50 protein-coding genes and 1 pseudogene (2 of these 51 running past the window's edge) are annotated in these 57,671 nt (G+C 64.6%); 34 read left to right on the forward strand and 17 right to left on the reverse strand.

Going from position 1 to position 57,671, the window contains the following annotated elements; genetic code table 11:
* The 5 genes and pseudogenes from P9255_RS00990 to P9255_RS01010 all read left to right on the forward strand — a co-directional run.
* Positions 1-271, forward strand: partial view of a fatty acid--CoA ligase gene (locus P9255_RS00990; RefSeq protein WP_404980228.1) — the 3' end only. Its footprint begins 1,430 nt before the window's first position; 271 of the gene's 1,701 nt are visible here — the last part of the coding sequence; its start codon lies off the left edge, out of view; its stop codon occupies positions 269-271.
* Positions 268-738: a MaoC family dehydratase gene (locus tag P9255_RS00995; protein WP_309768409.1), complete on the forward strand. Its 471-nt coding sequence runs from the start codon at positions 268-270 to the stop codon at positions 736-738. Before P9255_RS00990 ends, P9255_RS00995 begins: the two co-directional genes overlap by 4 nt.
* A gap of 13 nt (positions 739-751) precedes the next feature.
* Positions 752-2,431, forward strand: coding sequence for an alpha/beta fold hydrolase (locus P9255_RS01000; RefSeq protein WP_309768411.1), 1,680 nt, complete (start codon positions 752-754; stop codon positions 2,429-2,431).
* Positions 2,432-2,451: 20 nt separating this feature from the next.
* A complete protein-coding gene (gene phaZ, locus P9255_RS01005) occupies positions 2,452-3,300 on the forward strand; it encodes a poly(3-hydroxyalkanoate) depolymerase (protein ID WP_309789040.1) in 849 nt (282 codons plus the stop codon).
* A 42-nt stretch (positions 3,301-3,342) separates the two neighbouring features.
* Positions 3,343-5,146: pseudogene (locus P9255_RS01010) on the forward strand (acyl-CoA dehydrogenase).
* A gap of 195 nt (positions 5,147-5,341) precedes the next feature.
* Here P9255_RS01010 and P9255_RS01015 read toward each other — a convergent pair.
* The gene (locus P9255_RS01015) at positions 5,342-5,494 is read right to left on the reverse strand and encodes a hypothetical protein (RefSeq protein WP_309768415.1); all 153 of its coding nucleotides are present in this window, start codon (positions 5,492-5,494) and stop codon (positions 5,342-5,344) included.
* A gap of 110 nt (positions 5,495-5,604) precedes the next feature.
* On the opposite strand from P9255_RS01015, the gene P9255_RS01020 reads away from it, so the two are divergent.
* The 8 genes from P9255_RS01020 to P9255_RS01055 all read left to right on the forward strand — a co-directional run bounded on the left by P9255_RS01020 (position 5,605) and on the right by P9255_RS01055 (position 15,611).
* Positions 5,605-5,967 (forward strand): HigA family addiction module antitoxin, encoded by a 363-nt coding sequence (locus tag P9255_RS01020; protein ID WP_309768416.1) that lies wholly within the window; start codon positions 5,605-5,607, stop codon positions 5,965-5,967.
* Complete coding sequence (locus tag P9255_RS01025; RefSeq protein WP_309789042.1) at positions 5,957-7,465, forward strand: ATPase domain-containing protein; 1,509 nt, start codon at positions 5,957-5,959, stop codon at positions 7,463-7,465. The genes P9255_RS01020 and P9255_RS01025 overlap by 11 nt, the downstream gene beginning before the upstream one ends.
* A 31-nt stretch (positions 7,466-7,496) precedes the next feature.
* Complete coding sequence (locus tag P9255_RS01030) at positions 7,497-9,557, forward strand: ATP-binding protein (RefSeq protein ID WP_309789043.1); 2,061 nt, start codon at positions 7,497-7,499, stop codon at positions 9,555-9,557.
* A 282-nt stretch (positions 9,558-9,839) separates the two neighbouring features.
* Positions 9,840-10,559, forward strand: coding sequence for a FadR/GntR family transcriptional regulator (locus P9255_RS01035; RefSeq protein WP_309768421.1), 720 nt, complete (start codon positions 9,840-9,842; stop codon positions 10,557-10,559).
* A 123-nt stretch (positions 10,560-10,682) separates the two neighbouring features.
* Positions 10,683-11,450 carry an SDR family oxidoreductase gene (locus tag P9255_RS01040; protein WP_309789044.1) on the forward strand — a complete coding sequence of 256 codons (768 nt, stop codon included), beginning with the start codon at positions 10,683-10,685 and terminating at the stop codon, positions 11,448-11,450.
* Between the two features lie 13 nt (positions 11,451-11,463).
* Positions 11,464-12,783 carry an MFS transporter gene (locus P9255_RS01045; RefSeq protein ID WP_309768426.1) on the forward strand — a complete coding sequence of 440 codons (1,320 nt, stop codon included), beginning with the start codon at positions 11,464-11,466 and terminating at the stop codon, positions 12,781-12,783.
* Positions 12,784-12,786: 3 nt separating this feature from the next.
* Entirely contained in the window at positions 12,787-14,034 is a 1,248-nt protein-coding gene (locus tag P9255_RS01050) for an enolase C-terminal domain-like protein (protein ID WP_309768428.1), read from the forward strand.
* A 395-nt stretch (positions 14,035-14,429) separates the two neighbouring features.
* Positions 14,430-15,611 carry a porin gene (locus P9255_RS01055; RefSeq protein WP_309768430.1) on the forward strand — a complete coding sequence of 394 codons (1,182 nt, stop codon included), beginning with the start codon at positions 14,430-14,432 and terminating at the stop codon, positions 15,609-15,611.
* Between the two features lie 315 nt (positions 15,612-15,926).
* On the opposite strand, the gene P9255_RS01060 is transcribed toward P9255_RS01055, so the two are convergent.
* Complete coding sequence (locus tag P9255_RS01060) at positions 15,927-16,367, reverse strand: diacylglycerol kinase (RefSeq protein WP_309768432.1); 441 nt, start codon at positions 16,365-16,367, stop codon at positions 15,927-15,929.
* Between the two features lie 209 nt (positions 16,368-16,576).
* Between P9255_RS01060 and bcsB the strand changes: the two genes are divergently transcribed.
* The 9 genes from bcsB to P9255_RS01105 are packed head-to-tail and all read left to right on the forward strand — an operon-like array spanning position 16,577 to position 31,207.
* Positions 16,577-18,832 carry a cellulose biosynthesis cyclic di-GMP-binding regulatory protein BcsB gene (gene bcsB / locus P9255_RS01065; protein ID WP_309789045.1) on the forward strand — a complete coding sequence of 752 codons (2,256 nt, stop codon included), beginning with the start codon at positions 16,577-16,579 and terminating at the stop codon, positions 18,830-18,832.
* A 3-nt stretch (positions 18,833-18,835) separates the two neighbouring features.
* Entirely contained in the window at positions 18,836-20,005 is a 1,170-nt protein-coding gene (gene bcsZ, locus P9255_RS01070; protein WP_309768434.1) for a cellulose synthase complex periplasmic endoglucanase BcsZ, read from the forward strand.
* On the forward strand, positions 19,987-23,955 hold the full coding sequence (locus tag P9255_RS01075) for a cellulose synthase subunit BcsC-related outer membrane protein (RefSeq protein ID WP_309768436.1): 3,969 nt from the start codon (positions 19,987-19,989) through the stop codon (positions 23,953-23,955). The genes bcsZ and P9255_RS01075 overlap by 19 nt, the downstream gene beginning before the upstream one ends.
* Before the next feature lie 17 nt (positions 23,956-23,972).
* Positions 23,973-25,856 carry a cellulose biosynthesis protein BcsE gene (bcsE, locus tag P9255_RS01080; protein WP_309789046.1) on the forward strand — a complete coding sequence of 628 codons (1,884 nt, stop codon included), beginning with the start codon at positions 23,973-23,975 and terminating at the stop codon, positions 25,854-25,856.
* Between the two features lies 1 nt (position 25,857).
* On the forward strand, positions 25,858-26,067 hold the full coding sequence (locus P9255_RS01085; protein WP_309768440.1) for a hypothetical protein: 210 nt from the start codon (positions 25,858-25,860) through the stop codon (positions 26,065-26,067).
* Positions 26,064-26,831, forward strand: a complete 768-nt coding sequence (gene bcsQ / locus P9255_RS01090) for a cellulose biosynthesis protein BcsQ (RefSeq protein WP_309768441.1) — start codon at positions 26,064-26,066, stop codon at positions 26,829-26,831. The genes P9255_RS01085 and bcsQ overlap by 4 nt, the downstream gene beginning before the upstream one ends.
* On the forward strand, positions 26,828-29,356 hold the full coding sequence (gene bcsA / locus P9255_RS01095; RefSeq protein ID WP_309768443.1) for a UDP-forming cellulose synthase catalytic subunit: 2,529 nt from the start codon (positions 26,828-26,830) through the stop codon (positions 29,354-29,356). Before bcsQ ends, bcsA begins: the two co-directional genes overlap by 4 nt.
* Positions 29,357-29,411: 55 nt before the next feature.
* On the forward strand, positions 29,412-30,971 hold the full coding sequence (gene bcsG / locus P9255_RS01100) for a cellulose biosynthesis protein BcsG (protein WP_309768445.1): 1,560 nt from the start codon (positions 29,412-29,414) through the stop codon (positions 30,969-30,971).
* On the forward strand, positions 30,968-31,207 hold the full coding sequence (locus P9255_RS01105) for a hypothetical protein (RefSeq protein ID WP_309768447.1): 240 nt from the start codon (positions 30,968-30,970) through the stop codon (positions 31,205-31,207). The genes bcsG and P9255_RS01105 overlap by 4 nt, the downstream gene beginning before the upstream one ends.
* Before the next feature lie 2 nt (positions 31,208-31,209).
* Here P9255_RS01105 and P9255_RS01110 read toward each other — a convergent pair whose 3' ends face one another.
* The 7 genes from P9255_RS01110 to P9255_RS01140 all read right to left on the reverse strand — a co-directional run bounded on the left by P9255_RS01110 (position 31,210) and on the right by P9255_RS01140 (position 38,572).
* Positions 31,210-31,995, reverse strand: coding sequence for an enoyl-CoA hydratase/isomerase family protein (locus P9255_RS01110; RefSeq protein ID WP_309789047.1), 786 nt, complete (start codon positions 31,993-31,995; stop codon positions 31,210-31,212).
* The gene (locus P9255_RS01115) at positions 31,992-33,155 is read right to left on the reverse strand and encodes a hypothetical protein (RefSeq protein ID WP_309768451.1); all 1,164 of its coding nucleotides are present in this window, start codon (positions 33,153-33,155) and stop codon (positions 31,992-31,994) included. The genes P9255_RS01110 and P9255_RS01115 overlap by 4 nt, the downstream gene beginning before the upstream one ends.
* Positions 33,155-34,381, reverse strand: a complete 1,227-nt coding sequence (locus tag P9255_RS01120) for a CoA transferase (RefSeq protein ID WP_309768452.1) — start codon at positions 34,379-34,381, stop codon at positions 33,155-33,157. Before P9255_RS01120 ends, P9255_RS01115 begins: the two co-directional genes overlap by 1 nt.
* 49 nt (positions 34,382-34,430) lie before the next feature.
* Positions 34,431-35,201 (reverse strand): SDR family oxidoreductase, encoded by a 771-nt coding sequence (locus P9255_RS01125; protein ID WP_309768453.1) that lies wholly within the window; start codon positions 35,199-35,201, stop codon positions 34,431-34,433.
* Positions 35,198-36,394 (reverse strand): aldose 1-epimerase family protein, encoded by a 1,197-nt coding sequence (locus tag P9255_RS01130; RefSeq protein ID WP_309789048.1) that lies wholly within the window; start codon positions 36,392-36,394, stop codon positions 35,198-35,200. The genes P9255_RS01125 and P9255_RS01130 overlap by 4 nt, the downstream gene beginning before the upstream one ends.
* A 47-nt stretch (positions 36,395-36,441) precedes the next feature.
* Positions 36,442-37,356 carry a sugar phosphate isomerase/epimerase gene (locus P9255_RS01135; RefSeq protein WP_309768455.1) on the reverse strand — a complete coding sequence of 305 codons (915 nt, stop codon included), beginning with the start codon at positions 37,354-37,356 and terminating at the stop codon, positions 36,442-36,444.
* A 124-nt stretch (positions 37,357-37,480) separates the two neighbouring features.
* Positions 37,481-38,572 (reverse strand): Gfo/Idh/MocA family oxidoreductase, encoded by a 1,092-nt coding sequence (locus tag P9255_RS01140; protein WP_309789049.1) that lies wholly within the window; start codon positions 38,570-38,572, stop codon positions 37,481-37,483.
* 208 nt (positions 38,573-38,780) lie between these two features.
* Here P9255_RS01140 and P9255_RS01145 point away from each other — a divergent pair, with 208 nt between their 5' ends.
* The 3 genes from P9255_RS01145 (at position 38,781) to P9255_RS01155 (ending at position 40,761) form a co-directional block, all read left to right on the forward strand.
* Positions 38,781-39,791 (forward strand): LacI family DNA-binding transcriptional regulator, encoded by a 1,011-nt coding sequence (locus tag P9255_RS01145; protein ID WP_309768457.1) that lies wholly within the window; start codon positions 38,781-38,783, stop codon positions 39,789-39,791.
* A 132-nt stretch (positions 39,792-39,923) separates the two neighbouring features.
* A complete protein-coding gene (locus tag P9255_RS01150; protein ID WP_309768458.1) occupies positions 39,924-40,346 on the forward strand; it encodes a hypothetical protein in 423 nt (140 codons plus the stop codon).
* 16 nt (positions 40,347-40,362) lie between these two features.
* Positions 40,363-40,761: a hypothetical protein gene (locus P9255_RS01155; protein WP_309768459.1), complete on the forward strand. Its 399-nt coding sequence runs from the start codon at positions 40,363-40,365 to the stop codon at positions 40,759-40,761.
* A 17-nt stretch (positions 40,762-40,778) separates the two neighbouring features.
* On the opposite strand, the gene P9255_RS01160 is transcribed toward P9255_RS01155, so the two are convergent.
* From P9255_RS01160 to P9255_RS01170, 3 genes are read right to left on the reverse strand one after another with little or no spacing between them, the layout of a single operon-like run.
* A complete protein-coding gene (locus P9255_RS01160) occupies positions 40,779-41,585 on the reverse strand; it encodes an ATP-binding cassette domain-containing protein (protein WP_309768460.1) in 807 nt (268 codons plus the stop codon).
* The gene (locus P9255_RS01165) at positions 41,585-42,595 is read right to left on the reverse strand and encodes an ABC transporter permease (RefSeq protein ID WP_309768461.1); all 1,011 of its coding nucleotides are present in this window, start codon (positions 42,593-42,595) and stop codon (positions 41,585-41,587) included. The genes P9255_RS01160 and P9255_RS01165 overlap by 1 nt, the downstream gene beginning before the upstream one ends.
* Positions 42,595-43,716, reverse strand: a complete 1,122-nt coding sequence (locus P9255_RS01170; protein WP_309789050.1) for a sugar ABC transporter substrate-binding protein — start codon at positions 43,714-43,716, stop codon at positions 42,595-42,597. Before P9255_RS01170 ends, P9255_RS01165 begins: the two co-directional genes overlap by 1 nt.
* Positions 43,717-44,180: 464 nt before the next feature.
* Here P9255_RS01170 and P9255_RS01175 point away from each other — a divergent pair, with 464 nt between their 5' ends.
* The gene (locus P9255_RS01175) at positions 44,181-45,587 is read left to right on the forward strand and encodes an MFS transporter (protein WP_309789051.1); all 1,407 of its coding nucleotides are present in this window, start codon (positions 44,181-44,183) and stop codon (positions 45,585-45,587) included.
* 13 nt (positions 45,588-45,600) lie between these two features.
* On the opposite strand, the gene P9255_RS01180 is transcribed toward P9255_RS01175, so the two are convergent.
* Genes P9255_RS01180 through P9255_RS01190 form a run of 3 tightly spaced genes read right to left on the reverse strand, consistent with a single transcriptional unit; the run spans position 45,601 to position 47,993 of the window.
* Positions 45,601-46,470 (reverse strand): Xaa-Pro peptidase family protein, encoded by an 870-nt coding sequence (locus P9255_RS01180; RefSeq protein WP_309789052.1) that lies wholly within the window; start codon positions 46,468-46,470, stop codon positions 45,601-45,603.
* A complete protein-coding gene (locus P9255_RS01185) occupies positions 46,412-46,810 on the reverse strand; it encodes a hypothetical protein (RefSeq protein ID WP_309789053.1) in 399 nt (132 codons plus the stop codon). The genes P9255_RS01180 and P9255_RS01185 overlap by 59 nt, the downstream gene beginning before the upstream one ends.
* Before the next feature lie 55 nt (positions 46,811-46,865).
* Positions 46,866-47,993 (reverse strand): hybrid-cluster NAD(P)-dependent oxidoreductase, encoded by a 1,128-nt coding sequence (locus tag P9255_RS01190; protein WP_309768465.1) that lies wholly within the window; start codon positions 47,991-47,993, stop codon positions 46,866-46,868.
* Between the two features lie 363 nt (positions 47,994-48,356).
* On the opposite strand from P9255_RS01190, the gene P9255_RS01195 reads away from it, so the two are divergent.
* The gene (locus P9255_RS01195) at positions 48,357-49,286 is read left to right on the forward strand and encodes a LysR substrate-binding domain-containing protein (protein ID WP_309789128.1); all 930 of its coding nucleotides are present in this window, start codon (positions 48,357-48,359) and stop codon (positions 49,284-49,286) included.
* A 142-nt stretch (positions 49,287-49,428) separates the two neighbouring features.
* Complete coding sequence (locus P9255_RS01200) at positions 49,429-50,685, forward strand: aromatic ring-hydroxylating dioxygenase subunit alpha (RefSeq protein ID WP_309789054.1); 1,257 nt, start codon at positions 49,429-49,431, stop codon at positions 50,683-50,685.
* A gap of 23 nt (positions 50,686-50,708) precedes the next feature.
* Here P9255_RS01200 and P9255_RS01205 read toward each other — a convergent pair whose 3' ends face one another.
* The gene (locus tag P9255_RS01205) at positions 50,709-51,554 is read right to left on the reverse strand and encodes an alpha/beta fold hydrolase (RefSeq protein WP_309768466.1); all 846 of its coding nucleotides are present in this window, start codon (positions 51,552-51,554) and stop codon (positions 50,709-50,711) included.
* 167 nt (positions 51,555-51,721) lie between these two features.
* Between P9255_RS01205 and P9255_RS01210 the strand changes: the two genes are divergently transcribed.
* The 6 genes from P9255_RS01210 to P9255_RS01235 all read left to right on the forward strand — a co-directional run bounded on the left by P9255_RS01210 (position 51,722) and on the right by P9255_RS01235 (position 57,159).
* The gene (locus P9255_RS01210; protein ID WP_309768467.1) at positions 51,722-52,102 is read left to right on the forward strand and encodes a hypothetical protein; all 381 of its coding nucleotides are present in this window, start codon (positions 51,722-51,724) and stop codon (positions 52,100-52,102) included.
* 35 nt (positions 52,103-52,137) lie between these two features.
* A complete protein-coding gene (locus tag P9255_RS01215) occupies positions 52,138-52,563 on the forward strand; it encodes a low affinity iron permease family protein (RefSeq protein WP_309768468.1) in 426 nt (141 codons plus the stop codon).
* 325 nt (positions 52,564-52,888) lie between these two features.
* The gene (gene glyA / locus P9255_RS01220; RefSeq protein WP_309789055.1) at positions 52,889-54,151 is read left to right on the forward strand and encodes a serine hydroxymethyltransferase; all 1,263 of its coding nucleotides are present in this window, start codon (positions 52,889-52,891) and stop codon (positions 54,149-54,151) included.
* A gap of 553 nt (positions 54,152-54,704) precedes the next feature.
* On the forward strand, positions 54,705-55,508 hold the full coding sequence (locus P9255_RS01225; protein ID WP_309789056.1) for a DUF4118 domain-containing protein: 804 nt from the start codon (positions 54,705-54,707) through the stop codon (positions 55,506-55,508).
* Entirely contained in the window at positions 55,508-56,386 is an 879-nt protein-coding gene (locus P9255_RS01230) for an alpha/beta fold hydrolase (RefSeq protein ID WP_309768471.1), read from the forward strand. Before P9255_RS01225 ends, P9255_RS01230 begins: the two co-directional genes overlap by 1 nt.
* The gene (locus P9255_RS01235; protein WP_309768472.1) at positions 56,383-57,159 is read left to right on the forward strand and encodes a MipA/OmpV family protein; all 777 of its coding nucleotides are present in this window, start codon (positions 56,383-56,385) and stop codon (positions 57,157-57,159) included. Before P9255_RS01230 ends, P9255_RS01235 begins: the two co-directional genes overlap by 4 nt.
* A 129-nt stretch (positions 57,160-57,288) precedes the next feature.
* On the opposite strand, the gene P9255_RS01240 is transcribed toward P9255_RS01235, so the two are convergent.
* A protein-coding gene (locus P9255_RS01240; RefSeq protein ID WP_309768473.1) for an N-carbamoylsarcosine amidohydrolase crosses the window boundary here: on the reverse strand, positions 57,289-57,671 show its 3' portion. The gene runs 229 nt beyond the window's last position; only the last 383 of its 612 coding nucleotides appear in the window; its start codon lies off the right edge, out of view; the stop codon is at positions 57,289-57,291.

A 57,671-nucleotide genomic window follows, 5' to 3' on the forward strand; every position in this document is an offset into this window, starting at 1 on the left:
AGTCGCGGTGATCGGCATCAGGGACGAGAAGTGGGGCGAACGGCCGGTGGCGCTCGTGGTGCTGAAGTCCAACGTCACGCCCGCAGCTTCGGCGGACGACATTCGCAACCATGTGCTCGCGTTCAGCGAAACGGGACGAATCTCGAAGTATGCGGTGCCGCAGATCGTGAAGATCGTGGATCAGCTCCACAAGACGAGCGTCGGCAAGCTGAACAAGAAGCGCCTGCGCGAACAGTTCGCGCAATCGCTGCAACAGGAGGCACGAGCATGAGTACGGCCACGAGTGCCTATAGCTTCGCGACGATCGAAGACTTCGTCGGTCAGGAAGTGGGTGTGTCGGAATGGGTGAGCGTCGATCAGGCGCGCATCGACGCCTTCGCGCAATGCACCGGCGATACGCAGTGGATTCATCTCAACGAAGAACGTGCGAAGCGCGAGAGTCCGTTCGGCGGCACCATTGCGCACGGCTATCTGACGCTTTCGCTGCTCGCGGCGCTCGCCATCGAGATCGGCGTTATCCCGCCGGATGCATCGGCTGCGCTGAATTACGGCGTCGACAAGGTGCGCTTCATGACGCCCGTGAAATCCGGAGCGCGCGTGCGAAGCCGCGTCGTGCTGGCGTCCGTCGAAAGAAAGGGCGATGGCCGCCTCATCATGCATACCGACAACGAATTGCAGATCGAAGGCGAGCACAAGCCCGCACTCGTTGCGCGCACGCTCGTGATGATCGTCGGCTGAGGGAGTATCGAACATGACGACTATGAACGACGACATCATCGCGCGCGCAACCGACGGCATGCCGGGACCGAATCCCTTCGTCGGGCTGCGGCCTGTCGATATGCTCGCGGCGGCCCGGCAGGTCGGCGCGCAGGCGATGGTTCATCCGGCGCTGCTGGCCGGACAGACCGCGGCGCTGATTCGCGATCTCGCATCGGCGGCGATGGGCAACGGCACGTCCGCGCCGCAGCCCGGCGACAAACGCTTCGCCGATGCCGCATGGCGCGAGCAGACGGTCTATCGCACGGCGATGCATGGCTATCTCGCGTGGCGCGATGCGCTGGCAGGCTTCGTCGAACGGTCCGCGCTCGATGAAGCGAGCAAGGCGCGCGCGCAGTTCGTCGTGTCGCTCGTGACGGACGCGCTCGCCCCGACGAACACGCTCGCGGGCAACCCCGCCGCGATGAGAAAGCTCGTGGCATCGAACGGCGCGAGTGCCGTCGCGGGCCTGAAAAACATGCTGGACGATGCGCTCGGCAACAAGGGCATGCCGTCGCAGGTTGACAAGCGCGCATTCACGGTCGGCAAGAATCTCGCCACGTCGCGTGGCGCCGTCGTGTTTCGCAACGAGGTGCTCGAACTCATTCAATACGAGCCGACCACGGCGAAAGTCCACGCGCGGGCGCAACTGATCGTGCCGCCGCAGATCAACAAGTTCTATATCTTCGATCTCGCCGAGAAGAAGAGCATCGTCGAATATCTGGTCGGCAACGAGTTCCAGGTGTTCGCGGTGAGCTGGCGCAATCCGGGTGCAGCACATCGCGATTGGGACATGGATACGTATGTCGCCGCGCTCCTCGAAGCCATCGGCGCGGTGCGCGAGATCACCGGGCAAGCGGACGTGAACCTGCACGGCGCGTGCTCCGGCGCGATGACCATCTCGGCGCTGCTCGGCCATCTCGCAAGCCGGAAAGACACGTCGGTTCACGCGGCGACGCTGATGGTCGCGGTGCTCGACAACGCATCGCCGTCGCAGCTCGGGCTCTTCACGACGCCCGAGGCTGTCGAACTGGCCAAGCGGAGCAGCCATGCGAAGGGCGTGCTGTCGGGCGACGACATGGGCCGCGTCTTTGCGTGGATGCGCCCGAACGATCTCGTGTGGAACTTCTGGATCAACAACTATCTGCTGGGCGAAGCGCCACCTGCGTTCGACATTCTCTACTGGAACAACGACACGACGCGTCTGCCGGCGAAGCTGCACGGCCAGTTGCTCGATATCTTCACGCAGGGCCTGTTGACGAAGCCGGGTGCGTTGACCGTGCTCGGCACACCGGTCGATCTGTCCGCGGTTACGTGCGATACCTACGTGATGGCCGGCATGACGGATCACATCACGCCGTGGAAGGGCGTGTACGACACGGCTCGCGCATTCGGCGGCAACACGCGCTATGTGCTCAGTTCGAGCGGTCATATTCAAAGCCTGATCAATCCGCCCGGCAACGCGAAGGCCAAGTACTTCCATCACGACGCGCTGCCCGACGACGCCGACACATGGCTCGCGGGCGCGACCGCAGAAGCGGACTCGTGGTGGACCGACTGGCGCGCGTGGCTCGCGGAACGTTCGGGCGAACGCCGCGCGACGCCGAAGACGCTCGGCAGCAGAAGGCATCGGCGACTGGACGATGCGCCGGGCCGCTACGTTCTCGAAGCGTGATCCACGATACGGACGACCTCATGCGCAAGATGGACATACGGACCGTCGATATCGATGGCCAACGGCTTCGCGTCGGCATCTGGCGCGGCAGCGATGCGTCGCCGCCGCTCGTGGTGTTCAACGGCATCGGCGCGAATCTCGAACTGATCCGCCCATTCGCCGATGCGCTCGGCAATGTCGAAGTCGTGATCTTCGATATCCCCGGCGTGGGCGGATCGCCGGCGCCGCTCATGCCGTATCGCTTTTCGACGCTCGCCATGCTGACCGACAAGCTGCTCTCGACACTCGGCTACGACGGCCCCGTCGATGCGCTCGGCGTGTCGTGGGGCGGGGCGCTCGCGCAGCAGTTCGCGTATCTGTATCCGTATCGATGCCGCCGGCTGGTGCTGGCCGCGACGTCGCCGGGCGTCATCATGGTGCCGGGTCGCCTGTCGGTGCTGTCGAAGCTGGTCGGGGCGCGGCGCTATCGCGACGCGGACTATCTGCGCGAGGTCGGCGCGGAGATTTACGGCGGCGCGTACCGGCGCGATCCGTCCCTGCTCGACGAGCATGGGCGGCACATACAGGCGCCGGGGGGGCGCGGCTATGTCTATCAACTCCTGGCGACGTGCGGATGGAGCAGCCTGTTCTGGCTCGGCGCTTTACGTCAGCCGACGCTCGTCATGCACGGCGACGACGATCCTATCGTTCCGCTCGTCAATGCGAGGCTCATTGCAAGCCGCATACGGCGCGCGACGCTTCATGTCATCGAGGACGGGCATCTGTTCCTCATCACGAGGACGGCCGAGATCGGGCCGCTCGTGCGCGAGTTCTTGCACGGCGAGCCGATAGAAAGACGTCAGTCCTGCAACGAATCAACGTTTGAATAATGCAAGTGCGGCGCGATGCGCGCTGCGAACACGGAGACAACGATGAGCTACACCCCTCCCGTCAAAGACATGATGTTCGTGATCAAGGACCTGGCGGACATGGCGAGCGTGAGCCGGCTTCCCGGTCTCGACGATTCCAATCTCGATACCGCCAGCGCGATCCTCGAAGAAGGCGCGAAGCTCGCCGCCGAAGTGATCGGCCCGCTGAACGTGCAGGGCGACCGGCAGCCGTCCACATGGCATGACGGCCACGTGAAGGCCACGCCCGGTTTCGGCGATGCTTACCGCCAGTACGCGGAAGGCGGGTGGCAGGGCATCAGTCATCCGACCGGGTTCGGCGGACAGGGGCTCGCGAAGCTGATCGCGTCGCCGTGCATCGAGATGCTGAACGCGGCGAATCTTTCGTTCGCGCTGTGTCCGCTGCTGACCGATGGCGCGATCGAGGCGCTGCTGATCGCGGGCTCGGACGACCTGAAGGCGCGCTATCTGCCGAAGCTGATCGAAGGCGCGTGGACCGGCACGATGAATCTGACGGAGCCGCAGGCGGGATCGGATTTGTCGCTCGTGCGCGCGCGCGCGGAACGTCAGGATGACGGAACGTTTCGTGTGTTCGGCACCAAGATTTTCATCACGTGGGGCGAGCACGATATGGCGGAGAACATCGTCCATCTCGTGCTGGCCCGCACGCCGGATGCGCCCGAGGGCGTGAAGGGCATCTCGCTCTTCGTCGTGCCGAAGTTTTCTCGTGAACGACGACGGCAGCCTCGGCGCGCGCAACGACGTGCATTGCGTATCGATCGAACACAAGCTGGGCATCAAGGCGAGCCCGACGGCCGTGCTTCAGTATGGCGACAGGGGCGGCGCCATCGGATATCTCGTGGGCGAGGAGAATCGCGGCCTCGAGTATATGTTCGTCATGATGAACGCGGCGCGCTTCGGCGTGGGGCTGCAGGGCGTCGCGTTGTCGGATGCGGCGTATCAGAAGGCCGTCGCGTACGCGAAGGAACGCGTGCAGGGGCGTCCTGTCGACGGCTCCGGCGCGCGGGCTGTCGCGATCATCGATCATCCCGATGTGCGCCGGATGCTCGGCACGATGCGCGCCATCACCGAAGGCGCGCGTGCGCTCGCCTATGTCGCGGCGGCGCACGCGGATATCGCCCATCATCACGACGATGCGGCGGCGCGCGCCCGCCATCTGGCGATTCATGAGTTCCTCGTGCCGGTCGTCAAGGGCTGGAGCACGGAAATGGCGATCGATGTCACGAGCCTCGGCGTGCAGGTCCACGGCGGGATGGGGTTCATCGAGGAAACGGGAGCGGCGCAGTTTTATCGCGATGCGCGGATTCTGTCGATCTATGAAGGCACCACGGCGATTCAGGCGAACGACTTGATCGGACGCAAGACGATGCGCGACGCTGGTTCGGCCGCGCAGGCGCTGCTTGCCGGGATCGACGAGACGCTTGCTACGTTGCGGTCGGTCGATGCCGGCGACGCCGCGCGGGTTTTCGAAGCGATGCACCGGCGTCTCGCGGACGGTCGCGACGCGCTTGCGAATGTCGTCGCTTATGTGCTCGAAGCGGGCAAGCGCGATCCGCGAGCGGTGTATGGCGGCGGTGCGTCGTATCTGAAGCTGGCGGGAATCGTGCTGTCGGGGTGGCAGATGGCGCGGGCCTTGATCGTCGCGCAGCAGAAGCGGGGCGAAGACCCGCAGTTCTACGGGGCGAAGATCGCGACTGCGCATTGCTTCGCGGAGTTCGTGCTGACGCAGGCTCGTGGACTGGAGACGGCCATCGTTTCCGCGCGTGGGGACGATGCCGTGTTTCGGTTGAGCGAGGAAGCGTTCTGAGGCATGTGAACGGCGCTTCCGCGATTGATTCGGGTGAGGTCGAACCGGCTTCCCTGACGGCGGCGGGCGCACGCTCGTTGCCGAACGCGGACCCGCCGCACATCGCTATCCGCCGATGCCCGGATTCGGCGATGCGCCGCGCGAGCCGACAAGCCGCCTCGATGTTCGACACGCCCACGCAATGCAGATACTGCGTTAATTCACCGACCATTTGAGCACGTGAGGCTGGTCGTATTGACGCGTCACTTCGATGACTTCGAGTCGATGATCGGCGCCGACGAGCACGAGGCCATCGGCGCCTGTCGGGCAACGCGCTTGCTGCGGGCAGTGGAAGCATATGGTCTCCACGCTCGCCCATAACATAAAAAAATCGTGCCGCTCCCGCAAGCGGAGCGCCACGCCGCTTGCCCGGCTTCATGATATGCTCGGCACTTGTCACGCGGTGCGTTACACCTGATATGACTTCTGCGGCTAGTCCCCACATCACTCGGCACGAAGCCGAGGCACGCCATCCTGGGGAGCTTCTAAGGAACTTCGTGCTGCCGCATCTGGGCGTGTCCGTCAGCCAGGCGGCTCGGGATCTCGGAGTGGCTCGTCAAACTCTGCACCGAATCTTCGACGGCAGCGCAATCATCACACCGGAGATGGCGTTGCGGCTCGAAGCCTTCTGCGGCGTATCGGCCATGTACTGGCTGCGGCTGCAATCCGCACATGAAATCCACGACGCTCGTGCTTCACTGCAGCAGGCGTTGACCCGGATCCCAAACCACAAGCTTTCCCGCGTTGCGATGAAGCAGCTTGGAGCAACAGATGGACGATAGCACCGTAATGCCCCAATACGCCCGAACGGGCGTCCCGGGACTCGATGACATTCTCGTCGGCGGCCTGAGCACGGGCAACTTGTTCCTGCTGGAAGGAAGCCCCGGCACGGGCAAGACGACCATTGCGCTCAGTTTTCTGCAGGCTGGCGCGGAGCTGGGTGAACAATGTCTGTACATCACGCTGTCTGAGACGACAACGGAGTTGCGCGACGGCGCGTTGTCACACGGGTGGCGGCTCGGGCCGCAGATCAACATCTTCGAAGTCAGCCCGTCGGAGAGCCTCCTCGACGCGGATCACCAGCAAACGCTGCTCTATTCCTCCGACCTCGAGTTGGGCGAGACGACGCGGCTGATTCTCGGCGAGTTCGAGCGCGTCAGGCCGAAGCGAGTGGTCATCGACAGCCTCTCGGAGATTCGCTTGCTCGCGCAAAGCTCCCTGCGCTACCGCCGGCAGATCCTCGCATTCAAGCATTACTTCGCGGGGCGCGACGCTACCGTGCTGATGCTGGACGATCTCACGTCGGAGGCGGCGGACAAGACGGTCCATAGCGTGGCTCATGGCGTCATCAAGCTCGAGGAACTATCGCCGCAATACGGCGCGGAGCGGCGGCGTCTGAGGGTGCTCAAATACCGCGGCCAGCAGTTTCGCGGCGGCTATCACGACTTCACGATCAGGCGCGGCGGCGTTTCGGTGTTCCCGCGGCTCGTGGCCGGCGAGCACCGTACGAGCTTCGCGCGGACGCAGATCACGAGCGACGTCACCGAACTGGACGCGCTGCTCGGCGGCGGCGTCGAACAAGGATCGAGCACGCTCATTCTCGGTCCTGCAGGGACAGGCAAGAGTCTCTTCGCCATCCAGTTCGTCGCGGCGGCCGTGCGGCGGGGCGAGAAGGCGGCGCTCTTCGTGTTCGATGAAGAACTCGGACTGTTGTTCGACCGCGTGCGCCTGATGGGCATCGACCTTGAAGCGATGAGAGACGCCGGCAGCCTGCACGTCGAACAAGTGGACGCGGCAGAGTTGTCTCCGGGAGAGTTCGCTCATCGCGTGCGGACGAGCGTCGACCATGCGCGCGCCAAGACGGTTGTTGTCGATAGCCTCAACGGCTATCAGGCGGCGATGCCGGAAGAAAACGCGCTCGTGCTGCACGTGCACGAGTTGTTGCAGTATCTGAACCGCCAGGGCGCGAATACGTTTCTGACTGTCGCGCAGCACGGCCTCGTCGGCGACATGAAAGCGCCCGTCGACGTCACCTATCTTGCGGACACGGTCATCCTTCTTCGCTATTTCGAAGCGCTCGGTCGCGTTCGACGCGCGGTGTCGGTCATCAAGAAGCGCACCGGGGCTCACGAGGAGTCGATCCGCGAGTTTCGCATCAGTTCGGAAGGGCTCACGCTCGGGGAACCGCTGGACGATTTCCAGGGCGTGCTGCGCGGCGTACCGACCTTCGTTGGAAAGTCGGCGCCTCTGCTCACACCGAAGACCACGAACAAGGGCTGACGACCGCATGGCCGAAACAGATCGATGTCCCGTGCTGCTCCTGACCCCGTCGGGGCGCGACGGCGTCGTGGCAACGGCGCTTCTGAAGGCGGCCGGGATCGATGCGGAGGGTTGCAAGGACCTGGCGCAACTGGGCGACAGGTTGAGCGATGACGTCTGCTGCGTGGTCGTTGCCGACGAAGCGCTGAACGGGGCGAACCTCGCCGCGCTAACCGGATGGGTGTCGTCGCAGCCGCCGTGGTCGGACCTTCCATTCGTCGTGCTGACCCGGCGCAGCGGCCCCGATCGAAGGCCGATGGCCGAACGGCTGACCGGCGCGCTCGGCAACGTCACGTTCATCGAGCGTCCGTTTCACCCGACGACGTTCGTGAGCGTGGTCGAAACAGCGGTGCGAGGCCGCAATCGCCAGTTCGAGGCACGGGCTCGAATGCGGGAACTGCATGAAGGCGAAGCGCATCTGCGCATCGCGCTCACCGCCGGACAACTCGGCTCATGGAGCCTGGACCTCGCTACCCGCGCGCTGACGGCATCGGCGACTTGCAAGGCGACGTTCGGCCGCCTCGAGAGCGACAGCTTCACCTATGAAGACCTGCTTGCGAGCGTCCATCCCGAGGACAGGGGCCGGGTGCAGGCAGCGGTCTCCCTCAGCACGGAAACCGGCTGCGACTACGCGATCGAGTATCGCAACATCTGGCCGAACGGAACAGTGCACTGGGTCGATGTCAGGGCGCGCGTCGTGCGCGACACCCAGATGGCCCGGCTCGTGGGCGTGTGCTCGGACGTCACGTTGCGCAAGACGTCGGAAGATCAGTTGCGCCGCGTGAACGAATCCCTCGAAGTCAAGGTGCTCGAGCGCACGGCGCAACTGGAAGATGCGCATCGAACGGTCCTCGAGGAAATCCGGCAGCGCGAGCACACGGAGAAGTTGTTACGACAAGTCCAGAAGCTGGAAATGATCGGCCAGTTGACAGGCGGCATCGCTCACGACTTCAACAATCTTCTGATGGCGATCATGGCGAACCTCGAACTCGTGCGGAAGGAACTGCCGCCGGAGGAGCGGTCGGGCCGACTGGTCGATGGCGCGCTGAAAGGCGCGCAACGGGGTGCAGCGCTCACTCAGCGGCTGCTGGCGTTCGCGCGACAGCAGGTCCTCAAGGTGGAGCCTGTCCAGATGCCCGCGCTGGTTCACGGCATGGCGGACTTGCTGGAAAGGTCGATTGGTTCGACCATCGAACTGTCGATCGATACGCCCGAAGACGTACCGTTCACCCGCGTCGACATGAATCAGGTCGAACTGGCGATACTGAACCTGGTGGTCAATGCGCGCGATGCGATGCCCGAGGGGGGCGCAATCACGATCAGCGTCGATACCGCGCATTCTTCGGGCGATAGCGACCTGAGTGCCGGCGACTACGTGCGGGTAACGGTGCGCGACACGGGCACCGGCATGGATGCCGCCACGCTCGCCAAAGCGACAGAACCTTTCTTCACCACCAAGGAGGTGGGGAAGGGAACGGGGCTCGGCCTTTCGATGATTCACGGTTTGGCGCGTCAGCTGCAAGGGGCGCTTCGTCTGGACAGCACGTTCGGAAAGGGGACCCGCGCATCGCTGTGGCTGCCGGTCACGAGCCGTCCGCCGGTCGAGGAGCGGGCCGCCGACGAATCGAAGGACGAGCATTCCGCCGATGCACGCGAGCTGCGGGCGACCATCCTCGTCGTCGATGATGACCCGCTCATTCTGTCCAGCACCTCGTATCTTCTGCAGGATCTCGGACAAGACGTGATCGAGGCCGCCTCGGGAGACGCGGCGCTCGAAGTCCTGCGCAGCGGCCGCAAGGTCAACGTCCTGCTCACCGATTTCTCGATGCCCAGGATGACAGGCGTCGAACTGGCCACTGCGGCGCGGGCGCTCAGGCCCGTAATGCCCGTTATCCTCGCGACCGGCTACGCGGAGTTGCCCGAGGGCGCCGGAGTCGATCTGCCGAGGCTGCGCAAGCCCTATCAGCAAAGCCGGCTTCTGCAAGAGATAAAAAACGCGGTCGATAACTCATGGGCAGCTCGCGCGGGAAGAGGCGGCACGGGAGAAGCCTGACGCGCAAGAGCGCCGGGGATCGAACCGCCAGCCAGCGCGCGCGTTCGCTGCAACGCTGCCCGCTGCGTTCTGACGCCGGATATCCCGTTTCGAGACGCTTTGCATCCGTTGTCCTCTTGCAGCGGCTGACTTCAGACCGGCCAATCCCACGCCGTCGCTCCTTGTACCTGCCACTCGGCAGTGAACTCGCGAATACCGTTGCACCGGGTCAACCCTGATTGTCCGGCCACGACGCTACTGCTACCTTCCAGATCATACGTATGTTCTAGAAGGGGTGAGGAAATGCCGACGTTGCACCGGCAAGTGCTCAATCAGATGGGCGAACAAATCTGCGCGGGCAAGTTCGCGCCGGGCGATATCCTGCCGGCCGAAGACCAGCTCGCCGAACTCATGCAGGTGAGCCGCATCACCATTCGCGAGACGATGAAGTCCCTGTCCGCGAAAGGCATGCTCCAGGTGCGGCGCCGTCACGGCACGATCGTCCTGCCGCGCTCGCACTGGCAACTATTCGACCCCGACGTAATCACGTGGCGCGCGCGCTCCGGCGTGGTCGACGACGATCTCATCCGCGACCTCATGGAACTGCGCACGATCATCGAGCCGAATGCCGCGAAGCTGGCGGCAAAGCGCGCGACGCCCGAGGACCGCATCGCCGTGCGCCGCGCATTCAGGGCGATGGAACGCGCCGTCGCGGGTCAGGGCGAGTACGTGCCGGCCGACCTCGCGTTCCACGGCGCGATCCTCACGGCGTGCCACAACCAGTTCGTGCAACAGATGCAGAACGCGCTTTCCGCCATCCTGCGCACCAGCTTCGAACTGAGTTCTGAGATCGAAGGCGGCCCGGCCCGCTCGCTGCCGATGCACGAAGCGCTGTGCATCGCCATCGAACAGGGCGATGCGCAGGCCGCCGAAGAGGCCGTGCTCACGCTCATCGCACGCGCGGAGAAGGACTTCGACGACCGCGCGGCGCTTGCCCGCACCGTGAACGACACGCCTTCATAAGCACGCAGCACGCTTGAGTCAACCTTAATCATCGTTACGCAACGACCAAAAGCAGCCTCTCGCACGAGGCTGCGGGGGCGCGCTCGCGCCCTCGATCCGAACGCATCACACAGGGAAACCGGCATGAACAACTTGTTCGATCTGAGCGGCCGCACGGCGCTCGTCACGGGCTCGGCGCGCGGCATCGGCTACGCGCTCGTGGAAGGATTCGCGACGGCAGGCGCGCGCGTCATCGTGAACGGCACGAAAGCCGAAACCGTCGATGCCGCCGTCAGCCGGCTGCAGGCGCAAGGCTTCGACGCCCGCGGCTCGGCCTTCGATGTGACCGACGAAGCGTCCGTCGCCGCTGCGTTCGCCGCCTGGGATGCGGACGGCGTCGAAGTGGATATCGTCGTGAACAACGCGGGCATCCAGTTCCGCAAGCCGATGATAGAACTGGCGCTCGCCGACTGGCAACGCGTGATCGACACCAATCTGACGAGCGCGTTCATCGTCGCGAAGGAAGCGGCGCGGCGCATGATCGAGCGCAAGCGCGGCGGCAAGATCATCAACATCGGTTCGCTGACGAGCGAAGGCGCGCGTGCAACCGTCGCGCCTTACACGGCCGCGAAGGGCGGCATCAAGATGCTCACCCGCGCCATGAGCGCCGAGTGGGCGCCGTTCGATATCCAGGCGAACGCGATCGGCCCCGGCTACATCCTGACGGACATGAATCAGGCCCTCGTCGACAACGCGGACTTCGACAAGTGGGTCAAGAGCAGCAATCCGTCGCAGCGCTGGGGCAAGCCGGAAGAACTCGTCGGCACGGCGGTGTATCTCGCGTCGCCGGCATCGAGCTATGTGAACGGACAAATCATTTACGTCGATGGCGGCTGGCTCGCCGTACTTTGACATCGGAGACATCATGGACAACATCAGGACCGTCGCGCCGCAGAGATGGTGGCATCTCATGCCAATCATCTTCATCACATACAGCCTCGCTTATCTGGATCGCGCGAACTACGGCTTCGCTGCGGCGGCGGGCATCGACAAGGATCTGGGCATCACCTCCGCGACGTCATCGCTGATCGGCTCGCTGTTCTTCCTCGGATACTGCCTGTTTCAGGTGCCCGGCGCGATCTACGCGCAGAAGCACAGCGTGAAGAAACTGATCTTCGCGAGCCTTATCCTGTGGGGCGTGTGTGCTGCCGCGACCGGCATGGTCAGCAACATTCCGATGCTGATGGCGCTGCGTTTCATACTCGGCATCGTCGAGGCAGCGGTGATGCCGTCGATGCTCATGTACATCAGCCGATGGTTCACGCGCACGGAACGCTCGCGCGCGAACACGTTTCTCATTCTGGGCAATCCGGTCACGGTGTTATGGATGTCCATCGTGTCCGGCTATCTCGTGCGCAACTTCGGCTGGCGCGAGATGTTCGTGATCGAGGGCGTGCCCGCGATTCTGTGGGCGATCGTCTGGTGGTTCACGGTGAAGGATCGTCCAGCCGACGCGCCGTGGATGAGCGACAGAGAGAAAGCCGACTTCGATGCGGTCCTCAAGTCCGAGCAGGCGCATATCGCGCCGGTGCGCGACTACAAGGCGGCGTTCCGTTCGTCGATCGTGCTCAAGTGCTGCGCGATTCACGCACTGTGGAGCATCGGCGTGTACGGCTTCATCATGTGGCTGCCGTCGATCCTGAAGTCGGCGTCGAAGAGCATCGATATCGTTTCCGTCGGCTGGCTTTCCGCCGTGCCGTATCTCGCGGCCATCGTGTTGATGCTGGTGGCGTCGTATCTGTCCGACAAGACGCGTAACCGCAAGCTCTTCGTGTGGCCGTTGTTGTTGATCGGCATGATCGCGTTCGTCGGTTCTTATCTCGTCGGCACGTCCAATTTCTGGCTCTCGTTCACGCTGCTCGTGATCGCGGGTGCGACGATGTACGCCCCGTATGGACCGTTCTTCGCGCTGATCCCCGAACTGATTCCGAGCAACGTGCTTGGCGGCGCAATCGGGCTCATCAACGCCTGCGGCGCGCTCGGCGCGTTCCTCGGCGCGTGGCTGGTCGGCTATCTGAACGGCGCGACGGGCAGCCCCTCCGCATCGTATGTGTTCATGGCCGCGGCGCTGCTGGCATCGGTCGTCCTGATGATGCGGGTGCCCGCGCAGAGTACGCAGCCGGCGTTCCCCAAGGGCGGCGCGCGCGTCGAGTCCGATTCCGTCGCTTCCGCTACCGTGAAATAAGACATGGCAACGCTCATCACCGATATCAAGGTCATTCTGACCGCACCGGAAGGCATCAATCTGACCGTCGTCAGAGTGGAAACGAATCAGCCCGGCCTGTATGGGCTCGGATGCGCGACCTTCGCCTATCGCCATCTGGCGGTCAAATGCCTGATCGAGGAATATCTGAGGCCGTTGCTCATCGGGCGCGACGCCGAGGCCATCGAGGAGCTTTGGCAGCTCATGCACCAGAACGCATACTGGCGCAATGGACCGATCGAAAACAACGCGATCTCCGGTGTCGATATGGCGCTGTGGGACATCAAGGGCAAGCAGGCGAACATGTCGCTGTATCAGTTGTTCGGCGGCAAGGTGCGCGAAGGCGTGCCGATCTATCGTCATGCGGATGGCCGCGATCTCACCGAACTTTGCGACAACATCCAGCGATACCGCGAGCAGGGCATCACGCATATCCGTTGCCAAAGCGGCGGATACGGAGGCGGGGCATTCGGCCGCGCGCCGTCGAATGCGCCGGAAGGCGCGGCGGACGGCATCTATCTGGACAGCCGCAAGTACATCCGCGAGACGCTGAAGTTGTTCGATGGCATCCGGAGCCGCATCGGGTTCGATGTCGCGCTGTGTCACGACGTGCACGAGCGTCTGAAACCCGTCGAAGCGATTCGCTTCGCACGGGAGCTCGAGCCGTTCGAGCTGTTCTTCCTCGAAGATGCCATCGCGCTCGAAGAAGGGGAGTGGATGCGGCAGTTGCGTGCGAAGACCACGACGCCGCTCGCGCAAGGCGAACTCTTCAACAACGCCTGCGAGTGGCGGTTCCTCATCACCGAGCGATTGATCGATTTCATACGCGTGCACCTGAGCCAGATCGGCGGCATCACGGCGGGGCGAAAGCTGCAGATATTCGCGGAACAGTTCGGCGTGCGAACGGCCTGGCACGGTCCGGGCGACATGTCGCCGCTCGCGCATGCGGCGAACATTCATATCGACCTCGCATCGCGCAATTTCGGCGTGCAGGAGTGGTCGGGCACGGAGCCGCCGAACTTCGTGATCCAGGAGTTGAAAGGGCCGCGCGAAGCGCTCCTCGATGTGTTCCCCGGCCTGCCCGAGTTTCGGCACGGATTCGTCTATGCGAACGACAAGCCCGGTCTGGGCGTCGATCTCGACGAGACCGAAGCGGCGAAGTATCCGTGCGACAAGAGCGTCACGCTATGGACGCAGACGCGTTTGATGGACGGGGGCCTGCAGACACCGTGACGCTCCGGCCAGGCCACACTGCTGTCCCGATCGCGCATTACCGATCGACGAAGCGCTCTTCACAAGCAACGCATCGATGGTTTTGGCCGGACCACGGCTCGCGCGTACGTCTGACGAGTGAACGCGCGGCCCTGCGGACTATCGCGGGCTCGCGTGGAGACGCTCCTGCCGGCCTGCGTGCCATTTCTCGATGCGCGGGACCGGTTCGTTCCGCCGATAAACTTCGGGTTGCCGGTTCCTTTTGCTATCGCATAGAGTATGTGAAGGCGACAGCAAGTCCTCGCAACGATGCGATGTTATTGGCGCGTGGCGCGCGGGCTTTGCGGCCATCGACGCCGCGCGATGCGGGCGTCGCGCGAGAATCCTGTTTCGTCGAGTGTTGGCTGGAGCACGCAATGAAGAAGATGCTCGTAACCGGTGTGACGACGATGCTGACGCTCTCGGGCGCAGTCCACGCGCAAGGCAGCATTACGCTTTACGGGCTGATCGACGCGGGCCTGACCTACACGAGCAACGAGATCGACCGCGCGGGCGGCGGCGGCCACAGCAACTGGCAGATGACGAGCGGTGCGATCCAGGATAGCCGATGGGGGCTGCGCGGGGCCGAAGACCTCGGCGCGGGCCTGAAGGCCGTCTTCACGCTGGAGAACGGATTCGATATCAATAGCGGCTCCAATACGGTAAGCAATCGAACGTTCAATCGGCAGGCTTACGTGGGCGTGTCGAGCCGTGAATTCGGCGCCCTCACGCTGGGCCGGCAGACAGACGGACTGGTCGACTTCGTCGGGCCGCTTTCGCTCACCGGCACGGAGTTCGGCGGCACCCATTTCGCGCATCCGTTCGATATCGACAATCTGAACGATTCGTTTCAGATCAATAACTCGATCAAGTACCTGAGTCCGGATTTCGCTGGCTTCAGGCTCGGTGCGTTATACGGCTTCTCCAATCAGGCCGGCGGATTCACGAACAATCGCGCGTACAGCTTCGGCATGTCGTATGTCAGCGGGCCGTGGAAGTTCGGCGTCGGCTATCTTCAACTTAACAGTTCCGCGCGGACGCCGGGCCAGTTGAACGCAAACGGCGCAGTCACCGATACGACCGCCGCCTCCTTGCAGAGTGCGCTTCTGGCGAGCCCCGTGCCGATCGGCGTGCTGGCCGACAAGCAAAGGACGCTGGGCGCGGGGGTGAACTATGCCTTCGGCCCCGCCGTGGCCGGATTCGTCTATTCGCAAAGCAAGATCACCCGGTTCTTCCAAACGAACCTGAGCGTGAACTTTCAGAACTTCGAGGGAAATATTCGCTATGCGCTGTCGCCGGCGATCGAACTCTCCGGCGCGTACACCTATTCCCGCGCGGGCGGAAACGGTGGCGGCGGGATTCCGCACTGGAACCAGGTGAGCGCCATGACGAGTTACCGCTTCTCACGCCGCACGGATGTCTATGTTCAGGGTGCATGGCAGCGCGTCAGCCCGAGCGGGACTTCGCCGCTCGGCGTTGCGTGGATAAACGGAGTGAGCGATCCCTCGTCCACGACCACGCAATTCCAGGCGACAGCGGGCGTGAGACATCGATTCTGACGCCTCGCCGCATCGGCTCTCGGGAAGACGGCTGTCCCGTCCATCGATGGCGGAGCAACGCTCGTCATGCTCGGACGCAACGCGCCCGAATAGGCGCGGTCGACAATAGCGGCGATCTTATCGTCGCTCGCGAAAACGCGTGAAGGACGGGGCGCTAGTCCAGCCCGCTCCGTTTCGCCGCTTCCTCACTACCGGGCCGCGTCGCTGGCCGCGAGACGAATGTCCCGCGCACCGGCGACCCCCGCCGCGAGCCTCGCCCCTCAAGTTTTGCCCCCTCCCGCCGACATACAGATGAGCCACCCCGTCACGCGCGCGTCACAGAAGCGTGCTGAGCCATCGCCACGCATGAGGGCCGCAGATCAGACCCCAGGTCATCGCGCTGATCACGATCGATACGGTGACTGCCGCGCTGCCGCAGTCCTTCGCCCGCCGCGACAGTTCGTGCCGTTCCAGTGAGATGCGGTCGATCGCCGCCTCGATGCTCGAATTGATCAGCTCGACGAGCAGCACCAGCAGCACGGACGCCGCAAGCAGCACGCGCTCGGCCGTGCCGACGGGGACGAAGAACGCGGCCGGCAGCAGCACGATGGCCGCGCACGCTTCCTGACGGAACGCGCTTTCCTCGCGCCAGGTGGCGGCGATGCCGTCCCACGAGTGGCGCAGCGCGAAGAGGCCGCGCAGCAGGCCGCGCCGTTTGACGATGGCGCCCTCGCTGGCGGATGACGATGAATCGGAAGAAGAAGTTGGCCGGACCATGACGCGACGTGGCGGTTATTTGTTTGAAGGATGCCCGAGTTGAACCGAACTGTCCGACATTATGCGTTTGTTCCGCCCGCTCTTCGTCAGCAAGGGTGCGGAAATTCATGCGTGAGCGTGAGCGCGACGACGAGTACGCCCGCAACCGTCGCCACGATGCCACATAACCGCCGCGCCGCGCGCGCCCACGACGCCTTCCCGACTTGCCGATGAAATCCGCCGTCCGCTTCTGCCTGTCGCTGGCGATGGCCGCCAGCGCGCTCGATGCCGCTGCCATTCCTCCAGCGCCCGATGCGCCCGCCAGCGCGAACGTCAGCGCAAACGTCAGCGCAAACGCCAGCGCCACGACCGTTCACGTGCCGTTCTCCGCGCTTGGCGCGTGGCAGCCGCTGCAGTTGCGCGGCCTCGAAGACGCGCGCTCCGTATCGCTCGGCGTGCGGCTGGATCGCGTCGTGACCGGCGCGCGCCTGCGGCTGCGCTACACGTATTCGCCCGCGCTGCTGTTTCCGCTGTCGCACGTGAAAGTGTCGATCAACAACGAAGTCATCGCCACCGTGCCGTTCGACAAGGAACACGCCGGCTCGATGGTCACGCAGGACTTTCCGCTCGATCCGCGCCTCTTCACCGATTACAACCAGTTCGGGCTGCGCTTCATTGGCCATTACACGATCGACCACTGCGAAGATCCCGCGAACACCGCGTTGTGGGCCGACGTCAGCCCGGCGAGCGAATTCATCCTCGATACCGCGCCCATCAAACTGCCGAACGACCTCGCGCTGTTGCCCGCGCCGTTCTTCGATGCCCGCGACGTGAACCGCCTCACGCTGCCGTTCGTGCTGCCGGCATCGCCCGACAGCGCGACCCTGAAAAGCGCGGGCGTGCTCGCGTCGTGGTTCGGCGCGCTCGCCGACTACCGGCAGGCGCGCTTTCCGGCGCTCGGCGCATTGCCCGCGAACGAGCACGCAGTCGTCATCGGCACGCGCGACCGCTTGCCGGCGGGGCTCGATCTGCCGCGCATCGACGGTCCGGCGATTCTCGTCGCCGATAACCCCGCTTCCGCCGATCGCAAGCTGCTCATCGTGACCGGCCGCAATGCAGCGGAAGTCGATCAGGCCGTCTATGCGCTGGTGCTCGGCCGCACGGCCATGTCGGGCGCGTTCGCGAAAGTGGCGCGCGTGGACATCGGCAAGCCGCGCGAGCCGTACGACGCGCCCCGCTGGATGCCGACGAACCGCCCCGTGAGCTTCAGGGAACTCGTCGGCGATCCGTCGCAACTGCAGGTGTCGGGAAGCACGCCCGATGCGATCCGCCTGAATCTGCGCGTGCCCGCCGATCTGTTCTCATGGAACTCCGCGGGCGTGCCGCTGAACCTGAAGTACCGCTATACCGCGCCGACGGTGCAGAACAACTCCGCGCTGGCCGTCGATATCAACGATCAGCTCGTGAAGTCGTTCCGCCTGCCCGTCGCCAAAGCCGACGACAGCGAGGGCCGCATCCAGTTGCCGCTCTTGTCCGGCGCGAACAGCGGCGCGGCGAACACGCTCGACATTCCCGCGTTCCGCGTTGGCAGCGCGAACCAGTTGCAGTTGCGCTTCAATCTCGATTCGCAGAAGACCGGCCTCTGCGCGGGCGTGGCCACTAATCCGGCGCGCGCGGCAGTCGATCCCGATTCGACCATCGACTTCTCCGGCTTCGTGCATTACGCGCAGATGCCGAATCTCGCGTACTTCGCCAACAGCGGCTTCCCGTTCACGCGATACGCCGATCTCTCGCAGACGGCCATCGTGATTCCCGACCGTCCCGCGCCGGCCGAACTCGAAGCGATGCTCACGATGCTCGGGCACATGGGCCAGTGGACCGGCTTGCCGAGCCTGCGCGTGACGATCGCGCGTCCCGGCGACCTGCCCGGCCTCGCGCAGAAGGATCTGCTCGTGATCGGCGGCGCGCCCTCGTCGCCGGTGTTCGCGCGCTGGCGCGATGCGCTGCCGCTTTCCATCGCCCAGCTTGCCGCGCCGAAGGATGGCGTCACGCAGGCGTCGTTCTCGATCCGGGAGCAGTGGCGCGACGGCAAGCGCGTCACGCACGGCGGCGCATCGCTCGATCAGAGCGGACCGCTCGCCGCGCTGATGGGCTTCCAGTCGCCCGGTGCGCAAGGGCGCAGCGTGATCGCGCTCGCCGCAACCGATCATGGCCGTCTCGACGATCTGCTCGACGTGCTCGAACGCCCCGACCGCATCACGCAGGTGCAGGGCGACGTATCGCTCGTGCGGCGCGGCGGCGTCGACAGCATGCGCGTGGGCGAAAGCTATGTGGTGGGCTATGTGCCGTGGTACGCGAAGCTGTGGAGTCACGCGGTCGCGCATCCGGTGCTGCTCGGCCTTTTCGGCGCGCTCTCGGGCCTGCTGCTCGCCGTCGCCGCGTTCGCCGCGCTGCAGGAACTGGCGTCGCGCCGCAAGGGACTTTGAGCGATGACTTCCGTTCTTCGCCGTCGGGCCTGCGCGATCGCAATGGCGGCGCTTTGCGCGACTGCAAGCGCGAGCGAAAGCGCCGTGCAAGCGGCAGAAGCGCCGCTTGCCTGCCAGCCGTCGTGGCCGCGCTGGGAAGCGTTCAAGCGCGGCTTCGTTTCGAACGATGGCCGCGTGATCGACGTCGGCTCCGCCGATGAGCGCACGGTGTCGGAAGGGCAGTCGTATGCGCTCTTTTTCGCGCTCGTCGCCAACGACCGCGCGAGCTTCGACACGATCCTCCACTGGACCGAAAACAATCTCGCCGCCGGCGACCTCACCGCGCGCCTGCCCGGGTGGCTGTGGGGCCGCGACGCGTCCGGCGCGTTCCGCATGCTCGATGCGAACGCCGCATCGGACGCCGATCTGTGGATCGCCTATGCGCTGCTGGAGGCGGGCCGCGCGTGGGGCGAGCGCAGTTATACGGCACGGGGCGCATCGCTCGCGCGGCGCGTGCTGGACGAGGAAAGCGCGATGGTCCCCGGTCTCGGCCTCACGCTCTTGCCGGGGCCGGTAGGTTTTCATGCGTCGGCGGACTCGTGGCGCGTGAATCCGAGCTATGCGCCGCTGCAGGTCATGCGCGGCATCGGCGCACGTCTTTCCGGCGATGCGCGCTGGCCGCGTCTTGCCGCATCGTCGGCGCGGATGCTGGCCGATACCGCGCCGCGCGGATTCTCCCCGGACTGGGCGCTGTATCGGACGAATCACGGTTTCCAGCCCGACGACGATACACAAGCCGAGAGCGCGTATAACGCGATCCGCGTCTATCTGTGGGCGGGAATGCTCGCATCGTCGGACGATGCGCGCGCCGCTCTGCTGCAACGCTTCACGCCGTTCGCCGCGTATATCGGCGAGCACGGTGCGCCGCCCGAACGCGTCGATACGCGCACCGGCCGCGCCGGTCCGAACGACGGCAACGCGGGCTTTTCCGCCGCCGCCGTTCCGTTTCTCATGGCGCGCGGCGAGACCCGTCTCGCGGACGCGCAAGCCGCCCGCGCGGAAAGCGAAACCGCGCCCGGCTATTACACGAGCGTGCTGACGCTGTTCGGCCTCGGCTGGCGCGAGGGGCGTTATCGCTTTGCAGCGGATGGCGCGTTGCAAACGGCGGCTTCGCAATGCGGAGGCACCCGCTGATGGGCGCGCTTCGAACCCGACCGGGCCTGCTGCGGGCCGCGCTGATGTCGGCGAGCGTCGTGTGCGCGGCGCAATGGCCCGCGACGACCGCGCACGCGGCGATCCCCGATGCCGGTCGCAATGCCAGGGCACGAGCCGACGCGCCTTCGCTGCCGCCGATGGCCGAGCGCCTTTACGGCACCGCGCGCGCGTGGGCGAACCGGCATCGCGACGATCTCGCGTTGCAGGCCATCGACAAGGCGTTGCTGATCGCGCCGGACGACCCGCGCCTTCTCGCGGAACTGCTGCGTATCCAGTTGCGGCTCGGCCAGGCGCAAAAGGCGCAATCGACGCTCGCGCGCATGAAAACCGCCGCGCCCGACGCGCTCCTCACGCGGCAGGTCGACGACGAATATCGTGTCGCGGTCAGCGGACGTCAGGAAATGGCGACCATCCGGCTGCTGTCGCGAAGCGGCCAGTCCGAGGAAGCCGCGCGCCGCCTCGTCGCGTTGTTTCCGAGCGGCGCGCCGTCCGGGGCGCTGGGCGCGGAGTATTACCAGATGATCGCCGCGACGCCCGCGCGCCGGAACGAGGCGCTCGATGCGCTGCATCGCCGTGTCGCCGCCGATCCCGACGACGTGGACGCCGCGCTGACGCTCGCGCGCCTGCTCAACGCCGGCGACGCGACGCGCGCCGAGGCGAACCGCATTGCGTGGAAACTGGCGACGCGCACGGACACCGACCGCAACGCCGCGCTCGACGTGTGGCGTCACGTGCTGCAGTCGGCGGGCGCGGACGCCGCTTATCTGCCCGCGTTGCGCGCGTATCTCGTTCTCGTCCCCGACGACACGGAGTTCAAAGACCGCGCCGATCTGCTCGACGCGCGCATCGAGGCGCAGAAGAAGCTGGAGCGCGATCCCGATTACATCGCCCAGCAACGCGGGCTGGCTGCGCTGGCACGCGGCGATCTCGCGGCGGCTGAGCCGCTGCTCGCGCGTGCGGCGGCTGCGCGTCCGGGCGATGCCGAAGCCGTCGGCGGTCTGGGTCTCGTACGGATGCGCGCGGGCCAACGCGACGAGGCGCGCGCGCTCTTCGAACGCGCGGCCACGCTTGGCGCCGACAATCGCGGGAAATGGCAGAGCCTCGCCCGCACGGCGCAGTTCTGGGGCACGCTCGCGCACGCGCGCGACGCCGCCGGCGCAGGCCGGCCGGCCGATGCCGAACGCTACGCGCGCGAGGCGCTCGCGATGCAGCCGGGCAACGCCGACGCCCAGCTGATGCTCGCCGATGCGCTCCTCGCGAAAGGCGACTGGCGCGCCGCCGAGCCGATGCTGCGCGCGCAGCTCGAGGGTCCCGCGCCCAGCCTGTCGGCGCTGCGCAGCACGCGCACGCTGCTCGAAAGCACCGGACGCGGCGATCAGGTCGGGCCGCTCTTCAAGGCGCTGCAGAGCCGCTTCGCCGCTGCCGACGATCGTCAGAGCCTCGTCGCGATGCGCGCCGACCTCATCGCCGCCGACGCGCAACGGCTCGCGGAGCGCGGCATGAACGGCCCGGCGGCGCAGCAGTACGAAGCATCGTTGCGCGTCGAGCCGGATCAGCCGTGGACACGCTTCGCGCTCGCCCGCATCTATCGCGATCTCGGCTTGCCGCAACTGGGGCGCGCCGTCATGGACGACGGCTTCGCGCGCAACGCCTCCACGCCGATGCGTTACGCGAGCGCGCTGTATCGCAATTCGACGGACGATCTGGCCGGCGCACGAGTCGCGCTCGCGCCCGTGCCTGACGCCGAGCGCACCGACGGGATGCGCGCGCTCGCCCGCAATCTCGACGCGCAGCAGGCGCTGACCGACGCCCGCGCCGCCTACGCACGCAACGATGCGGCCGCGGCTGAAGGCTCGCTCGGCCGCGCGCAGTCCGATGCGTTCGACGATCCGGACATGCTCGCGTCGATCGGCTCGCTGTATATCGATCATGGCGAGACGGCGCGTGGCCTTGCGCTGCTGCGCGACTGGATGACCGCGCATCCGCAGGAAACCGACGCCGATGTGCGCCTGCGCTACGGCGATCTGCTGGGCGCGGCGCGGCGTGAAACCGAACTCGCGGATGTGCTCGCTCAGGTGCGCGGCGCCGGCACGCTGACGCCGCGTCAGTCGGAACGGCTCGAAGACCAGTCGCTGCGGATGGTGCTGCGCCAGGCCGACGACGCCATCGCCGCAGCCGACTATGCGCGCGCCCGCGCGCTGCTCGCCACCGTCAGCGATGCCGGCCGCCGCGACCGGCGCTATGCGTTCGAAGTCGCCGATCTGGCACGCGCGCAGGGCAACTACGCGGCGGCGCGCGCGGCGCTCGCGCCGGTGCTGGCGGCATCGCCCGACGATGCCGAGACGCAACTCGCGCTCGCGCGCGTGCTCGGCGACAGCGGCGGCAGCGGGGACCGCAAGGACGCGCTCGCCATCGTGCGCCGCGTGATCGACGCCGCGCCGCCCGACGATATCGACACGCGCCTGTCCGCCGCACGCCGGCTGTCGGCGCTGCGCCGCCCGCAGGACGCGCAGGGCGTCGTGCAGCCGCTGCGCGTCGCGTATCCGGCGCGGCCGGACGTCACGTTGCAGGCGGGACGCGTCGCGGAAGACCTCGGCGATTACGCGGATGCGGCGTCGCTGTATCGGCTGTCGATGGATCAGGAGCGCGCATCCGGCATCGTGTCCGCGTTCGGCACGCCCGCCGGCACGATCCGCCCGACGCCCGCGCAGTCGGCCTTCGACGATCTCGGCCAGCGCCGCAATCCCGAAGTGGAGACGGGCTGGATTCCCGCCTACAAGTCAGGCGATGCCGGCGTGTCCGAGTACCACGCGCAGCAGGCGCCGCTCTATGTGCAGATCCCGTATCGCTACGACGGGCATTTCTTCCTGCATGCCGATGCGGTTCATCTCGATGCGGGGACGCTCGATGTCAGCGGCCTCGGCGGATCGACGATACCGTTCGTCGTCAACACGTTCGGCACGACGGCCGGTTTCTTCACCGACGCGGCGGCGCTGCGCAGCTATGCGGCGGGCGCCGTCACTTCCGGCGACCTCCACCAGCACGCAAACGGCCTCGGCGGCGGCGTCGGCTATGTCTCGGACAGGTGGCGCTTCGATCTCGGCTCGACGCCGCTCGGCTTTCCGGTGCATTACCTCGTCGGCGGCGCGCGTTACCGGATCGATGCCGGTCCCGCGAGCTTCTCCGTGTCGGCGTCGCGCCGTCCGGTAACGAGCAGCGAACTCGCCTACGCGGGACTCACCGATCCGCTCACGCATACCGTCTGGGGCGGCGTGCGGCGCGATGGCGTCGATGTTCATGTGGGCGCGGATATCGGCAGGATCGAAACCTTCGCGGATATCGGCGTGGGCGCGCTGACCGGGCGCAATGTCGCGAGCAATCAGGAATTCACGCTGCGCACCGGCTTCAGCGTGCCGGTGTATCAGCGCGCGACGATGCGCGTGCTGACCGGTCTCGTCGGCAATGCGTGGCATTACACGGACAACCTGCGCTACTACACGTTCGGGCAGGGCGGCTATTACAGCCCGCAGCGGTATTTGTCGCTCGGCGTGCCGCTGGAATTCATGGGCAAGCGCAACGGCTTCATGTGGGACGTCACGGTGACGGCCGGCGTCTCCAATTCCTACGAGAAAGATTCGCCGTACTTCCCGAACGGGCTTCCGTCGGTGGCGGGACTTTCTCCGGTCGATGCCGGCCAGTTCAAGTTCAGCGGCGGCTCGACGCAGGGCGTGAGCTTCTCGTATGGCGTCGCGGCGACTGTCGAGTATCGCGTGAATCCGCAACTGGCCGTCGGGGCGCGCTTGAGCATCGATCACTCGCATGACTACGCGCCGAGTTCCGGCATGGTCTACGCGCGCTTTGCCTTCTCGGCGCGCAAGGACGATTACCGCATCAGCCCGTCGCCGGTGCGGCTGTATTCGAGCTATTGACCGGCGGCGGAGAAACAATGAGCACCGATTCGAATCGATCCACACGCGCCACGGTCGCGGCCGAAACCGCATCGCCGCGCGCGCCCGGCGTGCTGTCGGCGCTTGCGCAGTTCGCGCGCTCGCGGCTGTCCCGCGACGACGACACGGCCGCGCGCCTCGGCATCGATGCGCTGCCCGGCGATCTCGCGACGCTGGAGCACGGCGCGCTGTACGCGGTGCAGGCCGCGCCGCGTTCGCCCGAATGCGATGCCCTCATCTGGGAAACGGTACGCGCGGCGGGCAAGCGGCCCGTGACGGTCGTGCTCGCGCGCGAACGTGGCGACGCCGCCGCGCGCCTTCGCGAACTGGGCCTGTCGGGATCGGCGACGCCGGGCTGGCCCCGCCGGCTCAACGTGCTCGCCATGCCTGGCGTGCCGGACGCTGCTGCCGACAATGAAGCGCCGCCCGCGCTCGCGCGTCTTTTCGGCGGCTTGCTTGCGCTGAGACGCTTCGGCCTGCGCCGCGATGCGCTTTACATCGTCGAAGGCGCGCAACGCTGGTTCACCTGGAGCGATACGGCGGCGCTCGTGCGCGAGGGACGCCTGCTCGCGGACTGGTGCGCGACGCGCGGCGTCACGATGCTCCTCCTGCTCGGCGACAATGCCGCCGCGCCCGAATCGGACGTATCGCCCGATTTCGACGAAGCCGCCGACAAGCCGGGCGGCCGCGAGCTGAACGGCGCGTGCGCCGGCGTGGCGCGCGTGCGGCGAGCGAATGGCGAACTGCTTTGGCAAGTCAACTTCTGGCGCGCGGGCAAGGCGCTCGTGACCGGCGACGTCCGCGCGCTGCGCTTCACCGGCGATGGCCGGCTGAGCGTCGCATCGCCAGACACGCAAAGCGGAGCGATGCGGATCGCGCATGACGAAGACCGCGTCGTCGTGTGCCGCGCCGTGACCGGCGACGAGCCGTGGGTGCCGCGCAACTGGGAAGTGCTCGACGACCGCGACGCCGTCGTGGCCGCGTGCCGCGACGCGCGCGCGGCGACGGTCCTGCTCGCGCATCGCAACGGCGCGCAACTCGAACAACTGTGCGAAGCGGTGCATGCGCTCAGACGCCGCAGCGGACGCGCGCTCAAGATCGTGGTGGTGGAGCGCGGCGAAGTGCTGCGTCACCAGTACGAACTGCTGATGCTGAGCCTCGGCGCGAACGCGGTCGTCGGCCGCGACACGCCGTTTTCGCGGCTCGAGTCGATCGTGCAGTCGGTGCAGGGCCAGCTTTATACGCGTCCGCTGATGCCGGACTACCGCGCGGCGCTCGCCGCATCGCTCGCCGATGCCGCGCTCGGTTATCTCAACGTCGCCGCGTTCTGTGCGCAGGCGCAGGCGGCCCTGACGCGCGGCGCGATGCTGCGTCTGCCGCATGTGCTGGCGAAGCTCGCGCTGCCGCCGTCGCTTGCCCACGTCGATGCGCTCGGCCATTGCCGTCCGCGCCGCGCCGGCGACGTCTTCACCGCCGACGCCACGCATTGCTACGTCTTCCTCTTCGGCTGCCGGCTCTCGGATGCCGACGCCGCGCTCGCGCGCATCTTCACTGCGCCGGTGGAAAGCATCGCCGAGAAGGTGACGTATCTGTCGAACGAAGGCATCGCCGCCGAGCTCGATGCGCTCGACGCGGCGAACCGGCGCGCGCCTTCTGCCGACTACAGCGATCTGTTCGCGACCGCGACGCCCGCTCATAAACCCGCCGCAGCCGCAGAACCGGATTCCGTGCGGCGCGCGCGCGCGGAACTCGACGCGCTGCACGACGTGCTCGAACACGAAGCGCGCAGGCAGCACGCGGATCTGACCGTCGATACGGAAACCGCGACGCACGTGCGTCGGGCCGTGCGGGCCCGCATGCCGCTCGTCGAACCGGGAAACTGACATGGAAACCTTGCTGTTCTTCGCCGTGATCGGTGCGCTCGCGGGCGCGCCCGTGTGGATCGTCTGGCAGCGGCGCAGCGCGCGCCGCGGCCTCATCGCCGCACGTCATTTCGATCCGCGCGACGCGGCGCCGTGCCGCATCGAAGCGGTCGCGCTCAATGGGCGGCTGCTGCCGGAGGCCGATGCCGTCCGCCCGGAGGACAAAGCATGAAGACCATCGCCGTAGTCTCGACGACGGGCGGGGCGGGCCGCACCACGCTCGCCGCCACGCTCTCGGTGCTGCTCGCGCGGCGCGGCCGCGATGTCGTCGCGATCGACTTCGATCCGCAGAACATGCTCGGCGCATGGCTCGGACTCGATGCGCTCGCGCCGCGCGGCATCGCACACGCGCTGACCGACGCATCGCGCGCCTGGCACGAATACACGTGGCGCAACGACGACGGCGTGCTCTTCGTGCCGCACGGCCAGCTCACGCTCGATGAAGCCGCCGCCTGCGATGCGCGTCTCGCCGCGCATCCGCAATGGCTCGAGTGCGCGATCGCCGAGGTCGCGCTGCCCGAAAGCGGCGTCGTGGTGATCGACACGCCGCGCTATCCGTCCCGTCAGGCGCAACAGGCCGCGCGCGCCGCCGATCTCGTGCTGTGCGTGTGTCCGCCCGATCCCGCCGCGTGCGCGACGTTCGTCGCCCATCTGCCCGCGTTGCTCGATGCGTGCGGCGATGTGCGGATCGTCGTGAATCGCCTGAATCCGGCGCGCGAGATGCAGCGCGATGTCCTCGCGATGCTGCGCGCGGCGGCGGGCGGCCTGCCGGTGGCGCAGCGCATCCACATGGAAGCGGCGCTGCCGGAGGCGTTCGCGCGCGGCGCGTGGGTCATGGACGAAGCGCCGCATACGCAGGCTTCGCACGACCTGCACGGCCTCGCGCGTCACGTCGATGCGTGGCTCCCCGCGCTCGAAGCGAGCATCGCAGCATGAATGCGACGAACGTGAAGACACGCCGCGAGCGCGCCGTCGAGTGGATCGCGCTAGGACTCGGCTTGCCCGCGCAACGCTCGCCGTTCGACTGGTGCGTGCGAATCTTCTTCAAGCCGCCGCGCGAAGGCCGGCGCGACATCGCCCGCGACCTGCTGCGCGCGTTCGTGCTCGCGTGGGCGCGCGAGTGGGGCGTGATCGACGTGCGCGATCCGTGGGCGTGGCTCATGCGTGCGTTCGTTCGCGCGCCGCGTGAAGGCGGCCGGCCGATGACCGCGCGCGCGGCGCACATCCTCGATGCCGTCGAACGGATGCTGACGCCGTTGGTGCTCGCGATGGTCACGGTCAAGCGCGCAATCGACGCGCGAATCGACCGCCTGCCGTGGGCGCGTGTCGGCGCGCGTCTAGAAGGCGGCGCGACGCGCATCGGCCGCGTGCGCTGGGCGCTCCCGGCGATGACCGCGTTGGGCGGGCTGATCTGGCTTACGGTCGGCACGTCGCCGCTCGGCACGGGCGGCCAGTTCGCGTTTTTCGTGGTGCTCGCGGGTTTCGCGCTGATCGTTCGCCGGCTGCCGGGACGCATGCCCGTGCTGATTCTCGCGACCATCGCGATGCTCGTGACCGCGCGTTATATCTGGTGGCGCACCACGCAGACGCTCGACTTCCGCACGCCGATGGAGGGGATCGTCGGTTACGCGCTCTACGGGGCCGAAGCCTATACGTGGATCGTGCTGCTGTTCGGTTTCGTGCAGACCGCGTGGCCGCTGGAGCGCGCGGTGTCGAAGCTGCCCGACGATCCGGCGGACTGGCCGAGCGTGGATGTCTATATCCCGACGTACAACGAGCCGCTTGCCGTCGTGAAGCCGACGCTCTTCGCCGCGCAAGGTATCGACTGGCCCGCGGACAAGCTGCGCGTGTATCTGCTCGACGACGGGCATCGCCCGGAATTCGAGGCGCTGGCGCGCGCGGCGGGCATCGGCTACATCACGCGCGACGACAACAAGCACGCGAAGGCGGGCAACATCAACCGGGCGCTGGCGAAGACCACGGGCGAGTACATCGCCATCTTCGATTGCGATCACGTCCCGACGCGCTCGTTCCTGCAGGCGACGATGGGCACCTTTTTCGCCGATCCCAAATGCGCGATGGTGCAGACGCCGCATCACTTCTTCTCGCCCGATCCGTTCGAGCGCAACCTCGGCACGTTCCGCCGCGTGCCGAACGAAGGCAACCTGTTCTATGGCCTCGTGCAGGCGGGCAACGATCTGTGGAACGCCACGTTCTTCTGCGGTTCGTGCGCGGTCATCAAGCGCGCGCCGCTGGAGGAAGTGGGCGGCATCGCGGTGGAAACCGTCACCGAGGACGCGCATACGGCGCTCAAGCTGCATCGGCGCGGCTACACGACGGCGTATCTGCCGACCGTGCAGGCGGCCGGTCTCGCCACCGAAAGCCTCGCGAGCCACATCAAGCAGCGCACGCGCTGGGCGCGCGGCATGGCGCAGATTTTCCGCATCGACAATCCGTTTCTCGGGCGCGGGCTCAACTTCTTTCAGCGCCTGTGCTACGGCAACGCGATGCTGCATTTCTTCTACGGCATTCCGCGTCTCGTCTTTCTGACGATGCCGATGTGGTACCTGTTCTTCCAGATGTACTTCATCAACGCGGCGGCGACGACGATCGCGAGTTTCGTGCTGCCTTACATCGTGATCGCGAACATCGCGAATTCGCGGATGCAGGGCAAGTTCCGGCATTCGTTCTGGGCGGAAGTGTATGAGTCGGTGCTCGCGTGGTATATCGCGCTGCCGACGACCGTCGCGTTCATCAGCCCGAAGCACGGCAAGTTCAACGTGACGGACAAGGGCGGGCGCATCGACGAGACGTACATCGACTGGGCGATGAGCAAGCCGTATCTGTTCCTGCTCGGCCTCAATGCCGTGGCGATGTCGGTCGGCGTCGTGCGGCTCGTGTTCGGCGCGGGCGACGAAGCCGCGACCATCCTGATGAACGTCTTCTGGACGCTCTACAACCTGGTGATGCTCGGCGCGGCGGTGAGCGTGGCGCGGGAGGCGAAGCAGGTGCGCGTGACGCATCGCATCGCAATGACGATGCCCGCGACGCTCGTGCTCAACGACGGCAGCATGATCGCGTGCACGACGAGCGACTATTCGACGGGCGGCCTCGGGCTGGTCGTGGAGCCGGGCAGTCTCGCGCTCGATGCGGGCGATGTGCTGGGCGTCGTCGTGAGCCGGGGCGAGCGGCAGTTCCATTTTCCCGTGCGCGTGACGCGGCTGGCCGGCGCGCATCTGGGCCTGAGCTTCGAAACGCTGACGCTCGACGAGGAGCGTCGTCTCATGCAGTGCACGTTCGGCCGCGCGGATGCGTGGGTCGAATGGGGCGAGCGCACGGAGAAGGACTCGCCGCTCAAGGGGCTGAAGGAAGTGCTGCTGATGGGCGTGGAAGGCTATGCCCGTCTTTTCGACGGTGCGCGCCGGGCGTTGATTGCGGGACTGGCGCCCGAGCGGCATTAAAGCTTTGCCGCTCAAGTGCCGTAGATGATGCAGCGATCGCAAATTCACAATCACGATGACGTTCTGGAACCTCTATTTCATCAGCAAGCTGGCGTTGTTCTCGACCGGCCATCTGAGACCGCTGTGGCTCGCGAACATCGCGTTTGCGCTGGCGCTCGCGACGAGCGCGCCGCTGCGTTCGCGGCTCGCGCGCGCGGTGCGGATGATCGCGGGGCTGGCGGTCGGCTTGCCGCTGATGTACCGGGAGGCGAACGTGCCGCCGTTCGGGCGCATCGTCGAAGAGTTCGGCAATCTGAGCACGTTCAGCTTCGGCTACTGGCTCGAATTGCTGCCGCGCTTTCTGCCGCCGATGCTGGCGGGCATGGCGCTGTGCGGGCTGGTCGTCTATCTGATCGTCAATCGATGGCTGCGCGTCGCGACCTTCGTGATGCTCGCGCTCTTCCTGTTGCCGGTGTGGCAGGGCGCGAACGCGGTTCTCGCGCGCATCCACGCCGCGCCACCGGCGCAAGCAAACCCGATTGCAACTAATGGTCCGTCCGCCGGACCCTTGGACTACAACGCGACCCTCGCGGCATTCCGGGCAAAGGAGTCGCAGCGACAGGTCAGCTTCGGGCATTTGTCGTCGAATGCGAGCGAGCAGTTCGATGTGATCGTGCTGCATATCTGCTCGCTGTCGTGGGACGACCTCGATGTGTCGAAGGCGCGCAATCATCCGTTCCTGTCGCACTTCGATTATCTGTTCACGAACTTCAGCACGGCGGCGAGCTATAGCGGCCCGGCCGCCATTCGCGTGCTGCGTGCTTCATGCGGCCAGGAAGCGCATGCGGACCTGTACAAGGATGCGCCCGCGCAATGTCATCTGATGGCCGATCTCGCGCAGGCGGGCTACACGCCGCAAGTGACGTTCAACCACGATGGCCACTTCGACAACTTCACGCAGCTCGTGAAAGACAACGTGGGCGTGCCGAACGTGCCGTTCGTTTCGAACGCGGCCGCGCCCGTTGCGATGCATGCTTTCGACGGATCGCCGATCATGGACGACTACGGCACCCTCGCGAACTGGTATGCGCAGCGCGCGCAGACGCCGGGGCCGGTCGCGCTGTACTACAACACCATCAGCCTGCACGACGGCAACCGCCTGCCCAACAGCAAGCTGTCGAGCCTCGAGTCGTATCCGGTGCGCGTGAGCAAACTGATGAGCGACTTCGACAAGTTCGCGGATCTCATCGCGCAGTCGGGGCGGCGCGCGGTCATCGTGTTCGTGCCCGAGCACGGCGCGGCGCTTCGCGGCGACAACAACCAGGTCGCGGGCCTGCGCGAGATTCCGACGCCGAGCGTGATCCACGGGCCGGTCGGCGTGCGGCTCGTCGGCTTCGCGGGCAATCATGGGCCGACGACGGTCATCGATCAGCCGACCGGGCATCTTGCGGTCGCGCAACTGCTGTCGAACCTCGTATCGGACAGTCCGTTCAAGGCGGGCGTGACGCTGTCGCAGTACGCGTCGAAGTTGCCGGAGACGCCGATGATCGGCGAGAACGAAGGCACCGTGACGATGAAGACGGCCACCGGTTATGTCGTGAAGACGCCGGATGGCGTATGGGTGGAGCAGAAATGAGCGATGCGATGCGGCCGGTTCCCGCGAAGGCGGCGCGCGCGCTGCACGACGTTGACGCGCTCGCGCAGAAGCTGCCGGGGCTGGACGCCGCGCGCTACTTCGACTCGCAAGCCGACGAGGAGTATCGCGCCGCGCTCACGCGATGGCCGGTGATGGCGCGGCTGATGAAGCTCGTGCCTTCCGGGGCGCCCGTTCATGACGAGATCGCAGCACCGGTGAGCGGCGACGCGCGCTGACGCTAGCGCCGTCGAAAGCGTGGCTGCCGCTTTTCCCTGAACGCCTCGCGCCCCTCGCGGGCATCGTCGGTGGCGAAGCAGATCGTCTGGAGATCGCGCTCGTATCGGATCGCGTCTTCCTGCGGCATGTTGAACGCCGCGCGAAGATTCGACTTCGCCGTTTCGGCCGCGATGGGCGCGCGTTGCGCGATGGTCCGCGCAATCTCCTGAGCGCGCGCCGTCACCTGCTCGGCCGATTCGACGATTTCACTGACGAGGCCCCACGCGAGCGCCTTGTCTGCGTCGATGGGGTCGCCCGTCATCAGCATCAGCGCCGCGTTCGACGGGCCGATGGAGTGCGCGAGGAACGCCGCCATGCCGCCGCCGCCGATCCATCCGAGCTTGATCTCGGGCGCGGCAAACCGCGCATTCGCCGACGCGATGCGAATGTCGCAACTGAGCGATGTCTCCAGCCCGCCGCCGAAAGCATAGCCATTGATGGCCGCAATCGAAGGCTTCAGAAGGGCCCGGACGGCATCGCAGTAGTCCGGCCGGTTTCGAAACTCCCAGGGCGTCCGATAGTCGTCCAGCGTGCCGATGTCGGACCCCGCGCAGAAGGACTTCGTGCTGGCGCCGGTGAGCACGACGGCGCGAATCGCGTCGTCTTCGTTGCAGCGCTTCATGTGCTCGACGATCTCCGCCGCCATCGAAGGCGTCATCGCGTTCAGCTTGCTCGGCCGGTCGAGCGTGATGGTCGCGACGAAGTCGTCGACCGTCATCGAGACGAAACCTTCCACGCGTTCATTCATTCGGCATCCTGTGTATGTGATGTGAAGCTGTTGCGATAGAGCGCGTCGAGGTCGTTCAGCAGGGACGCGTCGCTGCGCGCCGATTCGAGCGTGTCGCGCAGCATCGCCGAAGCACGGCTCTGGAACGCGATATACCCGTCATGACGCGGACGGACCCAGCTTTGCTCCAGTGTGCGGGCGGTATGCGCGAAAAAACCGCCTGTCATCTCGTTGACGTGTTCGTCGCGCCACGCCGAGCGGCGGCTCGGCTGGCCGGCGTGCCGCGGAATGAATGTGGTCTGTGCGTCCTCGGAGAGCAGCCAGCGAAGATGGCTCAGGAGTTCGGGCGTCACCTGACAACGCGCGCTGATGGCGATGCCCGTTCCGCCGATGACCGAGTGCGCATCGGCGGGCGAGCCGGAAAACGTCGGCACGTCGCAGAAGCTGACTACGTGCGTGCCCGCCGACGCGTGCGTCGAATAATTGACGTAGCCGAAAACGAGCGGGATCAGCGCGAGTTCGTCCGAAGAACGCATGAGGTCGAGGAGACCGATGGGATTCAGCGACATCGTTCGCGGGTCCGTGCGGCGATAGAGCGGCCGCATGACTTCGAGCACGCGCTTGCCCGTCGATTCGGCCACGAAACCGCCGTCCGCAGCGGAACCGATGGGCTCGCCGAGCGTCGCCGCAAGCGACATGAACGTGAGGATCGCATGCGGCCCGGCGAGCGAGAGCGCCACGCGCACCGATGGCGGCAGCGCCACGAGCGCGTCCCATGTTGCGGGCGGCGTGCCGAGCAAGTCGCGACGATACGCGGTCACTTGCGCGGCTGCATCGAGCGGCAACGCCCACGTCTTGCCCGCGATCCGATACGAACGCAGCGAAGGGCCGATGCTGTTCGCCTGCCATTGCGCGAGGTCGCTGTCTTCGAAGTGCGAGTCGATGCTTTGCAGGCAGCGTCGCGCAACGGCCTCGCCGACATGCGGATGATCGAGCACGACGAGATCGAATCGTTCGCACAGGTCTTCGATCGGATGCGATTCGAAGCCTTCCAGCGGCTGCTTCTCCCATTGAATGTCGATACCGTCGATGTCGCGACGCGCTTTCGCAGCGGCGGCCAGTGCATCGTAACCGCGCGGATGATCCCACGTCAGCGCACGGTAGCGTGGCGTCGGCGGCATCAGACCGGCTCCTTCTCGTGCGCGTGTTCCTTGATGATGCCGCGTTGCGCGAGATCGTCGATGACGTGATCGGGGAGGCCGGCCGAGCGCAGCACGTCGCGCGTATGTTCGCCGACGAGCGGCGCGCCCATGCGTATCGAGCATGGCGTCTTTTCGAACTGATAGGGAAAGCCCGGCGCTTTCACGGTGCCCTCGGTAGGATGCTCGTACTCGATGAAGGTGCCGTTATGCCTGATCTGCGGATCGTCGATGACGTCGCCGTATCCGTACACCGGGCCCGCCCAGATATCGTGCGCTTCGAACAGTTCGAGCCACTCCGCGCTCGTGCGTGTGGTCAGCCGTTCCCGCGTCCGCGCGAAGATTTCGTCGCGGCGCGCGAAGCCATCGATTTCGTCCACCATGTCGAGGAAACTCGGCTCGCCGATCAGTTCCCCGAACTTCTTCAGCGAAGGAAAGGCCACGATGATGTAGCCGTCGCGCGTCGCGAATGCACCGTAGGGCGCGCGAATGAAGACGTGCGCGTGCGGTTCGTGCGAGCGCTTCTGCGGGACCTTGCCCTTCGTGAAGACGCTCAGTTCCTGCATTTGCAGCGTCACGATGGCGTCGAGCATGTTCACCTTCACCAGTTGGCCTTCGCCCGTTCTCTCGCGATGCAAGAGCGCGGTCAAGACCGCTTCGAATGCGGTGGAGGCGGCAATGGCGTCGACGAGAAACTGGCCCGCAGCCTGCGGCGGCTCGCCCGCGCGGCCCGCGGAGAGCAGCGCGCCCGACATGCCCTGGAGAATCAGGTCCTGCCCCGGCCGCAACGCATACGGACCATCCTCGCCGTAGCCCGACATCGATACATACACGAGCCGCGGATTCAACGCCTTGAGGGTGTCGTAATCGACGCCCAAACGTTGCGCGACGCCCGGCCGGTAGTTCTGCACGAATACGTCGGCGGTCTTGACGAGCTCGTACAACGCGGCCTTGCCGTCCTGCGCCTTGAGGTCGATGGCAACGGAGCGCTTGTTGCGGTTGAGCGACAGGAACGATACGTTGATCTGATTGCCGCGCGCGCCGCCCGCCGACGTGTGCCGCTGCCATTCGCCGGTCGTCGGTTCGACCTTGACGACATCCGCGCCGAGGTCGCCGAGCCGCTGTGCGGCGAACGGACCGGCCATCGCGATGGAACAGTCGAGCACGCGATAACCCGCGAGCGCGCCTTTGTTGTCCTTGTTCTGCATGTTGCCACTCCGGAAAAATGCGGTTTTTCGATGTCGCGGTGGGCGTGGCTCAGTGCATGACCCATCCGCCATCGACGGCAAGCGTCTGTCCCGTCACGAACGCGGCCTCGTCCGATGCGAAGAACACGATCGCGGCGGCGATGTCCTCGGCACGGCCGCGCCGCTTGATGGACTGGCGTTCGAGCACCATGCGTTCGTAGGCGGGAAGATCATGATGAATAGCTTCGGCGGCTGTGGGGAACGCACCCGGCGAAATCGCATTGCAGGTGATGCCGTCGCTGCCGAACTCACGCGCCAGCGCGCGCGTGTTGCCCATCATCGCGCCCTTGGACTCGACGTAGGGCTGCAGATGCTCCCAGCCGCCCGAAAGCGTGATCGACGTGATGTTGATGATTCGCCCCCATCGCTGATCGCGCATTCCGGGCAGCGACGCGCGAATGATCTGCAGCGCGGCGGATACGTTCACGCGATAGATCAGCGCGCGCTCGTCGTCGGAATACGCTTCGAAAGGCTTCGACGGATACACCGCCGCATTGTTGATGACGACATCGAGCGCGGCGTCGGCGGTGAGCCGGTCGAGTGTCTGTTGCAGCGCGGCGGCGTCGGCGAGATCGACTTGAAGCGTCTGCAATGCATCGGCGCAATCCGGCGACACGGCTTCGCGCAGACGCGCCAATGCGTCGGAATCACGGTCTAGCGCAAGCACGCGCGCGCCCTGACGCAGCAGCGCAAGGCTGACGCCATGCCCGAGGCCGCCGCCCGCGCCGGTGAGCAGCACACGCCGCCCGCGCAACGAGAAATGCATGGCGCCGGCGTTCATGCGGCGCCGCCTTGCGACGCCCGGCCGCGTAAAGGCCGATATTCCCCCGACGGCGCAGGGTAGTCGTCGGACGGCTGCTGCGCAATCGCGCGGATGCGCCTTTCGGTAGCGGCGATTTCCTCCGTTGCGCCGAGAACGCGGATGCTCGTCTCATAGTCGCGTTCATCGCCATGTTCGAGCCATATCAGTTCGCCGCGCTCGCGCGCAGCGCCTTCGCCGAGCACGTGATTCGTCAACGGCTCCAGCCCCAACGCATACTGTCCCGCCTGGAGGTTCTGCCACTGATACTGACAGGGAAACTGGTCCTTGCGCGTCGTCACTTCCACACCGATGCCGAGCCGGTCGTTGACGAGCGCGACCGGCACGAGACCGGCGTCGTCGGCCTTCATTTCGTGCTGCCAGACCTGTTCGTGAAAGTTCATCTGCGGGGCCGGCATGCGCTGATAACCGACCTCCTGCGCACGGTATTCGTCCGCGTGTGCAGCCCACACGACATCCTGAACGGGCGCGAGATAACGCGCGCCCTCGTCGAGCACCGGATAGCCGACGTTCAGGTGATAGCAGAACATATGCGGCGTCCGGTAAAAACCGCGATTCACCACGCGATCGTGAAGCCGGATATCGTTGCTGCCAACCTCGATCTCGATGCGCCGATGCAGCTCCAGATGCTCGCCGAACACGGTGCCCTGCGACACGATGCCCTCCGCCCAGAGCATGCAGCGGTTGCCGTCCCAACGCTCGCCATAGCCCGTGAGACGCGCGGGAATGGTGCCGATGCGGCCGTGAATCGAATGCTGTACTTTCTGGCGCGGCTTGTAGACGTAGTTGTCCGCGGGCGCGTCGTGCATGAACAGAATGTGGTCGAGACCGCAGGTGACCATGAGACCCGAGAAGGAGCGCAGCCAGCCCAGTCCGCCTTCGCCCTCGTACTCGTGCAGTCCCGGATGCCTGAAGCCAGCGGGCGAATGCCAGCCGATGGCATGGCCGCGGTACTCGCATTCCGCGATATCCATTGCACGATCGACCAGCACCGTGAAGCGCAGGCCCGTCCCGCTGCGAAACTCCAGCAGCCGGATGCCGCGCTCGAGTCCGTCTTCCAGCGTGACGAGCCTCACGCCCGCGAACTGGGACAATTGTCCGCAGCGCGCTTCGATCTGCTGCCGGCTCATCGTCGTTGCGTATAGCTGTGCCATCTGCGCGTCTGCTCCGATGGGTTGAGGAAGTGCCGCTGCGCCGGCGCTCAGACGCCGTTGTCCCGCAGCTTGCCGTCGAGAAATGCCTTGGCGCGAGGCACGTCGTCTTCGGTGAGGTGCTCGATGATGATGGGGATATTCGGATGGCGCTTCGCGAGGCGTCGCAGGTACAGGTCATAGTTCAGCGCACCGAGTCCCGGCGAGGGCAGTTCGATCTCGCCGACGCCGCGAAACGTGTGGCTTTCGGCTGCATCGGCGTCGCCGATATCGGTGTGCTTCTCCGACTTGTCGCCGCCCGCGCGCTTGACATCCTTCGCATGAGCGATGCAAATCTTGTCGGACAGGGCATCGAAGACCTGATTCAGCGTTCTGTCCATGTGATCGATGTTATGGTCTTCGAAGTAATTCGTCGGGTCCATCAGCAGGCCGAGCCCCGGATGGTCGACATCGGCGAACATGCGAAGCGTTTCTTCCACCGACCCCACTACGTTGTTCACATACGTTTCGAGCAGAAAGACCGCGCCGTGGTCGTACGCATGCTGGGCCAGTTCCTGAATGACGGCGCGGCACTGCTCCCATGCTTCCTCGGTCTTGTTCGTCGGATGATGCACCCAGTCGCTTTCGGTCGCGAACGTTCCCGTCTCCGAGATCACATACGGGGAACCAAGGTACTGTGCATGCGCGATGATCTCTTTCAGATAGTCGTTCCGTCGCTGTCTTTCAGCCGGATCGGGATGCACGATGTTCGTATAACCGGAGATGCACGAGATCGGCAGGTTGTTGTCGCGGAACGTATCACGGATGCGCTTGCACTTGTCTTGCGTGATCTGACCGCGGCCAAAGTCCATGTCCTTGAAGTGCAGGTCGAGTTGCACCGTGTTGAAGCCATGCGCGCGAATCTTCTGCGCGGCGGTCGAGAGTTCATACGGGAAATAGCCCGAGAAAATGCCGGTCTGGATCATCCTTGTCTCCTTGAAAGGGCGGGGCGACCTGTACCGGGCGCTCGCTCGCCTGCTGGAAATGGACTGCGCGTTGAGAACGACGAACACCGAGGCCATCCATGCGGCGGCCTTTTTCTTGCGAGCTTCAATCGGGAACGGGAACTTCGGACATTCGCACCGTGCGGCGCTCGGCGGCGGACTTGTACGCGGCCTCGACGAGCGCCATCGTTCTCACGTTGTCGGCGACCGTCAGCGCAGGCCCGGTTTCGCTTGCCAGCGCGTATTGCAACTGCTCCATGACGCCGATGAACGCATGCGGGAACCACATCGTCCGCCATTCGGGCGTGACCCACTTGCCATCCGTCTCGCGCTGCGAGGCGTAACTGAGCGTCAACGGTGCGCCGTGCGGCCATCCGATGGTGCCCTTGGCCACGCCTTCGGTGCCCTCCACGCGCCAGCGGATGACCTGATCGTCCTCGAAGCCGCCGCCGCGCGGACCTGCCCAGACGTCTTCGAGTGAGAACGCCAGCAGCCCGGATGCGAACCGCAACGTCGTGCCGACGATGCCGTCCTGATGCGCGAACGTCGTGCGCGGATCGGTCCGCGTCACGCTCGTCACTTCGTCGGGCTCGCCGAACAGATGACGCAGCACATCGAGATGATGGACGCTCATGTTCGAGAGCGTGAGCCGGTCGTAGCCTTCGAGAAACGTCTGCCAGTGCGGAATCGCGTGCATGTCGATCTGGGCGAGCACGGGTTCGCCGAGCGCGCGCCGGTCGAGCAACTGCTTGAGCACGCGCATCGACTGGTCATAACGCATGTTCTGATTGACCGACAGGATCTTGCCGGCCCGCCGCGCCTCGTCGCGCAGCGCGAGCGCTTCCGGAAGCGACAACGCGAGCGGCTTTTGCGCGAGCACCGCCTTGACGTGCGGCGTGGCGAGCGCGGCGCGGATCAGCGCGGGCTGCCGATCGGGGGGATAAGCAATGTCGATTATTTCGACATCCGAATCGTCGATGAGTGCTTGCGGCGACTCGTGCACGCGAGCGATGGACCAGCGTTGCGCCACCGACTCCGCACGGCTGACCGTGCGCGAGGCGATGGCCACGACGTTGAATCCGGCTTCGCGGTAGGCCGCGAGATGGCACTCCGCCATGATCATTCCAGCGCCGATACAGCCGATGCGATACCCGCGTTCTCTCACGGGCGCATCGGGTTGAAGCTCGGATACGGACATGCTCGTCTCCCGGTTCGGTCGAACGTTGACGAATGCGCGCGGCGATTTCGATGGGACTATCGCATCTTTTTGATTTGGAGGGGCATCATTTTTCGCTGTCGTTTACCCGATGGCTCGGCGCTGTCGAGCTTTTTCGCCGCATGGACGACATCCGCAGTACATCAATTTGATGTGATACGATGGTTCGGCCACGTAACGGATTGAGCACATGACCCGAACCACCATCACGGCCATCGCAGAGGCGGCAGGCGTTTCGACGGCAACCGTCGATCGCGTGCTGAACGAGCGTGACGGCGTGCGAAGCCATACCCGCAATCACGTGCTCGCCGTCGCGCGACGGCTGGGCCACGGACGCGAAACCGCACGGACCGCGCAGGCCCGGATGCGCCTGAGCTTCGTGCTGCCGGCGGGCGACAACAGCTTCATGTCGCTGCTGCATCAACACTTGATCGCGGAGGCGCAATGTCAGCCCGACATCGACGCGCGTCTCCATCTGGTGGAGGGCTTCAACGCGGAGAAGCTCGCCGCGCAGTTGCATCGGCTGAAAGGGCAGGCCGACGCGGTCGGGCTCGTGGGACTCGATCATCCGCAGGTGCGCGATGCCATCGCCGCGTTGCAGGCGAGCGGCATCCACATTTGCACGCTGGTCTCGGACATCCCGACGTCGGCGCGCATCGCGTATGTGGGTATCGACAATCGCGCGGCCGGACGGCTGGCGGCTTGGCTGCTCGGGCGCTTCCTGCCGCAGGGGACGCAGCACGACGTCACCGTGTTCCTGGGCTCGCTCGCGTATCGCGGCCACGAAGAGCGCGAGATGGGGTTTCGCGCGCTGCTGAGCGAAGAGTTCCCGCACATTCGCATCGGCCGGATGCTCGAAATCGGCGACGACCGTGCGCGCGCCTATGAGTTGACGCGAAGGATGCTGCAAGAAGGCGCGCCGGCGGGCCTCTATAACATCGGCGCGGGCAATTCGGGTATCGGCCGCGCGCTGCAGGAGGCGCATGTTCACCGGCAGACCGTGTTCGTCGGCCACGATCTCACCGCGACGTCACGGCGCTTCCTGCTCGATAGAACGATGGATGCCGTCATCGATCAGAATCCGCGCGTCGCGGCGCGCGAGGCAGTGAGACTGCTTGCCTCAGCGATCCGGGGCGAGCCCGAACCGACCTACATGCCGCGTCTGCAAGTGATTTTCCGCGAGAACATCCCCGCCGAGTGAGGCAGCGCCCCTGCATCAGGCAAAGTTACCTTCTTGTGTTGCGCGCTTCGGTAAAACAGGGTTTATCTGGATGCGATCGAGCGTTCTATCCGCCGATACTCATTCAACAGACCTAATTCACCGGAGCAAACGATGGCACGAGCATTTCTTACTCATCAGCAAATTTTCGATCAAAGCGTCGAGCACCTTCTCAGTCAGGGTGGCGCGTCGCTTTTGCCGCGCGGAGGCGGCGCTTATCGCGGACGATGCGGCGGCTGCCCGGTCGGCGCACTCGTGCGGCCGAACGACTACCGCACGTCGATGGAAGGGGTGCCGGTGCGCTTCGTCATCGCGGAAGCGGTGCGCATTCCCGGCTATATGGATGCCGGCGTCGCGGCACTCAAGCGAGCGCTCCTGCGGGCGCGCATCAACATTTACTCGCGAGAGACCATTGAGCTGTTGAGCTGCCTTCAGAACGTGCACGACGTCTTCGGCATCTGGGAATGGAACGACCGCTTGCGCTCCATCGCGAGACAGTTCGGCCTGTCGACGCACAGTCTCATGCGGGCTGCCTGATGGCGTGGAGCGAACGATGAGAAGCATCGACGAAATCTTCGGCGCCGTGCGGTCGCATCTGCTCTCGCAAGCGGCCATATCGGAAGACGATGGCGGAAGCTGCCGCCTGCGAGGCCGCGACGGACGCCGCTGTGCGATCGGCGTCCTGATCGACGATCGCTACTACAGCGAGCGGCTCGAAGGGCTGGGAATCGGTTATTACAAGGCGGGGCAAGACGGCCCGTTATTGCAGGCGCTTGCCTTGTCGGGTGTGGATGCGTACGAGCCGCGCGTGGCTGCGATGCTGCAGGATCTCGAAGACCTGCACGATGCCGCCGACGTACCCGCCTGGCCCGCACAGCTCGACGTGCTTGCACGGCGACACGGCATCGTCGCGTGGGAGTCGTTTCCGCACGCCGAAGTCGAGTGCGTTTGAGCCGATGCGTGCGGCTGCTAGCCGGTCGTCGCTCGCATCGCCCGGTATTCGCGCCGCACGATGTCCATCAACTCGGCCACGGACGTTTCCGCGCTGCGCTGCTCATACGTCACGCGGCCGCGCTGCATCAACATGATGCGGTCCGCGATGTCGAGCGTCTGCGCATAGTTGTGCATGATCATGATGATCGACAACCCGCCTTTCTCCTTGAGCCGCATCACGAGATCGATGATGAGCGCCGCTTCCCGCGCGCCCATCGCGGCGAGCGGTTCATCGAGCAGCAGAATCTTCGCGTTCGAATTGACCGCGCGCGCCACCGCGATCGCCTGACGCTGCCCGCCCGACAACCGCTCGACGGGCAGGTCAACTGACGGCACGTGAACGCCGATATCGTCGAGACACTGGGCCGCACGCTCGCGCATCTGCCGGTGATCGACGAGACGCAGGAGACGCGCTGGCCCCTGCCGCACGATCTCGCGGTTCAGGAACATGTTGTGATAGATCGACAACGAGTTGGCGAGCGCGAGGTCCTGATACACGCATTCGATGCCGAGGGCGCGCGCATGATCGACGTTGCGCAGCAGCGTTTCTTCGCCGTGCACGTGCAGCGTGCCGCTCGTCTGCTGATGAAAGCCCGTCAGTATCTTGACGAGCGTGGACTTCCCCGCGCCGTTGTCACCGAGTATGCCGAGAATCTCGCCCTTGCCGAGCGTGAACGATACGCCGTCGAGCGCGGTCACTGCGCCGAAGCGCTTGACGAGCGTATCGCCGCGTAATGCGAGCCCAGCGGCAAGATCAGCGGAAGCAACTTGCGATGCATCCATCACCGTGCTCCCCTGCGCCGGATGCGTCCGACGTGTATGTTGAAGATCATCGCGGCGAGAATGGCTGCTCCGAGAATGATGTTGTACGTGAACGCGTTGATGCCGATGAGCGTGAAGCCATCGCTCAGAATGCCGAGCACCGCCGCGCCGAGCAGGCCGCCGACGATCGTCCCCGAGCCGCCCGTCAGCGGCGTGCCGCCGATCACCGCTGCCGCGACCGCGAGGAACATGATCTGATTGCCGCCCGCTTGCGGATCGATGGACGTGATGCGAAAACCTTCGAGAATCCCGGTGAATCCTGCAAGCACCGCCGCGAGCACGAAGTTACCGAGGCGCAGTCGATTCACATGAATGCCCGCTTCGCTCGCGCCGAGCGGGTTGGCGCCCGCCGCCTGCGTATGCAGACCCCATCGCGTATGACGCAGCAACACGTGCATGATGAACGCGAGCGCCACCGTCCAGAGGATTTCGCTGTAACCCCACGAACCCATGATCGCCGCGAACTCCGGCGAACCGGGCGTGGCGGCGGGCGTGCCGCGCGACATCGTGAGCGTGATGCCGTTGATCAGGAACAGCGTGCCGAGCGTCGTGACGAAAGAGGGCAGGCGCAGGAACACCGTCACCGCTCCATTCACGAACCCTATGATCGCAGCGGCGACGAGACCTGCGATGACTGCGAGCCACATCGGCGCGCCCGCCTCGTTGGCGAACACCATGATGAAGGGCGCGAATGCGAAGACCATCCCCGCCGACAGGTCGATATCCCCGCCGATCATCAGCATGATCTCGCCGAACGCGATGATCGCCACCGGCGCGATGAACTGCGACAGGTTGACGAGGCTCGCGTTGGACAACAGGAAGTCGTGGTTGACGATCTGGAAGTACGCAGCGAGCAGGATGGCCACGAGCAGGATGCGCAGTTCCGCTGCCCAGTGCGATGTCCATGCGCCGCGCGGCCGATCGAGCCGCGCGGGCGTCTGCGCCTTGCCGGGTTGCTTGACCGTATTCATTACGATTTGATAGCGCCGCTCATCGGCACGATCTGCGGTTTCGTCGTCTTGCCTTCATAGCGCGTCAACGTGTTGAGGTACGGCTCGACTGTGCTCTTCGTTACGAACTTGAGACCGGTGTTGATGTTCGCCGGCCCCACGAGCCCGCCCGATGCGAGGAACGTGAACGCCTCCATCACGGTATAAAAGCCCTGCACGTAGGGCTGCTGATCGATGGTGAAATCGAGGAAGCCTTCGTGAATGAGCTGAATGGTCTGCGGCAGGAGGTCGAAGCCGCCGCCGTGCACGCCCTTCGACGGCAGGTTCGACTCCTTCATCACTTGCGCGACGCCTTGCGTGCTGCCGGCATCGACGGCGAACATGCCTTTCAGGTCCTGATGGCCGAGGAAAAATGCCTTGATCTTCGACAGTTCCTCGTTGACGGTTGCGCCGGTGGCCACGGTCTGAATGTCAATCTTCTTGCCCGACTTCTTGATGGCGTCGCTTGCGCCGTCGAGACGCGGCTGAATGTTGAGCTGGCCGGGCGTCGCGATGAACAGTGCGACGAGGCCGCTGTCCACGAGACTCGCGATGCGCTCGCCCATCTGATATCCCGACAGATACAGGTCCTGGCCGATGTACGCGAGACGCGGATTCGTCTTGCCGCGCGGGGCATCGGCGTTGTAGGCGAACACGGGGATGCCCGCGTCGAGCGCCGCCTGGATCGGCTTGTCGAAAGCGTTCGGATCGACGATAGGCACGGCGATCGCATCGGCTTTCGCGGCAATGGCGGAGTTCACCGCGCGCACCATTTCGCCCGCGTCCGAGTTGGCCGAGCCGGTCCATTGATAGTCCATGCCGAACATCGAGCACGCGTCCTGAATGCCGTATTGCGTCGGAACGAAGAACGGGTTCGTCGTCACGTGGTTCACGAAGACGATCTTCCAGCGCTTGTGCTGCGGAAAGGCCGCCTCTGCAGCGTGCGCAGCGGAGATCAGGCCGCCCGAGACGCCGCCGGCTGCGCCGAGCAGCGAAAGCGCAGCGCCGAGGCCCGCGCCTTGCATCAGACCGCGTCGCGCGGGGCTGATTGCGCCGGTGCCTTCGGATTTGCTTTCGTGTGAATCGTCCCGCTTCTGCGCCATGTCTTCCTCCGGTCCTGTATCTGGTTAGGTCCTTCGTGGCTTGCTCGACTCATCGTCGATTTCGTTCTGTCGTGGCTGGCAATCGGATTCGGTTGCAATGACTGGCACCGGCGGGCAATTAGCGGCGATATCGCGCTGAATCCCACACTTCGGAATAGCTCCGACGTCGTGCCGGATTTTGAATTAGGCAAACTATATGCAGGGTATTTGCGGGTTTCGATTAGCGTTTTCCCGGTACAGGGAGCGCGAATAGTCTTGCTAATGGTTACGGAAGGTCCGGTTTGGCTTTTTCGGGCGAGCCGAGTTCGACGAGTAGTCTCGACCGCGAGTTGATTCGGATGGCTTATGAATCGCCTGATCGAAGAAGTGCGTTACGATGGGAAACGGCCGGGCACGTCCATCGCCCGCCCGGCCTCAGGCCACATCTGTCATCATTGAACTCGCCGAGCCAACCCGAAGGTGCCATGCGACAACTGGACGACGAGAAAGCGAACGGCGGTGCACTCCATCGCCCCGAGCATACCGATAGCCTCGCAGCAGAGACGTACGAACCAGCGACAGACGAGGAACACGATGCGTCCGCCGTCGGGCGCACCGGACCACTGAACGAAGCGGCGCTGCTCGGCCGCAAGACCCCGCCGTGGCCGGATTCGGCGGCGGCGAATCCGGGGCATCACGCGGCGGCCGGCGAACGCAATGTGGTGCGCGCGATTGCCGGCCTGCTGGTCGGCTATGCGCTGCTTATCGTCGGAAACGGGCTTTTTCAGACACTCATTCCGCTGCGCGTGCTGCAATCGGGTGCGTCGACGCTCGTCATCGGCCTCATTCAGTCGAGCTACTACGCGGGCTTCATCCTGGGCGCCGTCATCAATCGACGGCTGATCGACCGTATCGGCCAGCACCGGACGTTCGTCGCATTCTCGGCGGCGGCGTCGATTCTTGCGCTCGCGTTCGGCGCCGCCGAATCGCCCTGGACGCTCGGCATCGTTCGCCTGCTGACGGGCGTCGCGTTCATGGGGCTGTACACGTCCGTCGAAAGCTGGCTGAACGGCACGGTCGAAAACGAAAGGCGCGGCCAGGTCTTCCGCCTGTACGCGGCCATCAACTATCTTGCGGTAGGAAGCGGTCAGTTTCTATTGAACTTCGGGGGTGGATCGGCCGCGGTTCAGTTCTCCATCGCGGCTGCACTGTTCGCGGCGGCGGTCATGCCGGTCACGCTGATGGAAGGATGGCCCGCCAAGGTCAACGACTCCAACCTTCATCGCGTGCCCGCGCGAAGCTGGACGGAGAGCCTGCGCGAGATGATGGTCGCAACCCCGCTCGCGGTGCCGGGGTGCATCCTCGCGGGCTTCATCTATAGCAACTTTTATTCGCTGATGCCGGTGTATCTGGATCGATCAGGCTTCTCGACGCACGATCTCGCGACGTTCATGGGCGTGGCGCTCATCGGTGCGCTGTTGCCGCAGTTTCCGATGGGACGTCTGTCGGATCGAATCGACCGGCGGCGTCTCGTCTACTACACCGCGGCAATATCGGCGCTGCTGAGTCTTGTGCTGTTCAGCCTGAATATTCGCATCGTGACGTGGTGCGCGACGATGGTTTATGTCGCAGTGACCTTCACGCAATACGGGCTGATCGTGTCGCACGTGCAGGACCGCACCGAGTCGCATCTGCGAGTCGCGGTATCGGCGATGCTCCTCGTGCTGTTCTCGCTTGGCGGAATGATCGGTCCCACACTCGCTTCCGCGCTGATGACACTGATGGGTCCGCGCGGCCTGTTCCTGTTCAACGGGCTTTCGTGCGCGTTGCTGGCCCTGAGCGCGAGACGTGCGCTCGGTTCGAACTCGGGAACATCGGCGGCGAGCGTGTAGCTCGATCGAGAGATCAGAGCCAGTCGGTTTCGAAGCTGCACCCGGTGAGCGATATGCAGCCTCCATCACTGACAACGACCTGTTGCTCGAGCTTGACGCCCTCGGTGCCGCCTTCCGCGCCGATATAACTCTCGACGCAGACCGTCATGCCCGCATCGAATCGGCCATCGTATCCGGCGCTATGCCAGTCGATCTCATGCGCAATCGACGGATACTCGTCCACCATGCCGATCCCATGCGCGAGGCAGCAATACCGGTTCTTGACGTACCGGTCCGGTATCTTCCATGCGCGGTCTGCAAACTCCCTGAAGGTCATGCCGGGCCGTATCAGGTCCATGTTGTAGTGAACCTGCGTATAGGCGAGTTCATAGAGCTTGCGTTGCTCGTCCGAGGGGCGGCTGTCGCCCACGAGCCATGTTCGCGAGATATCCGAGCAATAGCCATGAGGACCGACCATGTCGGTGTCGAACGCGAGAAGGTCGCCTGATTGAAGCACGCGCGACGAGCACTCGTGCATCCACGGATTCGTGCGGTCGCCGGAAGCAAGCAGGCGCGTTTCGATCCATTCGCCGCCGTGCCTGATGTTCTCGAAGTGAAGATGCGCCCACAGTTCGTTCTCGGTGATGCCCGGACGAAGCTCCCGACGCATGCGCTCGATGCCTCTTTCCGCGGTACGCAACGACTCGCCGATCAGCACCAGTTCACCCGGCGACTTGATGAGCCGGGCGGTTTCCATCAGCGCTTGCCCGTCGATCAGCGCAATGCGGTGCTTCTCGAGATACGCGGCGCCGAACGGGTCGAGACGGTCAACGGCAAGTCGCCGGTTATCGCCCGCGTGCTCGCGGAAGACGTTGAACGATCTCGGCGCCCCAGATTTCCGCACGGCGCCCTGCATCGTGGCCCGCATTGAAAAACGTCCAGCTCAGCGCGCCGCGCAATTCGACGTTGAGATCGAGGCCGTCCCATACGTGCTCGCTGCTGTGAAACTCCCACGCGACGATGCGGCCATCGGCGAACACCATCACATAACGCGATGGATTGCGGCCCGCCCATACCTGCATGTTGGATGTATCGGTTGCATAGCGGATGTTCACCGGGTCATAAAGCAGGATCGCCGGGCAATCGTGCTTGCGCAGTTGCTCCAGAACGCGCGCAAGGCGATAGGTCCGCACTTCGCGCACAACGTCGTCTTCGACTCCCGTACCGTCAGCACTGCGCGCCATGCGTAAGCTCCATGCGTTGTTGTGATATGAGCTGCGACACAGGAAGTCCGGGTCGCTATAGTTCCAGCGTCAGGTCTGAAGTCGGCCGGCTGCAGCACAGCAGACGCAAGCCCTTCTGGATCTCGCGTTCGCGGATTCCACCGTTGTGTTTCATGTCAACGGTGCCGTCGAGCACTTTCGTCTTGCAGGTGCCGCATACGCCCTGACTGCACGACGATGGAATGGCGACGCCCGCTTTCCTTGCGGCGGAAAGAATGGTGTCCGAAGCATTCATGACGAAGCTCCTCGATGAGCGAGACAGCTTGACGGTGAACGTCTGCTCCGAAACGGACGCTTTCTCGTGAACCGGCTCCGGTGCGACTCCCGACGTGATGTCGAAGCTCTCCTGATGGTAACGAGCCGGATCGTGACCGCCTTCACGCAAGATCTCGCGGACGGCGTGCATGTAGCCCGCCGGACCGCATGTGAAGACCTCGCGCTCGTGGTAGTCCGGCGCGCACTCGGAGAGAAGGCGAAGGCTCAGCCGCCCCGTCGGGCCATGCCAATCCCGTTCATCGCCGACGCCTTCGCAAACGAAGTAAGTGCGCAGGCGCGGCGAGAGTTCGGTCAGCCGATGCAGCTCGTTTCGAAACACGATGTCGGCGGGCGTGCGCGCGCTGTGGATGAAGACGACGTCGCGATTCAATCCAAGGTCGATGCCCGCACGCGTCATCGCCATCAGCGGCGTGACGCCGGACCCGGCCGAAAGATACAGGGACTTGTGGGAGGGCGCGGCCGTCGACGTGAATGTTCCTGACGGTCCGTACGCGCGAAGCGTGTGTCCAGGCGCCATATGGTCGTGAAGCCAGTTGGACATTGCGCCGCCCGGTACACGCTTGACCGTGATCGACAAGAGATAGGGACGCGTCGGCGGCGACGAGATCGTGTAGCAGCGTTCGATCGACTGGCCATGCACGTCGGCGGAGACGGTCATGAACTGGCCCGGCTCGAAGCGCACCGGCGTGCCGTCGCCGACGCGAAACTCGAACGTCCGGACGTCGTGTGTCTCGTCGATCGCCCGGCAACAAGTGAGCGTCTGTTGCTCGCCGCTTGCCCACGGCTTGCCAGCGCTTTCCCACGTGCCTGGATTCGAGAACCGTTCCGCGTCGGGCGCTACGTCGAAGATCTTGTCTGGCGAATTCATGGCATCGAGTCTGTTGAGACGCGCGGCGCGCGTTCACGCGTCTGCATGGCGTGAACGGGTCGAAGCGCGTAGTGATGTGTGGCGATGACGAAGATGCTGCCGCGGTTCTTCGCTTGCGTGGGAGTATTGGTTCAACGGTTTGCAGCGTCAACGCGCTTAATTTTCGGGGCGCTATTACATTAAGTTATGCGTCGCCCGAGTCGATCCCGACTATACGGCTGACGTATGCCGAAGTAGTATGCAGACGCTTCTCCGGGGATCGCGACGCATCCGCGATGAGCCGTGGCCTCGGCGATCAGCGCGTCGTTCGACGCGAGCAGCAAATGGCCCCTCCTTTGGAACAATGTCTTTCCCAAGCTCACGATGAAAGCCGTTACAGATGGTGCGAAAGGGTATCGCCGGCTCGTCCCCTCACTGACCGCGCTGGTCGAGTTCGAGGCCGTGGCGAGACTGCGCAGCTTCACTCATGCTGCGGTGGAACTGGGCGTCACACAGGCCGCTGTCAGTCAACAGGTCCGGCTTCTCGAAGAAATGCTGGGCGTTCGCCTGCTCGACCGCCTGCATCGCAATCTGACGCTGACCAAAGAAGGGGAGGTTCTTTATACGGTCGTGTCGGAATCGATGGGCAGGATTGCTGGCGTGTTCGATCGCCTGTCCACCGGCATCGACGATGAAGAACTCGTGCTCGCATCGACAGCGGCCTTCTCGCACTTCCGTCTGATGTCGAGCGTCGGCGCACTGAAGCAGACGTACCCGAATCTGCGCGTGCGCCTGACAACGACGATGTTCACCGCCGATCTGCGTCACAACGAAGTGGCTGCGGTCGTGCGATTCGGAAACGGTAACTGGAACGATGGAACGTCCTACCTGCTGTTCGAGGAGCAGGTGTTCGCAGTGTGTTCGCCGGGCTGGATCGGGAAGCACGGCAAGCCCCAGACGCTCGATGAACTGGCGGAATGCTCGCTCATTGCCGACGACCCGACATCCGAGGGATGGCTGACCTGGGAACAATGGTTCCGGGCGGTCGGGGGCCGTCCCGGCAAGCTCAAATACGGCCTGCGTACATGTCTCTATGCCGACGCCGTGCAGGCGGCGCTCGACGGGCAAGGCATCACGCTCGGCTGGTCGAGGCTATTGCACGAACGTCTTCTCTCCGGTGAACTCGTACGCCTGACGGACGCGTCCCTGACGATGCGCGACGCTTATTACGTCGTCGTGCCGCACGGCAGGAGCATCACTCCGACGATTGAAACCCTGATCTCACTCCTGCGCGAGGCGGCAGGCGTCGCTTAGGCGCACAGCGCTTATCAGCCATAAATCAAAGTAATGCGTCGCGGAAAATTTAGCGCATTGACGAGCATTTTCGCTAATCCAATACTGGCGCCAATGCGGGAACATTCGAAGTCCCGCTGGCCCCTTAACGTTGGAGATGACGATGTCTGAGTTCGTGTTGAAGCCCCTTGGTGAACTCGTTCGGAGCCGCGAGCCGGGTTGCGGATTGCCGGGAGAGGTGTTTAGCCGACCGGACGTGTATGAAACCGACGTCAATATTTTCTTCCACAAGCACTGGATCGTGGCCGGCGTGACGGCGGATGTTCCGGAGCCGGGCGACGTCTCGGTCATCGATATCGGCAAGGCATCGGTCATCATCGTGCGCGATGACGACGAGAACATTCGTGCCTATCGCAATGTATGCCGCCATCGCGGCGCGCGGCTGAAAGAAGCGGGCAAGTCAACGGTCGGCATGCTGGTCTGTCCATATCATCAGTGGACGTATGACCTCGACGGCAGCCTGCGCCACGCGAAGCACATGGGCAAGGACTTCGACGCGACGTGTCGCAACCTGCTGCCGGTGCATCTCAAGGTTGTCGGCACGCATGTCTTCGTGTGCCTCGCGAAAGAGCCGCCGGCCGACATTGCGAAGCTCGAAGAAACAATGACGCCTCGCTTTGCGCCTTACGACTTGCAGAATACGAAGATTGCGTTCGAGTCGGAGATCATCGAGGACGGCAACTGGAAGCTCGTGATGGAGAACAATCGCGAGTGCTATCACTGCGAAGCGGGGCATCCGGAGCTGACCTTGTCGTTCGTTCCCGAGTCCACCGGTGCAAGCGCGGACGACATGGACGAAGAAGGAAGAAAGGCGCTCGATGCGTACAACGAGCTCAACGCTGCAAGCCAGAACAACTGGGAGGGCGAGGGCTATATCTGCTCACCCGTGGAAGAACTCGGCGGCGACGTCGCCACCCATTTCCGCACGCAGCGGCTCATCATCGGGGGCAATGGCGAGTCGCAGACCATGGATACCAGGGTCGCGTGTCGCAAACTGCTCGGCAATCTGACTCGCCGTGATCTGGGCGACACGCATATGTGGACCCACAACTCGTGGTCGCACGTAATGAGCGATCACGCGATGATCACCTACATCATCCCGCTCACGCCGGAGAAAACGCTGGTTCGCACGAAGTGGCTCGTTCATGCCGATGCAGTCGAGGGCGTCAACTACGACGTGACGAAGCTGACCGAAGTATGGGTCGCGACGAACGCGCAGGATGCGAGCCTGGTGGCGATCAATCATCGCGGCGCGCAGGACCCCGGCTACATTCCGGGGCCGTACTCGCCGACCACCGAGACGTATGTGAACCAGTTCGTCGGCTGGTACGCATCGCGATTGAAGGCGCACGGTATCTAGGCCGATGAGTCCGCCGAGGCGGCTCAAAGCGCTTCGGTGGACATCGCAACAGCTTCCTTGGACCGAATCGTCGCATCGGCTTCGGCGATATGCCGCACGATGGCCGCATTGACCTCGTCGGCGTGCGTCACAGGCCCCATGTGTCCCGCGCCCGGTATCACCGCGAGGCGTGCCGCAGGCAGCAGCACGCGCAGGCGCTCCGCGATCGCACGCGTCGGAACAGGCGCGTGCTGTCCGCGCATGATGAGTGCGGGAACGCGCAACGCGGTGTATGCACTGGCGGGCGTGCGTTCTTCGAGCAGCGCACGAAAGTCGAGCGGCGCCTTCGGAGCCCAGCGTGTAAGCGCTGCCTGCACCGAGGGCCGCAACGCTTCCCATGCGCCGGGGCCGCCCCAGTAATCCACGAACGAAGCCGCCGCACCGCGATAGTCGCCACAACTGATGCCATCGGCGGTGCGCTTCGAGATCGCAATGATTTCTGCGAGCGCATGCGTTCCATGCGCGCCCATCGTCTTCAACAGATGAAACGCCGATGGCTCGTACAGCGTCAGACTCGCGATGCGCCCGGGTCTTTCGAGCGCCGCGCGCAATGCGACGCCACCGCCATACGAGTGTCCCACGAGGTGAACCTTGCCCGATGACGCGTCGATGATGCCGACGGTTCGCGCGGCTTCGTCGGCCAGCGTGAATGCGCGCTCTCCACTCCAGGGTCCCGTGCTCTGGCAGCCGTAATGCTCGGGCGCGACGAACGCGTGGCGCGAACCGATCGCCTCGCCGAGCTTTCGCCATTGAGCGGCTCCGGAGCCGGAGCAATGCAGTGCGATAACCGGTCTTGCGGATGACAAGGCTTGCGCGGCGGTGATATCCATTTTCAAGCGTCCTTTCGAAATATGAAGCGATCGAATGAGTGCGAGTATCGGCGCGTCGTTCGCTTGAGGAAATGACCTATCCTCCGGATGTCTTGCGCAAAACGCCAGAAGTAATCGGACCCGTTGCGAGCTAATATCGAAGAGACGTGTCAGCGTAGGAGGACGCCATGAACGACAGTCAGGCGACTGCGCAATCAGCACGGCGCCGACGTGCTCGCGTCCTGGCCGCAATCTTCATGCTGACGTGCGCTTCCCATGCGGCTGCCCGGACGATCACGGTCATATCGGCGACGTACGGCGGGAACTGCGGCGCACCGGCCGGCAACGCAACGGGCGACTTCGTGCGTCAATGCGATGGCCGCGACGCATGCGAGTACATGCCGGAGCGACGGAACATCGGCTACTCGGCGCAGTCCTGCCAGAGCGATCTGCAAGCCGAGTGGCGCTGTAGCAGCACCGAATCGCACACGGCGACGCTAAGCGCCGGAATCGACGCAAACAGTAGGCTCGTATTAGGCTGTGTCGAGCAAAATGGGCCGGGGCACTGATCCGCTTTTTCTATCCGACAACGTGGGGACGCCGCATGAAGACCTCCTGGTTTCTCAAGTTCTCTAACATGCTCGCGCAAGTGGCCGGCCGCGCATCGACGTTTGTAATCGCTGTCGGATTAGTGGTCGTATGGGGCATATCCGGTCCGCTTTTTCATTTCAGCGACACATGGCAGCTCGTCATCAATACGTCGACCACCATCGTCACGTTCCTGATGGTGTTTCTTATCCAGAACACGCAGAATCGCGACACCGCAGCAATGCAGATAAAGCTCGACGAGATCATTCGGGCGCTGGACAACGCTCATAATGCGCTTCTCGATCTCGAGGAACTCGACCAGAAAGAACTCACCAAGTTTCGAAAGCATTACGAATCGCTCGCGCAACAAGCGCGCGATGAGCTGCGTTCGACCAACAAGAGTCCCGCAGACGACGCACCAGGCGACACGTCACAACGCTGACGCGGATCGTATGGCGCTAAGCCCTTGCTTTGCGAATGAGTGATCTTGCTCGACTGGAAGCGCGCTTGCGGTCAGTCGCAGCCGATCTTGCAGGCGCGTCCGAAGAGGGCGAGCGAGATCGGATAACCGAGGCCGCGTTTCGGCGCGGTGGCGATTCCATCCAAGAAGGTTGGCGAAAACGTCCTAGTCCGGGCCATGCGCGCCACGGCATGATTCGACGATGCCTGGCGTCAGTGCAACGCCGGTTTCCTGCGATTGCGCGCGCGTCAACAAGCTCGGCAAAGGTTGCTTTTCACGTTCAATGGCCACTTCATCGGAGCCGTCCATGTTTGATTATTCGTCTAGTACAGTTTCGCGCGTCAACCCTGAACTCTGGGCCGCCATCGAAGAAGAAAACCGCCGCCAGGAAGATCACATCGAACTGATCGCGTCGGAAAACTACACCTCGCCCGCCGTGATGGCCGCGCAGGGCTCCCAACTCACGAACAAGTACGCCGAAGGCTATCCGGGCAAGCGCTATTACGGCGGTTGCGAGTACGTGGATATCGTCGAGCAGCTGGCGATCGACCGCGTGAAGCAACTGTTCGGCGCGCAAGCCGCGAACGTGCAGCCGAACTCCGGCTCGCAGGCGAACCAGGGCGTGTTCTTCGCGATGCTCAAGCCCGGCGACACCATCATGGGCATGAGCCTCGCCGAAGGCGGTCACCTGACGCACGGATCGCCCGTCAACATGTCGGGCAAGTGGTTCAACGTGGTGAGCTACGGTCTGAACGAAGCCGAAGACATCGACTATGAAAAGACCGAAGCGCTCGCCAGGGAACACAAGCCGAAGCTGATCGTGGCGGGCGCGTCGGCGTTTGCGCTGCGCATCGACTTCGAGCGGCTGTCGCAGATCGCGAAGAGCGTCGGCGCGTACTTCATGGTCGATATGGCGCACTACGCCGGTCTGGTTGCCGCGGGGCTCTATCCGAACCCGGTGCCGCACGCGGACTTCGTCACGACGACCACGCACAAGAGCCTGCGCGGCCCGCGCGGCGGCGTCATTCTGATGAAGGCCGAGTTCGAGAAGCAGATCAATTCGGCGATTTTCCCCGGCATTCAGGGCGGTCCGCTGATGCACGTCATCGCGGCGAAGGCCGTCGCGTTCAGGGAAGCGCTCGCGCCCGAGTTCAGGACGTATCAGCAAGCCGTGATCGACAATGCGCGCGTGCTGGCCGAAACGCTGGTCAAGCGTGGCCTGCGCATCGTGTCGGGCCGCACCGAAAGCCACGTCATGCTCGTCGATCTGCGCGCGAAGAAGATCACCGGCAAGGCAGCGGAAGCGGCGCTCGGCAACGCGCACATCACGGTCAACAAGAACGCGATTCCGAACGACCCGGAAAAGCCCTTCGTCACGAGCGGCGTGCGTCTGGGCTCGCCCGCGATGACCACGCGCGGCTTTGGCACGAAAGAGGCGGAGATCGTCGGCAATCTGATTGCGGATGTGCTCGAAGCGCCGGAAGATCAGGGCACGCTGGATCGCGTCAGGCAGGCCGTTGCCGAGTTGACGCGCCGCTTCCCGGTCTATTCGGGCAGGCAAGCCGGTTGATGCAAACGAGCGGCGTGCGCGTGGCTGTCAGGCGCTGTCCGCTCGTCTAGCGACATTCGCGCTTGCTGCGGTTCTGTGAGTCGCAGCAAGCGCCTCTCGATGACCTTCGACCACTGCTGTCGAGGATTCGTCGCATCATCTCGCGCGTCGCGGACGACGACCGCGAAATTTCGCTCCCCGTCGTCCGCACGCACGCATCCGTCGCTTACGAAGATCCTCTGGCGTGGCCGTCGCCTGACTGCCTAAGCGGAAGAGGTTTAAGAGATCTCGAAACTTTCGGAATTCAGCCATTTGTCGCTCGATTGACTTCCCGGACAATCGCAACCCCTCTTGCTAACCGAAAGCATTGAAATCTTAAAGAAAGCGGTGCACTGCCACGCAGTGTGCATCGACCGGCAAGCGCGTCGCCTAAAGGCGAGTCATAAGCGGGCCTTAAGCAAACGTGCAATAGCGTGTGCCTCCAGAGGCCTTCAGGGTCACGTTCGCCTCTCTGAAGCTCGCCGGCCGCTGCAGCACGCTGATTTCTTTAGGAGCAATCGCTCTATTCAACTCAATGCGAGTCAACAATTCCCGGCGCTGGGCGCCTCGTGGTGTCAGGCGATGGATGATCGCGGCAGCCGCGCTCGTCACCGCTGCTGTCGTGCGGGCGCTATTGCACCCGGTGCTCGGCCCGGTCATGCCCGGCACGGCTTTTCTGATCGCCGCCGTGCTCGTGCAGTACTACTGCGGCCTCGCGCCCGCCGTCTGCGTGATGCTGGCTGGATTGTGCATCGCGGATTATCTTTTTGTTCCGCCGTATGGACGCATCGATTTCATCGACCAGTCCGATATCGTTTTGCTGGTTTCGTACCCACTCATTACGGCGTTATTCATTACGCTGGTGGAGAGGCTCAAGCGCGCGCAGTATCGCGCGAAACTGCTCGCCGCAGTCGCGCAGTCGCGCTATGAAATGCTGCTTCGTCACGACAACGAGCGGCTGCTGGCGCAACGGTCCACCGATGAGATGCATCGCCTGCTGCATCACATCGCCCAATACAACCGCTCGCTCATCCTCATCAAGGCGCTCGATGCGACAGCCAGCGTCACGCAAGGTGGCCTGGTTACGGCATCGTCGCCCGCAGTTTCCGATTCACCGATCGACATCGGTTCCTTCAGCGCGGGCGTCGTGTATGGCCCAGGACACGCACGGATTCATCGGGAAGACCTCGCTCGCGTGACCGATCGACTGCTTCCCGGGCGACATCGGATGCGCCTGCGTGCGGATGGGCACGACTGGCGTCCGGCCGAATGCATCTGTGAACGATTCACTACGCCGCCTGGCGACTTTCTGATTCTGCGCGTGGAAGAGCGAGCGTAATGCAGCCCGATTTCAAAACAGCACCAAGCGGCGATCACGCCGTTCTTCTCTTGCACGGGCTTTCGAGTTCGCCGCTCGAATTGCGCTTCATCGCCCGCTTTCTTGGCGACGAGGGCTTCGCTACGCACACACCGGAACTTCCCGGTTACAGCGCGGGCACCGGGCACACACCGATGGAACAATGGATCAGCGCAGCGGTAGCCGAATTCGACGCGCTCGCCGCGCGCTATCGGCATGTGTCGATATGCGGCCTTTCGATGGGGGCCACGCTTGCTGCAGCCGTGGCGCACCAGCGGCCCGACGCTCGCGCGTTGCTTCTGCTTTCGATCACGCTTCACTACGACGGCTGGGCCATTCCGTGGTATCGCTTCTTGCTGGACTGGCTCTACTACACGCCGATGCGCTCGCGGTACAGGTATCGTGAACACGAGCCTTACGGCCTCAAGAACGAAGCCTTGCGCTCGAAGATTGCCCGTGCGATGCAAAAGACCGGCATCAGCGAAGTCGGGCCTGCGTCCATCTCGATGCCCGCGCTTCACGAAGCGAGCCGTCTTGCATCGTTGCTCAGAAGGATAACGAAGGAAATCTCGAGCGATTGCCTCATCATCCATGCAATCGACGACGAGACATCGAGCCCGCACAACGCGCAGTTCGTGGAAGCCAATATCGGAGCGTCATTCCTTCGAACCATCTGGCTCGACGATTCCTATCACATGATCTCTTCCGACAACGAGCGCGAAGTCGTGGCGCGCGAGTGCGCGCTCTTCTTGCGGGAGAGCGCGGCTGCCTGTGCTTCCGCCGACAATCCCACGCCTGTCGTATCCCGCGCGCTGGCGCGTCGGCTGCGGCATCTGGCTTCGATCGCCAGACGAGCATGAGGCGTTCGCTCACATCGCGCGCGGTGCTTGTGCTGGCCTTGCTCTCGAGCGCCAGCAGCATCCGCGCCGCTGAGCCGCAATCGCCTGGCGACTGGACAGTGTCAGCGGGGCCGGGGCTCTACGTGTTTCCCGCGTATCCCGGCTCTTCCAGGCTCAAGCTTTTCCCGCTGCCCGCACAGGACATCGCCTGGCGGGACCGCATCTTCTCTCAGGGACCGGATGTGCTCGGCATCAACGTGCTTCGTGGCGAGAACTATCACGTAGGCACGTCGCTGAGTTTCGATTTCCAGTCACGAAGCGCATCCGACGATGCGCGTCTCAAAGGCTTGCCCGACGTTCATTACGGGCCGAAGTTGCGGCTCTTTGCCGACTACACATGGTGGGCGTTCACGGGGGCCGCAGCGGTGTACCAGGACATCGCCGGAACGGGCCAGGGTACGACCGCGATGGCGGACTTCTTCGTGTCCGCACCGCTCGGCAAGTTGCTCCTGTCGATGGGACCGGGAATCACCTGGGGCAGCGCGGAGTACACGAGAACGTTCTTCGGCGTGAGCGCGCAGGAGAGCGCCGCATCGGGACTGCCGCAATATGCGACGCGATCCGGCCTGCGCGATGTGCACGTGAATGCAAGCGCCACCTATGAGATCGATTCGCACTGGTCCGCGAACGTTTCGGCGGTGTTCGGTCGCCTGGAACGGTCGGCTGCCGGTAGCCCGATCACGCAGCGGCGGCTCGATGTCAACGGGATGGCGTCGGCCGCGTATCGGTTCTAGCGCATTGCCTGGCCGATGAAGCCGGCTCTCTGCGTGGATCGCCGGCATTCCGGGTCACAGGCAGGCGAAGCTGACATCGATGCTAAGGCGAGCGATGAAGCGGCGCATTCACTCGCCGCAGTCACGCCTTTACCGAAGATGCGCCATGAGTTCCGCCGACGTCATCACCGCAGCATACTTCTGCCGCATGTCGAAGAGATTCGCCTCATGCGGTTCGAGCGCGCGATCCCCCACGCAGTCCGACAACACCACAGGACGAAACCCGTACTGCATCGCATCGACGACGCTTGCGCGCACGCAGCCGCTGGTAACGCATCCCGCGACCACGAGCGTGGACACGCCACGCATCGAAAGCCACGCGGCGAGCGATGTCCCGAAGAACGCCGACGGCACGTTCTTCCTCACGACCAGCTCGCCATGCACGGGCGCAAGCTGCGGCACGATTGCGCTCGCCGGCGTGTCTTCCTTGAGCGTCAGCATGCCCGGCACTTTCAGCGAGAACACGTTGGTAT

Origin of the sequence: Caballeronia sp. LZ019 (assembly GCF_031450825.1) — a bacterium.
In the GTDB taxonomy this organism is placed as follows: Bacteria; Pseudomonadota; Gammaproteobacteria; order Burkholderiales; family Burkholderiaceae; genus Caballeronia.

Bases quoted from the DNA above. Each gene is read 5' to 3' on its own strand.
- P9255_RS00995 (WP_309768409.1), top strand. From the start codon at position 268: ATGAGTACGGCCACGAGTGCCTATAGCTTCGCGACGATCGAAGACTTC.
- P9255_RS01000 (WP_309768411.1), top strand. From the start codon at position 752: ATGACGACTATGAACGACGACATCATCGCGCGCGCAACCGACGGCATG.
- phaZ (WP_309789040.1), top strand. From the start codon at position 2,452: ATGCGCAAGATGGACATACGGACCGTCGATATCGATGGCCAACGGCTT.
- P9255_RS01020 (WP_309768416.1), top strand. From the start codon at position 5,605: ATGACTTCTGCGGCTAGTCCCCACATCACTCGGCACGAAGCCGAGGCA.
- P9255_RS01025 (WP_309789042.1), top strand. From the start codon at position 5,957: ATGGACGATAGCACCGTAATGCCCCAATACGCCCGAACGGGCGTCCCG.
- P9255_RS01035 (WP_309768421.1), top strand. From the start codon at position 9,840: ATGCCGACGTTGCACCGGCAAGTGCTCAATCAGATGGGCGAACAAATC.
- P9255_RS01040 (WP_309789044.1), top strand. From the start codon at position 10,683: ATGAACAACTTGTTCGATCTGAGCGGCCGCACGGCGCTCGTCACGGGC.
- P9255_RS01045 (WP_309768426.1), top strand. From the start codon at position 11,464: ATGGACAACATCAGGACCGTCGCGCCGCAGAGATGGTGGCATCTCATG.
- P9255_RS01050 (WP_309768428.1), top strand. From the start codon at position 12,787: ATGGCAACGCTCATCACCGATATCAAGGTCATTCTGACCGCACCGGAA.
- P9255_RS01055 (WP_309768430.1), top strand. From the start codon at position 14,430: ATGAAGAAGATGCTCGTAACCGGTGTGACGACGATGCTGACGCTCTCG.
- P9255_RS01060 (WP_309768432.1), bottom strand. From the start codon at position 16,367: ATGGTCCGGCCAACTTCTTCTTCCGATTCATCGTCATCCGCCAGCGAG.
- bcsB (WP_309789045.1), top strand. From the start codon at position 16,577: ATGAAATCCGCCGTCCGCTTCTGCCTGTCGCTGGCGATGGCCGCCAGC.
- bcsZ (WP_309768434.1), top strand. From the start codon at position 18,836: ATGACTTCCGTTCTTCGCCGTCGGGCCTGCGCGATCGCAATGGCGGCG.
- P9255_RS01075 (WP_309768436.1), top strand. From the start codon at position 19,987: ATGCGGAGGCACCCGCTGATGGGCGCGCTTCGAACCCGACCGGGCCTG.
- bcsE (WP_309789046.1), top strand. From the start codon at position 23,973: ATGAGCACCGATTCGAATCGATCCACACGCGCCACGGTCGCGGCCGAA.
- P9255_RS01085 (WP_309768440.1), top strand. From the start codon at position 25,858: ATGGAAACCTTGCTGTTCTTCGCCGTGATCGGTGCGCTCGCGGGCGCG.
- bcsQ (WP_309768441.1), top strand. From the start codon at position 26,064: ATGAAGACCATCGCCGTAGTCTCGACGACGGGCGGGGCGGGCCGCACC.
- bcsA (WP_309768443.1), top strand. From the start codon at position 26,828: ATGAATGCGACGAACGTGAAGACACGCCGCGAGCGCGCCGTCGAGTGG.
- bcsG (WP_309768445.1), top strand. From the start codon at position 29,412: ATGACGTTCTGGAACCTCTATTTCATCAGCAAGCTGGCGTTGTTCTCG.
- P9255_RS01105 (WP_309768447.1), top strand. From the start codon at position 30,968: ATGAGCGATGCGATGCGGCCGGTTCCCGCGAAGGCGGCGCGCGCGCTG.
- P9255_RS01110 (WP_309789047.1), bottom strand. From the start codon at position 31,995: ATGAATGAACGCGTGGAAGGTTTCGTCTCGATGACGGTCGACGACTTC.
- P9255_RS01115 (WP_309768451.1), bottom strand. From the start codon at position 33,155: ATGCCGCCGACGCCACGCTACCGTGCGCTGACGTGGGATCATCCGCGC.
- P9255_RS01120 (WP_309768452.1), bottom strand. From the start codon at position 34,381: ATGCAGAACAAGGACAACAAAGGCGCGCTCGCGGGTTATCGCGTGCTC.
- P9255_RS01125 (WP_309768453.1), bottom strand. From the start codon at position 35,201: ATGAACGCCGGCGCCATGCATTTCTCGTTGCGCGGGCGGCGTGTGCTG.
- P9255_RS01130 (WP_309789048.1), bottom strand. From the start codon at position 36,394: ATGGCACAGCTATACGCAACGACGATGAGCCGGCAGCAGATCGAAGCG.
- P9255_RS01135 (WP_309768455.1), bottom strand. From the start codon at position 37,356: ATGATCCAGACCGGCATTTTCTCGGGCTATTTCCCGTATGAACTCTCG.
- P9255_RS01140 (WP_309789049.1), bottom strand. From the start codon at position 38,572: ATGTCCGTATCCGAGCTTCAACCCGATGCGCCCGTGAGAGAACGCGGG.
- P9255_RS01145 (WP_309768457.1), top strand. From the start codon at position 38,781: ATGACCCGAACCACCATCACGGCCATCGCAGAGGCGGCAGGCGTTTCG.
- P9255_RS01150 (WP_309768458.1), top strand. From the start codon at position 39,924: ATGGCACGAGCATTTCTTACTCATCAGCAAATTTTCGATCAAAGCGTC.
- P9255_RS01155 (WP_309768459.1), top strand. From the start codon at position 40,363: ATGAGAAGCATCGACGAAATCTTCGGCGCCGTGCGGTCGCATCTGCTC.
- P9255_RS01160 (WP_309768460.1), bottom strand. From the start codon at position 41,585: ATGGATGCATCGCAAGTTGCTTCCGCTGATCTTGCCGCTGGGCTCGCA.
- P9255_RS01165 (WP_309768461.1), bottom strand. From the start codon at position 42,595: ATGAATACGGTCAAGCAACCCGGCAAGGCGCAGACGCCCGCGCGGCTC.
- P9255_RS01170 (WP_309789050.1), bottom strand. From the start codon at position 43,716: ATGGCGCAGAAGCGGGACGATTCACACGAAAGCAAATCCGAAGGCACC.
- P9255_RS01175 (WP_309789051.1), top strand. From the start codon at position 44,181: ATGCGACAACTGGACGACGAGAAAGCGAACGGCGGTGCACTCCATCGC.
- P9255_RS01185 (WP_309789053.1), bottom strand. From the start codon at position 46,810: ATGGCGCGCAGTGCTGACGGTACGGGAGTCGAAGACGACGTTGTGCGC.
- P9255_RS01190 (WP_309768465.1), bottom strand. From the start codon at position 47,993: ATGAATTCGCCAGACAAGATCTTCGACGTAGCGCCCGACGCGGAACGG.
- P9255_RS01195 (WP_309789128.1), top strand. From the start codon at position 48,357: ATGAAAGCCGTTACAGATGGTGCGAAAGGGTATCGCCGGCTCGTCCCC.
- P9255_RS01200 (WP_309789054.1), top strand. From the start codon at position 49,429: ATGTCTGAGTTCGTGTTGAAGCCCCTTGGTGAACTCGTTCGGAGCCGC.
- P9255_RS01205 (WP_309768466.1), bottom strand. From the start codon at position 51,554: ATGGATATCACCGCCGCGCAAGCCTTGTCATCCGCAAGACCGGTTATC.
- P9255_RS01210 (WP_309768467.1), top strand. From the start codon at position 51,722: ATGAACGACAGTCAGGCGACTGCGCAATCAGCACGGCGCCGACGTGCT.
- P9255_RS01215 (WP_309768468.1), top strand. From the start codon at position 52,138: ATGAAGACCTCCTGGTTTCTCAAGTTCTCTAACATGCTCGCGCAAGTG.
- glyA (WP_309789055.1), top strand. From the start codon at position 52,889: ATGTTTGATTATTCGTCTAGTACAGTTTCGCGCGTCAACCCTGAACTC.
- P9255_RS01225 (WP_309789056.1), top strand. From the start codon at position 54,705: ATGCGAGTCAACAATTCCCGGCGCTGGGCGCCTCGTGGTGTCAGGCGA.
- P9255_RS01230 (WP_309768471.1), top strand. From the start codon at position 55,508: ATGCAGCCCGATTTCAAAACAGCACCAAGCGGCGATCACGCCGTTCTT.
- P9255_RS01235 (WP_309768472.1), top strand. From the start codon at position 56,383: ATGAGGCGTTCGCTCACATCGCGCGCGGTGCTTGTGCTGGCCTTGCTC.